General features: G+C 68.9%; 57 protein-coding genes and 1 riboswitch (2 of these 58 only partly in view). Of the genes, 42 read left to right on the forward strand and 15 right to left on the reverse strand.

The features are described from left to right. Positions 1-1,342 carry the beginning of a DUF748 domain-containing protein gene (locus ACG00Y_RS15855; protein WP_394480438.1) on the reverse strand. The gene continues 2,108 nt to the left of window position 1, outside the view, so only the first 1,342 of its 3,450 coding nucleotides appear in the window; it begins with the start codon at positions 1,340-1,342; the stop codon falls past the left edge of the window. Between the two features lie 40 nt (positions 1,343-1,382). Between ACG00Y_RS15855 and ACG00Y_RS15860 the strand changes: the two genes are divergently transcribed. Next, positions 1,383-2,174: a YdcF family protein gene (locus ACG00Y_RS15860; RefSeq protein WP_394480440.1), complete on the forward strand. Its 792-nt coding sequence runs from the start codon at positions 1,383-1,385 to the stop codon at positions 2,172-2,174. Positions 2,175-2,338: 164 nt separating this feature from the next. Here the strand turns inward: ACG00Y_RS15860 and ubiD are convergent, their stop codons facing one another. Continuing rightward, positions 2,339-3,877: a 4-hydroxy-3-polyprenylbenzoate decarboxylase gene (ubiD, locus tag ACG00Y_RS15865; RefSeq protein WP_394480442.1), complete on the reverse strand. Its 1,539-nt coding sequence runs from the start codon at positions 3,875-3,877 to the stop codon at positions 2,339-2,341. 194 nt (positions 3,878-4,071) lie between these two features. Between ubiD and ACG00Y_RS15870 the strand changes: the two genes are divergently transcribed. The 18 genes from ACG00Y_RS15870 (at position 4,072) to tolA (ending at position 18,756) form a co-directional block, all read left to right on the forward strand. Further along, positions 4,072-4,917, forward strand: a complete 846-nt coding sequence (locus ACG00Y_RS15870) for a lytic transglycosylase domain-containing protein (RefSeq protein ID WP_394480444.1) — start codon at positions 4,072-4,074, stop codon at positions 4,915-4,917. An 8-nt stretch (positions 4,918-4,925) separates the two neighbouring features. Continuing rightward, positions 4,926-5,047, forward strand: a riboswitch (ZMP/ZTP riboswitch). 59 nt (positions 5,048-5,106) lie between these two features. Continuing rightward, positions 5,107-6,360, forward strand: coding sequence for a serine hydroxymethyltransferase (gene glyA / locus ACG00Y_RS15875; RefSeq protein ID WP_394480446.1), 1,254 nt, complete (start codon positions 5,107-5,109; stop codon positions 6,358-6,360). Positions 6,361-6,369: 9 nt separating this feature from the next. Further along, a complete protein-coding gene (gene nrdR, locus ACG00Y_RS15880; protein ID WP_119046304.1) occupies positions 6,370-6,813 on the forward strand; it encodes a transcriptional regulator NrdR in 444 nt (147 codons plus the stop codon). Positions 6,814-6,960: 147 nt separating this feature from the next. Then, positions 6,961-7,509, forward strand: a complete 549-nt coding sequence (locus ACG00Y_RS15885; protein WP_394480448.1) for a GspH/FimT family pseudopilin — start codon at positions 6,961-6,963, stop codon at positions 7,507-7,509. A 100-nt stretch (positions 7,510-7,609) separates the two neighbouring features. Then, positions 7,610-8,092 carry a type IV pilin protein gene (locus tag ACG00Y_RS15890; protein ID WP_394480450.1) on the forward strand — a complete coding sequence of 161 codons (483 nt, stop codon included), beginning with the start codon at positions 7,610-7,612 and terminating at the stop codon, positions 8,090-8,092. Then, a complete protein-coding gene (locus ACG00Y_RS15895) occupies positions 8,073-8,681 on the forward strand; it encodes a pilus assembly FimT family protein (protein ID WP_394480452.1) in 609 nt (202 codons plus the stop codon). Before ACG00Y_RS15890 ends, ACG00Y_RS15895 begins: the two co-directional genes overlap by 20 nt. Continuing rightward, positions 8,678-9,409, forward strand: coding sequence for a PilW family protein (locus ACG00Y_RS15900; RefSeq protein WP_394480454.1), 732 nt, complete (start codon positions 8,678-8,680; stop codon positions 9,407-9,409). Before ACG00Y_RS15895 ends, ACG00Y_RS15900 begins: the two co-directional genes overlap by 4 nt. After that, on the forward strand, positions 9,406-10,704 hold the full coding sequence (locus tag ACG00Y_RS15905; RefSeq protein ID WP_394480456.1) for a PilX N-terminal domain-containing pilus assembly protein: 1,299 nt from the start codon (positions 9,406-9,408) through the stop codon (positions 10,702-10,704). Before ACG00Y_RS15900 ends, ACG00Y_RS15905 begins: the two co-directional genes overlap by 4 nt. 5 nt (positions 10,705-10,709) lie before the next feature. Next, a complete protein-coding gene (locus tag ACG00Y_RS15910) occupies positions 10,710-12,062 on the forward strand; it encodes a type IV pilus modification PilV family protein (RefSeq protein ID WP_394480458.1) in 1,353 nt (450 codons plus the stop codon). Positions 12,063-12,081: 19 nt separating this feature from the next. Then, complete coding sequence (gene ribD / locus ACG00Y_RS15915) at positions 12,082-13,113, forward strand: bifunctional diaminohydroxyphosphoribosylaminopyrimidine deaminase/5-amino-6-(5-phosphoribosylamino)uracil reductase RibD (RefSeq protein WP_394480460.1); 1,032 nt, start codon at positions 12,082-12,084, stop codon at positions 13,111-13,113. A 24-nt stretch (positions 13,114-13,137) separates the two neighbouring features. Further along, entirely contained in the window at positions 13,138-14,235 is a 1,098-nt protein-coding gene (gene ribBA, locus ACG00Y_RS15920; protein WP_394480462.1) for a bifunctional 3,4-dihydroxy-2-butanone-4-phosphate synthase/GTP cyclohydrolase II, read from the forward strand. Positions 14,236-14,254: 19 nt separating this feature from the next. Then, positions 14,255-14,728 (forward strand): 6,7-dimethyl-8-ribityllumazine synthase, encoded by a 474-nt coding sequence (gene ribH, locus ACG00Y_RS15925; RefSeq protein ID WP_394480464.1) that lies wholly within the window; start codon positions 14,255-14,257, stop codon positions 14,726-14,728. Then, on the forward strand, positions 14,725-15,213 hold the full coding sequence (nusB, locus tag ACG00Y_RS15930; protein WP_394480466.1) for a transcription antitermination factor NusB: 489 nt from the start codon (positions 14,725-14,727) through the stop codon (positions 15,211-15,213). The genes ribH and nusB overlap by 4 nt, the downstream gene beginning before the upstream one ends. Beyond that, positions 15,213-16,391 carry a pyridoxal phosphate-dependent aminotransferase gene (locus ACG00Y_RS15935; protein ID WP_394480468.1) on the forward strand — a complete coding sequence of 393 codons (1,179 nt, stop codon included), beginning with the start codon at positions 15,213-15,215 and terminating at the stop codon, positions 16,389-16,391. Before nusB ends, ACG00Y_RS15935 begins: the two co-directional genes overlap by 1 nt. Beyond that, a complete protein-coding gene (gene ybgC, locus ACG00Y_RS15940) occupies positions 16,388-16,783 on the forward strand; it encodes a tol-pal system-associated acyl-CoA thioesterase (protein WP_394480470.1) in 396 nt (131 codons plus the stop codon). The genes ACG00Y_RS15935 and ybgC overlap by 4 nt, the downstream gene beginning before the upstream one ends. Further along, positions 16,780-17,454: a protein TolQ gene (gene tolQ / locus ACG00Y_RS15945; RefSeq protein ID WP_394480472.1), complete on the forward strand. Its 675-nt coding sequence runs from the start codon at positions 16,780-16,782 to the stop codon at positions 17,452-17,454. Before ybgC ends, tolQ begins: the two co-directional genes overlap by 4 nt. Then, the gene (gene tolR / locus ACG00Y_RS15950) at positions 17,454-17,888 is read left to right on the forward strand and encodes a protein TolR (RefSeq protein WP_394480474.1); all 435 of its coding nucleotides are present in this window, start codon (positions 17,454-17,456) and stop codon (positions 17,886-17,888) included. Before tolQ ends, tolR begins: the two co-directional genes overlap by 1 nt. Before the next feature lie 4 nt (positions 17,889-17,892). Further along, on the forward strand, positions 17,893-18,756 hold the full coding sequence (gene tolA, locus ACG00Y_RS15955) for a cell envelope integrity protein TolA (RefSeq protein ID WP_394480476.1): 864 nt from the start codon (positions 17,893-17,895) through the stop codon (positions 18,754-18,756). 17 nt (positions 18,757-18,773) lie between these two features. Here the strand turns inward: tolA and ACG00Y_RS15960 are convergent, their stop codons facing one another. The 5 genes from ACG00Y_RS15960 to ACG00Y_RS15980 form a co-directional block, all read right to left on the reverse strand. After that, on the reverse strand, positions 18,774-20,054 hold the full coding sequence (locus ACG00Y_RS15960) for a response regulator (protein ID WP_394480478.1): 1,281 nt from the start codon (positions 20,052-20,054) through the stop codon (positions 18,774-18,776). Positions 20,055-20,145: 91 nt separating this feature from the next. Continuing rightward, positions 20,146-20,646: a DoxX family protein gene (locus ACG00Y_RS15965; RefSeq protein WP_394480480.1), complete on the reverse strand. Its 501-nt coding sequence runs from the start codon at positions 20,644-20,646 to the stop codon at positions 20,146-20,148. Positions 20,647-20,666: 20 nt separating this feature from the next. After that, positions 20,667-21,350: an HvfC/BufC family peptide modification chaperone gene (locus ACG00Y_RS15970; protein ID WP_394480482.1), complete on the reverse strand. Its 684-nt coding sequence runs from the start codon at positions 21,348-21,350 to the stop codon at positions 20,667-20,669. Continuing rightward, the gene (bufB, locus tag ACG00Y_RS15975) at positions 21,347-22,180 is read right to left on the reverse strand and encodes an MNIO family bufferin maturase (RefSeq protein ID WP_394480483.1); all 834 of its coding nucleotides are present in this window, start codon (positions 22,178-22,180) and stop codon (positions 21,347-21,349) included. Before bufB ends, ACG00Y_RS15970 begins: the two co-directional genes overlap by 4 nt. A 6-nt stretch (positions 22,181-22,186) precedes the next feature. Beyond that, positions 22,187-22,453, reverse strand: coding sequence for a BufA1 family periplasmic bufferin-type metallophore (locus tag ACG00Y_RS15980; protein ID WP_394480484.1), 267 nt, complete (start codon positions 22,451-22,453; stop codon positions 22,187-22,189). Between the two features lie 103 nt (positions 22,454-22,556). On the opposite strand from ACG00Y_RS15980, the gene ACG00Y_RS15985 reads away from it, so the two are divergent. Next, entirely contained in the window at positions 22,557-23,126 is a 570-nt protein-coding gene (locus ACG00Y_RS15985) for a sigma-70 family RNA polymerase sigma factor (protein WP_394480485.1), read from the forward strand. Continuing rightward, positions 23,123-23,317, forward strand: a complete 195-nt coding sequence (locus ACG00Y_RS15990; protein WP_394480487.1) for an anti-sigma factor family protein — start codon at positions 23,123-23,125, stop codon at positions 23,315-23,317. The genes ACG00Y_RS15985 and ACG00Y_RS15990 overlap by 4 nt, the downstream gene beginning before the upstream one ends. A 1-nt stretch (position 23,318) precedes the next feature. On the opposite strand, the gene pcp is transcribed toward ACG00Y_RS15990, so the two are convergent. Further along, on the reverse strand, positions 23,319-23,963 hold the full coding sequence (gene pcp / locus ACG00Y_RS15995) for a pyroglutamyl-peptidase I (RefSeq protein WP_394480489.1): 645 nt from the start codon (positions 23,961-23,963) through the stop codon (positions 23,319-23,321). Between the two features lie 84 nt (positions 23,964-24,047). Between pcp and ACG00Y_RS16000 the strand changes: the two genes are divergently transcribed. The 20 genes from ACG00Y_RS16000 (at position 24,048) to ACG00Y_RS16095 (ending at position 45,294) form a co-directional block, all read left to right on the forward strand. Continuing rightward, complete coding sequence (locus ACG00Y_RS16000; protein ID WP_394480491.1) at positions 24,048-26,567, forward strand: GspE/PulE family protein; 2,520 nt, start codon at positions 24,048-24,050, stop codon at positions 26,565-26,567. Then, complete coding sequence (locus tag ACG00Y_RS16005; RefSeq protein ID WP_394480493.1) at positions 26,564-28,288, forward strand: GspE/PulE family protein; 1,725 nt, start codon at positions 26,564-26,566, stop codon at positions 28,286-28,288. The genes ACG00Y_RS16000 and ACG00Y_RS16005 overlap by 4 nt, the downstream gene beginning before the upstream one ends. A gap of 88 nt (positions 28,289-28,376) precedes the next feature. Then, positions 28,377-29,606 carry a type II secretion system F family protein gene (locus tag ACG00Y_RS16010; protein ID WP_394480494.1) on the forward strand — a complete coding sequence of 410 codons (1,230 nt, stop codon included), beginning with the start codon at positions 28,377-28,379 and terminating at the stop codon, positions 29,604-29,606. A 153-nt stretch (positions 29,607-29,759) separates the two neighbouring features. Next, entirely contained in the window at positions 29,760-30,149 is a 390-nt protein-coding gene (locus tag ACG00Y_RS16015; protein WP_394480495.1) for a pilin, read from the forward strand. After that, positions 30,149-30,601 (forward strand): Tfp pilus assembly protein FimT/FimU, encoded by a 453-nt coding sequence (locus tag ACG00Y_RS16020; protein WP_394480497.1) that lies wholly within the window; start codon positions 30,149-30,151, stop codon positions 30,599-30,601. Before ACG00Y_RS16015 ends, ACG00Y_RS16020 begins: the two co-directional genes overlap by 1 nt. A gap of 37 nt (positions 30,602-30,638) precedes the next feature. Next, on the forward strand, positions 30,639-31,199 hold the full coding sequence (locus tag ACG00Y_RS16025) for a prepilin-type N-terminal cleavage/methylation domain-containing protein (protein ID WP_394480499.1): 561 nt from the start codon (positions 30,639-30,641) through the stop codon (positions 31,197-31,199). A 55-nt stretch (positions 31,200-31,254) separates the two neighbouring features. Beyond that, entirely contained in the window at positions 31,255-32,082 is an 828-nt protein-coding gene (locus ACG00Y_RS16030; RefSeq protein WP_394480501.1) for a type II secretion system protein J, read from the forward strand. Between the two features lie 2 nt (positions 32,083-32,084). After that, entirely contained in the window at positions 32,085-32,528 is a 444-nt protein-coding gene (locus ACG00Y_RS16035) for an agglutinin biogenesis protein MshP (protein ID WP_394480503.1), read from the forward strand. Continuing rightward, positions 32,525-36,520, forward strand: a complete 3,996-nt coding sequence (locus ACG00Y_RS16040; protein WP_394480504.1) for a DUF6701 domain-containing protein — start codon at positions 32,525-32,527, stop codon at positions 36,518-36,520. Before ACG00Y_RS16035 ends, ACG00Y_RS16040 begins: the two co-directional genes overlap by 4 nt. After that, the gene (locus tag ACG00Y_RS16045; protein WP_394480506.1) at positions 36,520-37,515 is read left to right on the forward strand and encodes a hypothetical protein; all 996 of its coding nucleotides are present in this window, start codon (positions 36,520-36,522) and stop codon (positions 37,513-37,515) included. Before ACG00Y_RS16040 ends, ACG00Y_RS16045 begins: the two co-directional genes overlap by 1 nt. Continuing rightward, positions 37,515-38,207 carry a PilN domain-containing protein gene (locus ACG00Y_RS16050; protein ID WP_394480507.1) on the forward strand — a complete coding sequence of 231 codons (693 nt, stop codon included), beginning with the start codon at positions 37,515-37,517 and terminating at the stop codon, positions 38,205-38,207. The genes ACG00Y_RS16045 and ACG00Y_RS16050 overlap by 1 nt, the downstream gene beginning before the upstream one ends. Continuing rightward, on the forward strand, positions 38,204-38,905 hold the full coding sequence (locus ACG00Y_RS16055; RefSeq protein WP_394480509.1) for a hypothetical protein: 702 nt from the start codon (positions 38,204-38,206) through the stop codon (positions 38,903-38,905). Before ACG00Y_RS16050 ends, ACG00Y_RS16055 begins: the two co-directional genes overlap by 4 nt. Continuing rightward, on the forward strand, positions 38,902-39,297 hold the full coding sequence (locus ACG00Y_RS16060; RefSeq protein ID WP_394480510.1) for a hypothetical protein: 396 nt from the start codon (positions 38,902-38,904) through the stop codon (positions 39,295-39,297). The genes ACG00Y_RS16055 and ACG00Y_RS16060 overlap by 4 nt, the downstream gene beginning before the upstream one ends. Then, the gene (locus tag ACG00Y_RS16065) at positions 39,294-41,057 is read left to right on the forward strand and encodes a secretin N-terminal domain-containing protein (RefSeq protein WP_394480512.1); all 1,764 of its coding nucleotides are present in this window, start codon (positions 39,294-39,296) and stop codon (positions 41,055-41,057) included. The genes ACG00Y_RS16060 and ACG00Y_RS16065 overlap by 4 nt, the downstream gene beginning before the upstream one ends. Positions 41,058-41,093: 36 nt before the next feature. After that, the gene (locus ACG00Y_RS16070; protein WP_394480514.1) at positions 41,094-41,489 is read left to right on the forward strand and encodes a hypothetical protein; all 396 of its coding nucleotides are present in this window, start codon (positions 41,094-41,096) and stop codon (positions 41,487-41,489) included. A 138-nt stretch (positions 41,490-41,627) separates the two neighbouring features. Beyond that, positions 41,628-42,935: a hemolysin family protein gene (locus tag ACG00Y_RS16075; RefSeq protein ID WP_394480516.1), complete on the forward strand. Its 1,308-nt coding sequence runs from the start codon at positions 41,628-41,630 to the stop codon at positions 42,933-42,935. Further along, a complete protein-coding gene (locus ACG00Y_RS16080; RefSeq protein WP_394480518.1) occupies positions 42,916-43,383 on the forward strand; it encodes a hypothetical protein in 468 nt (155 codons plus the stop codon). Before ACG00Y_RS16075 ends, ACG00Y_RS16080 begins: the two co-directional genes overlap by 20 nt. Before the next feature lie 100 nt (positions 43,384-43,483). After that, positions 43,484-43,840 carry a hypothetical protein gene (locus ACG00Y_RS16085; RefSeq protein WP_394480519.1) on the forward strand — a complete coding sequence of 119 codons (357 nt, stop codon included), beginning with the start codon at positions 43,484-43,486 and terminating at the stop codon, positions 43,838-43,840. Between the two features lie 123 nt (positions 43,841-43,963). Then, positions 43,964-44,656, forward strand: coding sequence for a Bax inhibitor-1 family protein (locus ACG00Y_RS16090; RefSeq protein WP_394480521.1), 693 nt, complete (start codon positions 43,964-43,966; stop codon positions 44,654-44,656). Positions 44,657-44,703: 47 nt separating this feature from the next. Next, on the forward strand, positions 44,704-45,294 hold the full coding sequence (locus ACG00Y_RS16095) for an exopolysaccharide biosynthesis protein (protein WP_394480523.1): 591 nt from the start codon (positions 44,704-44,706) through the stop codon (positions 45,292-45,294). Between the two features lies 1 nt (position 45,295). Here the strand turns inward: ACG00Y_RS16095 and ACG00Y_RS16100 are convergent, their stop codons facing one another. From ACG00Y_RS16100 to ACG00Y_RS16130, 7 genes are all read right to left on the reverse strand, one after another. Beyond that, on the reverse strand, positions 45,296-47,152 hold the full coding sequence (locus tag ACG00Y_RS16100) for a right-handed parallel beta-helix repeat-containing protein (protein ID WP_394480525.1): 1,857 nt from the start codon (positions 47,150-47,152) through the stop codon (positions 45,296-45,298). 79 nt (positions 47,153-47,231) lie between these two features. Continuing rightward, the gene (locus ACG00Y_RS16105; protein ID WP_394480526.1) at positions 47,232-48,113 is read right to left on the reverse strand and encodes a DMT family transporter; all 882 of its coding nucleotides are present in this window, start codon (positions 48,111-48,113) and stop codon (positions 47,232-47,234) included. Then, positions 48,110-48,598: a methylated-DNA--[protein]-cysteine S-methyltransferase gene (locus ACG00Y_RS16110; RefSeq protein ID WP_394480528.1), complete on the reverse strand. Its 489-nt coding sequence runs from the start codon at positions 48,596-48,598 to the stop codon at positions 48,110-48,112. Before ACG00Y_RS16110 ends, ACG00Y_RS16105 begins: the two co-directional genes overlap by 4 nt. Then, complete coding sequence (locus tag ACG00Y_RS16115; protein WP_394480530.1) at positions 48,595-50,037, reverse strand: Ada metal-binding domain-containing protein; 1,443 nt, start codon at positions 50,035-50,037, stop codon at positions 48,595-48,597. The genes ACG00Y_RS16110 and ACG00Y_RS16115 overlap by 4 nt, the downstream gene beginning before the upstream one ends. Positions 50,038-50,112: 75 nt before the next feature. Further along, the gene (locus ACG00Y_RS16120; RefSeq protein WP_394480531.1) at positions 50,113-50,856 is read right to left on the reverse strand and encodes a substrate-binding periplasmic protein; all 744 of its coding nucleotides are present in this window, start codon (positions 50,854-50,856) and stop codon (positions 50,113-50,115) included. 45 nt (positions 50,857-50,901) lie between these two features. Beyond that, a complete protein-coding gene (locus tag ACG00Y_RS16125; protein ID WP_394480533.1) occupies positions 50,902-51,651 on the reverse strand; it encodes a LytR/AlgR family response regulator transcription factor in 750 nt (249 codons plus the stop codon). A 4-nt stretch (positions 51,652-51,655) separates the two neighbouring features. Continuing rightward, positions 51,656-52,777 carry a sensor histidine kinase gene (locus ACG00Y_RS16130; RefSeq protein WP_394480534.1) on the reverse strand — a complete coding sequence of 374 codons (1,122 nt, stop codon included), beginning with the start codon at positions 52,775-52,777 and terminating at the stop codon, positions 51,656-51,658. Positions 52,778-52,913: 136 nt separating this feature from the next. On the opposite strand from ACG00Y_RS16130, the gene ACG00Y_RS16135 reads away from it, so the two are divergent. Then, on the forward strand, positions 52,914-54,282 hold the 5' portion of the coding sequence (locus ACG00Y_RS16135) for a phosphomannomutase/phosphoglucomutase (RefSeq protein ID WP_394480536.1). Its footprint extends 29 nt past the window's final position; 1,369 of the gene's 1,398 nt are visible here — the first part of the coding sequence; it begins with the start codon at positions 52,914-52,916; its stop codon lies beyond the right edge, outside the window.

The following is a 54,282-nucleotide window of genomic DNA, read 5'->3' on the forward strand; positions in this document are numbered from 1 at the left end:
CCTTCACGCTCAGCGTCGCCTTCGTCGACACATCGGCCGCGAGCCGGGCACCGCCAGGTAGCGGCAGCCAAGCGGCCAGGCGTTCAATCGCCAGCCCCTGCAATTCGGCCTCGGCCAGCAGCGACTCGGGCGACAGGCTGGCCTGCGCGGTCAGCGTGCCGTCGCCCAGGCGCAGACTGGCGTCGAGCTGGGTGGCCGCCTTCAGCGGCCAGGCGGCGGCGCCGAGCTTGAGCTGGATGGCCTCCAGGTCGAGGTCGCGCAGGGCGAGGCGACCCTCGTTGACCTGCAGCCCGGCCAGGCTGAACTGCCAGGGCGCGGCCGCCGCGCCGCCGCCGCTGCTGCGGGAGGCGCGGACGGGGCGGAGCCAGACGCTGGGCGAGTCCAGCAGGATCTGCCCGAACGCGAGCTGGCGGCGCAGCGGCTGTGCATCGGCCAGAGGCAGGCTCAGGCGCTTGAGGCTGAACAGCGGCTTGCCGTCGGGTTGGGTCAACGCCAGCTCATGCAGTTGCACCGCGCCGCTCAGCTTGACGCCAGGGGGTTGCCTGGGGCGCTCGGCAAAGTCCAGCGCCAGGTCGACGTCCAGCCGGCCGCCGGTCAGGCGCAGCGGCAAGCTGGCCGGTAGGTAGGCGCCCAGCGGCGCCAGGTCCAGCCCGGCCAGCCTGAACGACAGCCGCGCGCTGGCGTCGTCCTCGAAGGGCAGCACCTCGGCGCGGCTGTCGAAGGCGACACCGTCGAGCTTGCCGCTCAGCTGCGGCTGGACCTTGACCTTGACGTGCGACTCCAGCGTCGAGACGAACGGCAACGCCAGCTGCACCGCCGCCAGCTCGTGCTTGCGCTGAACCGGCCGGTCGTCGAAGAGCACACGGCCGTCGGTCAGCTCGATGTTGTAGACGGCGAACTCCGGTGCGGGCTCATCCGGCGCGGCCGGCTTGGCGGTGAAGCGTTCCAGCAGGTCGTCGATGTCGTAGTGGCCGTCGGCGAGGCGGGCCAGGCGCAGCTCGGGCCGCGTCAGCGAGACGGACTCGATGACGAGGCGGCCGTGCAGCAGCGAGCGCAGCGACAGCGCGGCGTCCACGCGGGCCAGCGTCAGCAGTGGTGGCCGGTCGGCTGCCGGGCCGTCGATGCGCAGGCCGTCCAGCACGACGGCCAGCCGCCATGGCTGGAAGTGCGCCTGCTCGACGCTCACCTTGCGGCCCAGCGCCTGACTGGCCTGCGCCATGCCGCTGCCGGCGATCCAGCCCGGCAGCGCCAGCGTCACGACCAGCAGCGCAAGCGTGAACAGCGCCGACAGCGCGGCCAGCGCCCAGAGGGCGGTGCGGAGGGAGAGGCGGGGAAGGGTCATCACGGCGGGCGCATTATTGTTGTCGGCGATGATGACGGCCGTGAGCATCGCCCTCGACTACGCCGGCTTCAAGACCCTGGTGCTGGCGGCAGCCCTGCCGCCGGCACCGCTGCTGCTGCTGTCCGCCTGGGGCGGCTGGCGCCTGAAACGGCAGCGGCGCGGCGGCGGCTGGCTGCTGGCCTTCGGCTTGCTGCTCACCTGGCTGTCGGCGACCGAGGCCGTGGGCGAACTGCTGAGCCGCGCCATCGGCCAGCCGGCTGTTCTCAGCCCCGCGCAGCTGGCCGCGCTGCGCGGGCAGCAGGACGGTGCCGTGCTGGTGCTGGGCGGCGGCGTGCGCCGACTGGTGCCGGAGTTCGGCATAGCCGCGCCCAGAGAAGTAACGGCAGAACGCCTGGCCTACGGCGTCTGGGCCGCGCGCCGCAGCGGCTGGCCGCTGGCCTTCACCGGCGGCATCGGCTGGACGGCCAGGGAGCTGCAGCAGTCCGAAGCCAGCATCATTGCCCGCGTCGCCGCCGAGGACTACGCCCTGCCCTTGCGCTGGGCCGAGAGCCAGTCGCGCGACACCCGGCAGAACGCGGCCAATACCTTGCCCTTGCTGGCCAGGGACGGCGTCAGGCAGGTGGTGCTGGTCACCCATGAAGCCCACATGCGGCGGGCGCTGCGGTCCTTCGAGGCCGAGGCAGCGCCGCTGGGCATGCGCATCCTGCCAGCGCCGGTGGGCCTGCGCGTCGATGCACTGAGCGACTTCAGCGACTGGTGCCCGTCAGCCGGTGGCTTCGAGCGGGTGCGCTATCTTGCCTACGAGATGCTCGCCTGGTGGGCGGGCCGCTGAACCGACCGAAAAAGTAGAAACCCCGCCGGGCTTGGAGGCCGGGCGGGGTCGGGTGGCTAGGCCACCTTGGGGCTCAAAGGCGATGTGCCGATGGGCTCCTGGCGCGCAAGGGATTGCGCCAGAGGGTTTGCCTGAAAAGGCAACTCAACAATAGGTGAGCGCCATCAGGCCTTCAAGAAGAGTTGCCCGAATAGCTCGTCGGCCCGTTTCGTGACTTCGGGAGGCAGCGTGATGCCGCGACCCCACTCGCGGGTCGTTTCGCCGGGCCATTTGTTGGTGGCGTCCAACCCCATCTTGCCTCCCAGGCCGCTGACGGGCGAGGCGAAGTCGAGGTAGTCGATGGGCGTGTTGTCCACCAGCGTGGTGTCGCGCACCGGGTCCATGCGGGTGGTGATGGCCCAGATCACCTCCTGCCAGTTGCGCGTGTCGATGTCGTCGTCGACGACGACGATGAACTTCGTGTACATGAACTGGCGCAGGAAGCTCCAGATGCCGAACATCAGCCGCTTGGCGTGCCCGGGGTAGGCCTTTTTGATCGACACCACGGCCATGCGGTAGCTGCAGCCCTCGGGCGGCAGGTAGAAGTCGACGATCTCCGGGAACTGCTTCTGCAGGATGGGCACGAAGACCTCGTTGAGCGCGACACCCAGGATGGCGGGCTCGTCCGGCGGCTTGCCGGTGTAGGTGGAGTGGTAGATCGGGTTTTTGCGCTGGGTCTGGCGGCTGATCTCGAAGACCGGGAACCAGTCCTGCTCGTTGTAATAGCCGGTGTGGTCGCCGAACGGGCCTTCCAGCGCGTGCAGGTAGCCGCCTTTCTCCTTCAGCGGCACGCCGCGCTCGCTGACGCCGCTGAAGCCGGGCGCTGCGGGAGGGATGTGGCCTTCGAGCACGATCTCGGCCGAGGCCGGTGCCTGCAACGGCTGGTTCTTGCCGACCCCGGTGTTGACCAGCTCGGTGCGCGAGCCGCGCAGCAGGCCAGCGAACTGGTATTCCGACAGGCTGTCGGGCACCGGCGTAACGGCGCCAAGGATGGTGGCCGGGTCGGCGCCCAGAGCGACGGCGATGGGAAACGGCTCGCCCGGGTGGGCCAGCGCATGGTCGCGAAAGTCCAGCGCGCCACCTCGGTGGGCCAGCCATCTCATGATGACCTGGCGGGGCCCGATCAGCTGCTGGCGGTAGATGCCAAGGTTCTGGCGGGTGCGTGTCGGGCCCCGGGTGATGACCAGACCCCACGTGATCAGGGGGGCTGCGTCATCCGGCCAGCAGGTCTGGATGGGCAGGCGGCCGAGGTCAATGTCGCTGCCCTCGAACACCTCTTCCTGGCAGGGCGCCTTGCGCTGCACGGCGGGCTTCATGTCCCACAAAGCCTTGGCCATCTGCAGCAGCTTGCCGGCGTCCTTCAAGCCCTTGGGCGGGTCGGGTTCCTTGAGGCTGGCCAGCACCCGGCCCACATCCCGCAAATCGGCCAGAGACTCAGCGCCCATGCCGAGTGCGACGCGGCGCGTTGTCCCGAAAAGATTGGTCAAGGCGGGGGTGGAAAACCCGGCCGGTGCTTCGAACAACAGCGCCGGTCCGCCGGCCCGCAGCACGCGGTCGCTGAGGGCCGTCATCTCCAGCACGGGCGAGACTTTTTCACGCACGCGTTTGAGCTCGCCCAGGCCCTCCAAGCCGGCGATGAAGTCCCGCAGGTCGCTGTATTTCATAACTGAAAGTAGTATTGAATGGCCGGAACGGCCTTGACTGGTTATCTTCCGACCGTAAAATCCGCCGCTTCGGGTTTCTACTGAAGCCGAACGGTGGGGCGCAGGCCAAACCGAAGCCCGTGAAATTATCACCGTCGCCCCTTCCAGACCGCCGAACGGCAGCCTGTGGCGGGCAGCGACCTCCAAGGAGCTGCATGACGACACGTCAAGACCTGATCACCCTGGCTCGCCACACACGGCAGTCGGTGTCGCTGTTCGTCAAGGACATCGGCAACGGCATGCTGGTCGTCAGCCACAACACGCTGGCGCTCGTCGGGCTGGCCGTGGTGGCGGTGCTGCTGGTGTTTTCGAGTCAGGCGGGGCTGCGCGAGAAGGTGGAGTCGGCCACCTTGGGTTGGCTGAACGCCCGCCACGAAGCCCGTGCGGAGGCCGATGGCAGCATGCTGCTGCCCGCCGAACCCGACGCGATTGCCCGGGCGACAGCCACGGACCCGCGCGAACTGAGCCGCCAGCAATCCGCCGTGGCCCACTGGCTGGCGCGCCGCTACAGCGTGGCGCCGGAGCCCATCAGCCGCCTCGTGCAGGAAGCCTGGGCAGTGGGCAGCCGCGCCAAGGTCGAGCCGACGCTGATCCTGGCCATCATGGCCATCGAATCGCGCTTCAACCCGTTTGCGCAGAGTCCTGTCGGCGCCCAGGGCCTGATGCAGGTCATGACCCGCGTGCACGACGACAAGTACGAGGCCTTCGGCGGCATCCATGCGGCCTTCGACCCGGTCACCAACCTGCGCGTCGGCGTGCAGGTACTGAAGGAATGCATCCACCGCGCCGGCAGCCTGGAAGATGGCCTGCGCTGGTACGTCGGCGGCGCCAACCTGCCCGAGGACACCGGCTACACCGCCCGCGTGCTGGCCGAACATGACCTGCTGAAGGCGGTGGCCGGTGGCCGCAGCGTGCACCCGGCAACCGTTGCGCGGCCCGCGCGCGAGCCCGCTTCGGCGCCTTTGGCTGCCGATTCTGAGCAGATCGCGCTGCTGCGCTGATTTACACTGGCCGCTCACGCGACTGGCGATCAGGGTCACAAGCTGACCTGAGGTGGGCCACCACCGGGGAGCGTGAGGCGGCTGTCTTCGATAGGGCAATCGCTTTCAGCCGTTCGCCTGGGCAGCCCAGTTCGTCACGCCAGCTCGTGAGCGCCTGGGATTCATCGCCTGACCTTCGGAAACACTGCCATGTTTGATCGCAACACCTCCACCCTCGCCCTGGTCGACCCCGAACTCTGGACCGCCGTCCAGAACGAGACCCGCCGCCAGGAAGATCACATCGAGCTGATCGCCAGCGAGAACTACACCTCGCCCGCCGTCATGGAAGCCCAGGGCAGCCAGCTGACCAACAAGTACGCCGAGGGCTACCCAGGCAAGCGCTATTACGGTGGCTGCGAGTACGTCGACGTGGCCGAGCAACTGGCCATCGACCGCGTCAAGCAGTTGTTCGGCGCCGAGTTCGCCAACGTGCAGCCCAACTCCGGTTCGCAGGCCAACCAGGGTGTGTTCTTCGCGCTGCTGCAGCCCGGTGACACCATCATGGGCATGAGCCTGGCCGAAGGCGGCCATCTGACCCACGGCATGGCGCTGAACATGAGCGGCAAGTGGTTCAACGTCGTCAGCTATGGCCTGGACGCCAACGAAGCCATCGACTACGACGCGATGGAAGCCCTGGCCCGCGAGAAGAAGCCCAAGCTCATCATTGCCGGCGCCTCGGCCTACTCGCTGCGCATCGATTTCGAGCGCTTCGGCAGAATAGCCAAGGAGATCGGCGCCTACTTCATGGTCGACATGGCGCATTACGCTGGCCTGATCGCAGCAGGCGCCTACCCCAACCCGCTGCCGCACGCCGACGTCGTCACGTCCACGACGCACAAGAGCCTGCGCGGCCCGCGCGGCGGCATCATCCTCACGAACGACGAGGCGATTGCCAAGAAGATCAACTCGGCCATCTTCCCCGGCATTCAGGGCGGCCCGCTGATGCATGTGATCGCAGGCAAGGCCGTGGCGTTCAAGGAAGCCCTGACGCCCGAGTTCAAGGCCTACCAGGAGCAGGTCGTCAAGAACGCCAAGGTGCTGGCCGAGACGCTGATCGAGCGCGGCCTGCGCATCGTCTCCGGCGGCACGGAAAGCCACGTCATGCTGGTCGACCTGCGCCCCAAGAACCTGACCGGCAAGGAAGCCGAGGCCATCCTGGGCGCCGCCCACATGACCTGCAACAAGAACGGCATCCCGAACGATCCGCAGAAGCCCATGGTCACCAGCGGTGTCCGCCTGGGCACGCCGGCCATGACGACGCGCGGTTTCAAGGAGGAGCAGGTTCGCCAGACGGCTCACCTGATCGCCGACGTGCTGGACAAGCCGCACGACGAGGCCAACCTGGCCGCCGTGCGCGAGAAGGTTGCCGCGCTGACGGCCGCCTTCCCCGTCTACCGCGGCTAAGCCGGGTCAATGCGCTGCCCGTTCTGCTCTCACACCGAAACCCAGGTCGCCGAGACCCGGGAATCGGATGAGGGCGACGTCGTGCGGCGCCGGCGCCGCTGCCTGTCCTGCGACAAGCGCTTCACGACCTATGAGCGGCCGGACATAGCCCTGCCCTCGGTCGTCAAGAAGGACGGGCGACGGGCCGATTTCGACGCCTCCAAGCTGCGTGCCTCCATGCAGCTTGCGCTGCGCAAGCGGCCGGTCAGCGTCGAGCAGATCGACGCTGCCATCAACCGCATCGAGGAAAAGCTGCTCGCCAGCGGCGCGCGCGAGATCGCGTCCACCCGGCTGGGCGAGCTGGTCATGCGCGAATTGAAGCGCATCGACAAGGTCGCCTACGTGCGCTTTGCGTCGGTCTACCGTAGCTTCGAAGACGTGGACGAGTTCCGGCAGCTGATCCGCGAGATCTGATCCGGGGTTTCCCTATCCCCCGTCAGGGGGAGGCGTGGGGGATGCCGTCCTCCCCTCCCCCCTCTTCACTCCGCCCTCGGGGGGAAAGACGCAGGGAGTGCTGCTTCCTAGAGTTCGTTCATCGACAACGAACCGCAGGAAGCCGCCATGAACCGCACCTCCACCACCCGCCGCAACAGCTTCGGTTTCACTCTGGTGGAGCTGTGCACCTGCCTGGGCATCACCGCCGCGCTGCTCGGCCAGGCTGTGCCGTCGTTGAGCAAGCTGCGCCAGGAGCAGGCCCTGCGCGGCGCCGCCAACGCCCTGGCCGGTGACCTGCGCCTTGCCCGCAGCGAGGCGGTCAATGCGGGCGAGTCGGTCTACTTCCGCGTCAGCGGCAAGGGTGCCAATGCCTGCTACGTGCTGCACACCGGCGCCCGCAACGACTGCGATTGCGCCGGCGGCCAGGCCGTCTGCAAGGCGCCGGGCAGCCAGGTCATCAAGGCCGAATGGTTGCCGACGAGCCAGGCTATGCGGCTGCGCAGCAATGCCGAGACGCTGGTGTTCCAGCATCGCCAGGGGCTGGTGACGCAGACCGGCAGCATCGAATTGAGCCTGGACAACGGCCCCGGCATCCGGCAGGTCATCGCCATCACGGGCCGCGTTCGCAGTTGCGCCACGGGCGCCAAGCTGGCTGGCATGAGCAACTGCGCCTGAGCCCCTCATTCGTGCGTGTTGGCGACCGACGGTGCGTATGCGGCGACGAGCGGCAGCACCGTAACCACTGAACCGACCCATGGTGCGGAAAATTGCACACATGCGACAACCGATCCATCCACGCCTGCGCTTTGGCGGTTTCACGCTCATGGAGCTGATGATCGCCGTCGTCGTGGTGGGCATCCTGGCTTCAATCGCCTATCCGGCGTTTACATCCACGATCCAGCGCAGCCGTCGCGCGGATGCCATCGCGGCGCTGTCGGCGCTCACGCAGGCACAGGAGCGCTACCGGTCCAACCATGCGGCGTATGCCGATTCGGTCGACACGCTTTCCGTGAACGTCGAGAAGGTCTACAAGTACTACGACGTCAGTTTTGCAGGCATCGGCGAGTCGGGCTTCAAGTCGGGTTATGTGGTCACGGCGACGCCGAAGCGTGGTGGCAGCCAGGCGTCGGACCGCGATTGCGCCACGCTCAGCATCAGGCTCGACGGCTCGATCTTCAAGTACGAGGCCGTGGATTCCAAGGGCGTGAGCAGCGCCAAGAACTGCTGGGGGCGCGATCATGGCTCTTCTTCGACCTAGTCATGTCCGTCGCGCCGGCGTCACGCTGGTGGAAATGCTCATCGGCGTGGCGATTCTGGGCGTTCTGCTTGCCGTGGCCGTCCCCTCGTTGAGCAACATGATGGAGCGCCGCCGCGTCGTCGCTGCGGCCGGCGAGATCGCCAGCATCTTCGTGCAGGCGCGGTCCGAAGCGACCAGCCTGGGCGGTAAGGTGAACATCCACCTGCAGCCCGTACCGGCAACCATCGGTGAATTCAGCTGTGTGCGCCTCAGCACCGATGACGTGATTGACGTCTGCCGCTGCAATCGCTCGGGGGAGCGTCTCTGTTCCGTCGGCAACGGCCGGCTGCTGCGCGAGTTCTTGCTGCCGAAGGATTCCTCGGTCACCTTCTCCGCAACTGGCGAATGGGTAGCCAGCAACCCCTATGTTGTCAATTTCATGCGGGGCAACTACGTGACCAACACCAACAACGTCCACGTGACGGTGATCGGCACGCGGACCCAGGCCAAGCTGCGCGTCGAGTACATCAGTTCCGGGCGGGTGCGTACTTGTTCGCCGGACGGCAGCATGAGCGGGTTTCCGACATGCGCAGCACAGGGGGGGGCATGACGTCCTTCCAGCAGCGCGGTCTGGGCCTTGTCGAACTGATGGTGGGCATCACCGTCGGGCTCATCGTCGCGGCGGGTGCCTCCATGGTCGCCGTCAACCAGATCAACGAGCACCGTCGGCTGATGCTGGAAACCCAGATTCAGCAGGACTTGCGCGCTGCGGCCGACCTGATCCAGCAGGACTTGCGCCGTGCCGGCTTCCGCGGCTTGCCCGGTCAAGGCGTGTGGTCGCCGCCGATGGCCGTCGGCACGCAGGCGGAAAAATCAGCGGGCGTGGTCACGGCCAACAAGTTTGTCGAGATGGTCAAGACGGAACGTAACGACGACGTCTCGCTGACCTATCTGTACGCCCGCGACGGCTCCACCGGCGAGCCGGTCGATGCCGACCACTTCGGCATCCGTTGGAACAAAGGCAAGGAAACGCTGTACGTGCAGATCGGCAGCCCGGGTGGCGCCGGCAATTGGCAGCCCATCACCGATCCTGAAAGTATCCGCATCACCGGCTTCAACATCGACATCGAATCCAAGCCGGTCGATCTGCCCGACTTCTGCGACAAGCCCTGCACCCCGGCCGCTGCGGGAGGGGTGACGGCCTGCCCGACCTTCGAGGTGCGCCGCGTCAAGTTCACGATCACCGCCGAGGCCAAGCACGACGCCAAGGTCAAGCGCACGCTGTCCAATGTCGGGCGCATGCGTGCCGACGTCATCAAGGGAGCCTGCCCCGCATGATGCCGCGCAGCCCCTCATCACCGCGCCGCGAACAGGGCGCCGCGACGCTGGTCGTCGTCATGGTGCTGTTCCTCGTGATGGCGCTTTTGGCGGCCTATGCCAACCGCAGCCTGTTGTTCGAGCAGCGCGTGTCGGGCAACTTCTTCCGCGCCAGCGCATCGCTCGAGGCATCCGAGGCCGGCATCGAATGGACGCTGGCCCAACTCAACGGCACAGCCGTCGACAACACCTGCAAGCCTGTTGCCGAAGGTGGTCAGCGCTTTTCCGACCGGTATCTGACGATAGATCCCGCCGACCGCCGTATCACATCCACCTCCGAAGACGCGATCGGCATCGTCGATTGCGCGCGCGACGTGGCGACGGACGCCTGGGTCTGCCGCTGCCCGGCGGCCACGGCCGCGAATTCGGCGCGGCCGGCGATCGTCGGCGGCGAACAGAGTCCCAGTTTCGGCGTTCTTCTCGAAGGCGGGCCGCGCGGCGGCACCCTGAGCCTGCTCATCACCGGCTGCACCACCAGTGCCCTCGAAGATTGCCAAGACAGAAACAAGGCCGCCGAGCGCAGCAAGGAGCAGGTGTCCAGGAATCTCCTGCAGGCCATGGTCGGCCTCGTCAGCGCGGTCCGCAGCCCACCGAACACGCCGCTGGTCGTGCGCGGCAATGTCGAGTCGACCGGCGCCGGCCTGGGCCTGCACAACACCGACGCGCTCGCCAACGGCATGCTTGCGGTGCTGGGCGGCAGTTGGAGCGGCATGGTCGATGGCCGGCTTGAGAGCGTGCCCGGCACATCGGTCGCCCAGACGGTGGTGCAGACCGACAGGACGCTGCAGGGCACTGCCGACGCAGAAGCGGTGTTCAAGATGTTCATGGGCGCCAGCAGCGCCAAGTACCAGGAGCACCCGGCTCTGCGCAGGCTCAGCTGCAACGGCGACTGCGCCCAGGCGATCGAGACCGCCTACAAGGCCGGCCAGCGCATGCTCTGGGTGGACGGCCCGTTGACGATCGGCAGCAACAAGGTGCTCGGCAGCATCAACGACCCGCTGCTCATCGTGGCCTCCGGCGACGTCACGCTGGACGGCGCCTTCCAGCTCAACGGCATGCTGGTGTCCTCCGGAGACGTCAGCTGGACCAACGCCGGTTCGGCGCCTTCGGTCATCAACGGCATCGTGCTGGTGGGCGGCGCCATGGTGACTGGAGGGCGCATGGACATCGTCTACCAGCAAGCCGTGGCAGATCAGCTGCGCAACCGCATGGGCAGCTATGTGCGGGTGCCCGGTGGCTGGATCGACAACCTGTGATGGCCATGCACTCCCTAGTCTTCCAATCACGCGGCGGCCGCACCTTCCAGCGCGGCGTGACCTTGATCGAGGCGCTCGTGGCGCTGGTGGTCATGTCCTTCGGCATGGTGGCGCTGGTGGGCCTGCTCAGCAACCTGCGCCAGAGCGGCGACCTGGCCAAGCAGCGCAGCGAGGCGATGCGCATCGCTCAGGCCGAGATTGAAACTTTGCGCGCCTTCTCGGTACTCAAGAAAGCCAGCGGCGCGGACCCTTCCGTCAGGGACTATGAAGACAACCTGCTCAAGGTGATCGCGGCCCGCACCGTCGTTGGCGAGAATTCAAACACCTCGTTCGTCGTCGAGCGCAAGGTGGTGCCCCTGTACGGCGTCACGGCGGCAGGCGAGACGGAGCCCCAGGCCATCAGGGGGCAGACGATCAAGGTGACGGTGACCTGGGAAGACCGCGGTGGCGGCGCGCAGAAGCTGGCCCTGGACACCGTCATCTCCCGCACCGATCCGGCCTTTTCCTTCGCGCTTGGTGTCACGCCACCCACCCATGGCGTGCGCACGCCAGACGGCCGCAACCCGGCAGTGCCACCTGGCGCCAAGGATCTCGGCAATGGCTCCAGCGCCTTCCGGCCCGGCGGTGGCAGCCCGGCTGTCTGGGTGTTCAATAACGCTTCGGGCGTCATCACAGGCCTTTGCGACATCGCGGTCGACACGGCGGTCTCGACGCTGACGCCGTCCAGCGTCGAGTCCTGCAAGAACAACACCATCGGCTATCTGGTCAGCGGCGCTATCCGCTTCTCCAGCAGCAATACGCCCCGGCCGGAGGCGCCAGACGGCACGGCGCGGCCGGTATCGATCTACGTCAACCTGATTCCCAGCGAGCACAAGGAAACGAAGGGCGGCCTCGAGGTTTTCGTTGGCGGACGCGACTACCCCCTCACGCCGAATCACGTGTGTTTCACCGACGCGCCCACGACTACGTCGTCGACGCAGACCTTCGTCAACTACAACTGCATCGTCTATCCCAACACTCAGACGCCGCGCAACTGGTGGGGCAAGGTGTACGTGACCGGTTTGGACCTCGGCACCTCCGCCACACAGTTCAAGGTCTGTCGCTACAGCGCCGACTACAACGGCAACGGCTACACCTACTGGGTGAACCCGGAAGCCGGCAAGCAGCCGTTCTTCAAGATCGACAACGAAGAGCATCCCGAGACTTACCGCGCCGTCAGCCATTCGCTGGCCCGGCAGAACTTCCTCGTCGTGCGCGGCGATGTGTCCTGCCCGTCGCGGGCCACGGCGACCGACCTCTTCATCGACTACGCCACCCACGAGATGCCGCTGCCGCCGGCCGCAGCGACCTCGCCCTGACCCTGGCTAGACTGGGCGGATGCCCGTCCTAGACACCTCCGCCGCGCTGCACCGCGCGCTGGCGCTTGCCGCCGAAGCCATTGGTCTGAGCGACCCCAATCCGCGTGTCGGTTGCGTCATCCTCGACGCTGATGGCCAAGAGCTGGGCGCCGGCCACACACAGGCCGCCGGCCAGGCCCATGCCGAGGTCATGGCGCTGCGCGATGCTGCGAAGCGCGGCCGGGACGTGCGCGGTGCAACGGCCATCGTCACGCTGGAGCCCTGCTCCCACCATGGCCGTACACCGCCCTGCTGCGACGCGCTGATCGCCGCCGGCATCGCGCGGGTCGTCGTCGCTGTGCAGGACCCCAACCCGCAGGTCGCCGGCCAGGGCCTGGCCCGACTGCGCGCCGCGGGCATTGCCGTTGACCTGGCCGAAGAGACCTTTGCCGACGCCGCACGCGAACTCAACATCGGCTTCTTCTCGCGCATGCAGCGTGGCCGGCCGTTCGTGCGGCTGAAGTCGGCCATCTCGCTGGACGGTCGCACCGCGCTGCCCGACGGCCGCAGCCAGTGGATCACCGGCGAGGCCGCACGCGCCGATGGCCATGCCTGGCGCAAGCGCGCCGGTGCGGTGCTGACCGGCATCGGCACCGTGCTGGCCGATGACCCGCGGCTGGACGTCCGCCTCGTGCCGACCGCCAGGCAGCCGCTGCGCATCGTGCTGGACCCGCAAGGCCGGCTGCCGGCCAGCGCACGCATCCTGCAGCCGCCGGGCGAGGCGCGCATCATCGGCCCGGGCCGTGCGGACCTGTCGACGCTGCTGGCCGAGCTGGGCGCGCAAGGCATCAACGAGCTGCATGTCGAAGCCGGCCCCGTCCTGTCCGGCGCCTTCATCGATGCCGGCCTCGTCGACGAACTCCTCATCTACCAGGCGCCGCTGCTGATCGGCGAAGGCCGGCCACTGGCCGCGTTGAGCCCACTTGCAGGGCTGGCCGATGCCCGCCGCTGGCGCTTCGTGGAAGCCACACCATTCGGCCAGGATCTGCGTCTCAGGCTGCGTCCAGCCTAGGGTCGCCACCTACAATCGCCGGCTATGCCCATCTCCCCCATTCCCGAGCTGGTGGCCGAGCTGGCCGCCGGTCGCATGGTCATCCTTGTCGACGAGGAAGACCGCGAAAACGAGGGCGATCTCGTCCTGGCCGCCGACCTCGTCACGCCCGAAGCCATCAACTTCATGGCCAAGCACGGCCGTGGCCTGATCTGCCTGACGCTGCCGCGGGAGCATTGCGAGCGCCTGCAGTTGCCGCCGATGACGCGCCGCAACGGCACTCAGCACGGCACGGCCTTCACCGTCTCCATCGAGGCCGCCACCGGCGTCACGACCGGCATCTCCGCTGCGGACCGCGCCCGCACCGTACAGGCGGCCGTCGCGCCCGGCGCCAAGGCCAGCGACCTCGTCCAGCCCGGCCACATCTTCCCGCTGCAGGCACAGGACGGCGGCGTTCTGATGCGCGCCGGCCATACCGAGGCCGGCTGCGACCTCGCCCACATGGCCGGCCTGTCGGCCACGTCGGTGATCTGCGAGATCATGAAGGACGACGGCACCATGGCCCGCCTGCCGGACCTGGAAGTCTTCGCCAAGGAACACGGCCTGAAGATCGGCACCATCGCCGACCTCATTGCCTACCGCAGCCGCCACGAGAGCCTCGTGCAGCGCGTCGCCGAGCGGCAGCTCAACACGGCCCAGGGCGAGTTCGCCTGCCAGGTCTTCACCGACCGCACGGGCGGCACGCACCTGGCACTGAGCCACGGTCAATGGACGGCCGAAGCGGAAGTCCTCGTGCGCGTGCACGAGCCGCTGTCGGTGATGGACCTGCTGGAAGCCGGCCCCTGCGGCCACTCCTGGGGACTGCCTGCGGCGCTCAGCGCGGTGAAGGCCAGCGCTGCTGGCGTCGTCGTGCTGCTGAACTGCGGCGAGGACGCCGCCGGCGTGCTGGCGCGTGCTCGCACCGAGAAGGCCGCCGCCCCGGTCAAGGGCGCGATGGACCTGCGCACCTACGGCGTCGGCGCCCAGATCCTGAAGTCGCTGGGCGTGCACCGCATGAAGCTGCTCGGCAGCCCGCGCCGCATGCCCAGCATGACCGGCTACGGCCTCGAAGTGACGGGTTTCGTCGCTCCCCCTACCCGCTGACACGAACGAGAGGCTAGCGATGCAAGACTCCGACCAAGGCCTGCCCAGTTTCGAGGGCGCCCTCGATGGCAGTGACCTGACCGTCGCCATCGTCCAGGCGCGCTTCAACGACGCCATCACCTCGTCGCTGGCCAGCGCCTGCCTGGCCGAGCTGTCGGTGTTGGGCGTGCCCACCGAGGCCATCCGCCACGTCACCGTGCCCGGCGCGCTGGAGGTGCCGCTGGCGCTGCAGGCGCTGGCAGAGACGAACGACTATGACGCCCTCATCGCGCTGGGCTGCATCATCCGCGGCGAGACCTACCACTTCGAGCTGGTCGCCAACGAGAGCGGCGCCGCCGTGACCCGCGTCGGCCTGGACCACGGCCTGCCGATCGCCAACGCCATCCTGACCGTCGAGAACGAGGCCCAGGCCTGGGCCCGCGCCGAACCCAAGGGCCGCGACGCTGCCCGCGTTGCCGTCGAGATGGCCAATCTGCTGAAAGAGATCGCGTGAACGCACCCCAGAAGACCGCCACCAAGACGGCCAGACCCGCCGGCAAGCGCCCGACCGTCAAGTCCGCCCGCCGCCGCTCGCGCGAGGCTGCGCTGCAAGGCCTCTACCAGTGGCTGCTGACCGGCGAGGACATCGGTGCCATCGTCGCCCTGGGCCGCGAGCAGGACGGCTACGCAAAGCTCGACCTCAAGCACTACGACGCCTTGCTGACCGGCTGCGTCAACGAGGCCGTTGACCTCGACGCCATCCTGTCGCGCCATGTCGACCGCAAGACCACCGAGCTGTCGCCCATCGAGCACGCCATCCTGATGATCGGTGCCTACGAGTTGCAGCACTGCCTGGACATTCCCTACCGCGTCGCGATCAACGAAGCCGTCGAGCTGGCCAAATCCTTCGGCGGCACCGATGGCCACAAGTACGTCAACGGTGTGCTGGACCGTGCGGCCGGCGACCTGCGGCCCTCTGAGGTCGCAGCCAAGCGCTGATGAAACTGGCAGGGCGCCTCGACCGCATCGAGCCCTTCTACGTGATGGAGCTGGCCAAGGCTGCGGCGCAGGTCGCGGCCGGGCCGCTGTGCGACCCGGCCCAGGGCGGCCGGCGCATGATCCGCCTCAATATCGGTGAACCTGACTTCGGCCCCGCGCCGGCCGTGCGCGAGGCCGTCACCCGCATAGCCAACGGCCCCACGCCTTACACCGACGCCCTCGGCCTGCCGGCGCTGCGAGAAGCCATCTCCCAGTGGTACGCCCAGCGCTATGGCCTGATCATCGCGCCCGAGCGCATCGCCATCACGGCCGGTGCGTCGGCCGGCCTGCAGCTCGCCTGCCTCGCCCTCTTCGAGCGTGGCGACGAGGTGCTGATGCCCGACCCCTGCTACCCCTGCAACCGCCATTTCGTGACAGCGGCGGACGCCACGCCGCGCCTGCTGCCGACCGGCGCGGCCGAGCGCTTCCAGCTGGACGCCAGTCAGGTGCACGACGCCTGGACGCCGGCCACGCGCGGCGTGCTGCTGGCCTCGCCCAGCAACCCGACCGGCACGTCCATCGCGCCCGAGGTGCTGGCCGATATCGCCGGCTTCGTGCGCGAGCGCGGTGGCGTGACGGTCGTCGACGAGATCTACCTGCCGCTGAGCTACGACGAGCATTTCAGCCACAGCGCCTTGGCGCTCGGCGACGACATCGTCTCCGTCAATAGCTTCTCCAAGTACTTCGGCATGACCGGCTGGCGGCTGGGCTGGCTGGTGCTGCCCCCTGCCCTGGTTCCGGCCATCGAGCGGCTGGCGCAGAACCTCTACATCTGCCCGTCCACGCTGGCGCAGATGGCGGCGCTCTCGGCCTTCGAGCCCGCCTCCATCGCCGAGTTCGAGCGCCGCCGCAACGTGCTGCGCGAGCGCCGCGACTACGTGGTGTCGGCCCTCAACGACCTCGGCCTGACCGTGCCCGTCGCGCCCGACGGCGCCTTCTACGCCTGGATGGACATCAGCCGCCATCACGCCGACAGCTGGGCCTTCGCCCACGAGCTGCTGCAGAGCGCCCAGGTCGCACTGACGCCGGGCCGCGACTTTGGCTTGGCCGAACCGCAGCGCTGGATGCGCCTGTCCTTCGCGTCGTCGATGGACGACTTGCACGAAGCCATGCGCCGTCTTCGCGAGGTGCTCTCGTGAGCTTCGAGTTCCCGATCCGTGTCTACTGGGAAGATACCGACGCAGGCGGCATCGTCTTCTATGCCAACTACCTGAAGTTCTTCGAGCGCGCCCGCACTGAGTGGCTGCGCGCGGCGGGCGTGGAGCAGCACCAGCTGCGTGAAGACACCGGCCTCATCTTCGTCGTCGCCGCGACCAACATGCGCTATGCCGCGCCGGCCCGCCTCGACGACCTGCTGACCATCACCGTCGAACCCGAACCTGCCGGCCGCGCCAGCCTCGTCGTGCGCCAGCGCGCGCTGCGCGGCGGCACGCTGCTTGCCGAAGGCGAGATCCGCATCGGCTGCGTGCGCGCCGACGACCTGAAACCCCAACGCCTGCCCGACTCCGTCGTGGCCGCGATCACCGCATGAACCAAGACCTGTCCATCGTCTCCCTGATCCTGCATGCCAGCCTGGCCGTGCAGCTCGTCATCGCGGGCCTGCTGATCGTGTCGATCGCGAGCTGGAGCGTCATCTTCGGCAAGCTCATCGGCCTGGGCCAGATCAAGCGCCGCAACGACGCCTTCGAGGCCGAGTTCTGGAGCGGCAAGAACCTCAACGAGCTCTACCAGGCCGTCGGCAGCCGCACCGACGGCGCGCCGCTGGAGCGAATCTTCGCGTCCGGCATGCGTGAGTTCATGAAGCTGCGCGAGAAGCGCGTGACCGACGCCGGCATGCTGCTCGACGCCGCCCGCCGCGCCATGCGCGCCAGCTTCCACCGCGAGCTGGACGCGATGGAGAGCAACCTCTCCTTCCTCGCGTCGGTGGGCTCGGTGTCGCCCTATGTGGGCCTGTTCGGCACCATCTGGGGGATCATGCATGCCTTCGTCGGCCTGTCCAACCTGACCCAGGTGACGCTGGCCACGGTGGCGCCTGGCATCGCCGAAGCGCTGGTCGCCACGGCCATCGGCCTGTTCGCCGCCATCCCGGCCGTGCTCGCCTACAACCGCTTCGCACGCCAGATCGACCGCAGCGCGATCACGCTGGAGACCTTCATCGAAGAGTTCTCCAACATCCTGCAACGCAACGCCTCGCAGAACTGATGGCTTCCGTCTCCGCCCGTGGCGGCCGCCGGCGCCGCACGATGAACGAGATCAACATGGTCCCGTTCATCGACGTGATGTTGGTGCTGCTCATCATCTTCATGGTCAGCGCGCCGCTGATCACGACCGGCATGGTCGACCTGCCCAGCGTCGGCAAGAGCCGCCAGCAGCCCGAACACGTCATCCAGATCATCGTCGGCACCGACGAGCAGCTGAAGATCAAGGTCGACCAGCTGGAACCCGAGAGCATCCCGGCCAACCGCCTGGCCGAGCGCGTCAAGAAGGCGCAGGGCAAGGACGCGAACAACCCCGTCGTCATCTCCGCCGACAAGAACGTCAAGTACGAGGCCGTCGTGCAAGTCATGGACACGCTGCAGCGCGCCGGCATTCAGCGCGTCGGCCTGGCCGTGAAGAGCGGCGCCGCCGCCAATTGAGCCGATGACCGTTGCCACGCTGCGCCCGCCTGAAGCCGCCGGCATTGGCCGCGGCCTGACCTTTGCGCTGGTCGCCCATGGCTTGTTGATCCTTGCGCTCAGCGCCGGTGTGAGCTGGCGCAGCGACAGCTCGCCCGCCTTCGAGGCCGAGCTGTGGTCGGCCATCCCGCAGGTCGCCGCGCCACGTGAGGAGGCCCCGCCCGATCCCGAACCCGAGGCGCCCAAGCCCGACACCCAGGCCCAGCAGCGCGCAGCCGAGGAGGCAGCCGCCGAGCAACGCGAGGCCGAGATCGCCATCGCGAAAGAGAAGAAGCGCAAGGAAGAAAAAGCCCGCGAAGAGGCCGCCAAGGTCGAGCGGGAGAAAGCGGCGAAGCAAAAGGAAGCCAAGGACAAGGCGGCCAGGGAGAAAGCCGACAAGGAAGCCCAGGACCGCAAGAAGCTCAAGGACGAGAAGGCCGCGAAAGATGCCAAGGAGGCCAAGGCCGCCAAGGACGCTGACGCCCGCCGGGAGGCCCTGCGGCTGGAGAACCTGCGCCGCATCCAGGGCATGGCCGGCGGCACGCCGGGCTCCACCGGCACAGCCGCCCAGAACGCCGCGCCGTCGGCCGGTTACGGGGGGCGCGTCAAGGGCAAGATCAAGCCGCTCATCATCTACCCCGACGATGGCAGCGCCAACCCGACCGCCGAGGTGCAGGTCAACCTCGGCCCCGACGGCCTCATCCTCGGCAGCAAGGTGTTGAAGGCCAGCGCCGACCCCGACTGGGACCGCGCCGTGCTGCGCGCGATAGAAAAGGCCGAGCGCCTGCCCCGCGATGTGGACGGCCGCGTGCCGTCGGTGCTGATCCTGACCTTCCGCCCGCGCGAATAGTCACTGAGGCCCGAGGCTTAAAGCTCCACCGAAATGGGCCGCCCCGGCAGCACGCGGTGCAACTCGTCGGCCAGTGCCTGCAAGTCCATGGGCTTGCTGAGGTAGCCATCCATGCCGGCTTTCAGGCAGGCCTTGCGCCGCACTTCCGTGTCACCCGCCGTGGCGGCAACGATGGGAAATGGCGGCAGGTTGCCGACGCGCTGCAAGGAGCGCAGATGCTCGCTGGCTTCCAGCCCGTCCATGACCGGCATGTCCACGTCCATCAGCACCATGTCTGGCGGCTCGTCGCAGCAGGAGTCGAGCGCCTCGATGCCGTCGCCCGCCACCACCACCTCGTAGCCCAAGGCCTCCAGCTGGCCGCGGGCGACGATCTGGTTCACCACGTTGTCATCCACGACCAGCACCCGCCGGCTTTCCTGCATGTAGAGCGGCGCGGGCGAGGTCAGCCGCGACAGGGCCGTCGACGTGCGCGTGTCGACATGCGCAGTGAAACGCTCCAGTTCCAGCGGGCTGAACGGGAGCACCCGGATGTCGACCGAGCACTTGCGCCGAAAGCGCAGCGTGTCGGAGCCGGCGACCACGGCGAGCACCGTCCACAGGCCGGGCAAGTCCTGGGCGATCTGCTGCAGCAGAGGCAACTCCTGGCCGCTGTGCTCCGCAGCGATCATCAGCATCGGTGGCGAGCCCGTCGACAGCGCGGCGGCTGCTTCGCCGAGCTGTTCGAACGACGCCACATGCCAGCCCAAATGCCGCAGCCGCGTCTCCACCGAGTCCAGTGCGCCGGGTAGCGGGCTGACCAGCCAAGCCACGGAGCCGCCGGCGTCCGGCGAGTGTTCGAACGCAATTTCCTCTGCGGCCAGTTCACCGCTCAGTGAGATGACCAACCCGTCCAGTCCAGCATCGACGAACTGGACCGAGCCGGCAGTGACGGGACAGGGCGCCTGGGCTCGCGCAACCAGCCCCTGGGCCACATCGGCGTCCTCGGCGACCAACTGCAGGCGCTGCAGCACGCCCAGGACATCGGATGGGCGATGCGCCCCCGTGCCGGCGGCGTGGATGAGGATGCTGCTGCGGCCAAAGACCGGCGGCTCGGCCTCCGCGCTGAACATGACGAAACCGGCGTCGAAGCAGTCGACGATGCCGAGCAAGATCCGGTGGATGCCGGCACGCAGGTAGGGCCCGGGATCATGAAGCTCGAGCTGCGGGCCGCGATAGTCGAAGTAGGTGACCAGGCCCTTGCTTCTGGCGTGGGGAAGCACGTCGCGCGCGCTCTGGGTGAACAGCTCTGAGAACTCCATGACAGCCTATTGCTAACTGCCCGCCAGAGTAGAGAAAACTCAGTTGTCAGGCCGTTTCCAAATGTGGCCGCTGCTTACAGAATGACTCGTTTCAACGCGCGCGGCCGGCGGCCCGGTTCAGCACCATGCGGTCGATCGACCAACGGCCCGAACCCCACAGCGCGACACCCAAGGCCAGCACGCCCCACAGCAGGTGCTGCGCCTCGCCGGCGGCCGAGAGGTCTTCCGCCGGCAGCGAGAGCACCGCCATCAGGTTGACGACAAACAGCCCCGCGCCGGCGAAGCGACCCGCCAGGCCGAGCACCAGCAACACGGGGATCACCAGCTCTCCGGCCGTGCCCGCATAGGCCGCCAGCACCGGCGGCAGCAGCGGGACCTGGTAGTAGTCGCTGAACAGCGCCAGCGTGGACGACCAGTCGCGCAGCTTGACCAGGCCGGACATGAAGAAGATCTTGGCCACGTAGAGCCGCGCCGCCAGCAGCGCGAGCGACTGCAGATGGCTGATCAGCGTGTCCAGCGGCGTGGGCAGCCGGGTGGGTTGCAGGCCGGGGTCGGTGAAGGCGCGCAGCGTGGCGGATATCAGTGCGTTCATGGTGGCGTGGTTCGGGGTGATCAGGCTGAGGGTGTCGACCTGACCCCTTGCAGCCAGGCATTGCGCAGTGCGGCTTGCAGCCAGGCGCTGAAGTCGAAGTCGGCTGGCGCGCCAGAACCTTTCACTTCGGTGGCCTGCAATGCGTCGGCCAGGTTCATGTCGTCGATCAGCGCCTGCATGAAGACGGCTTCGGCCGCCGACAAGGCCTGCGAGGTGGCCTGCCAAGCCTCACGCCACACGAGCAGCGGGCCGTCGCGCTGGGCGAGCAAAGACACGCCGGGGCGCAACTGCAGCCACAGCTGTTCGGGCGGCGTGGTGCCCAGCAGCGTGAGCGACTCCGCGTCGAGTTCGGCATCCGCCGCGCGCTCGGCGAGCTGCGATGCCCAATCCAGCCGGGCGAGATCGGGCAGGCCCGAGTCTTCTCCGGCGCGCTCGATCAAAAAGCCTGCAAGCGCCCCGCCCCACTGCGCCAGGTCGCCGCGCTCGGGCGGATGGGCGCGCCAGAAGCTCCAGGCCAGCGCAGCGAAGTCTTCGTCGCCCAGCGCTTCAACCAACCGCGCGAAGGGCACAGCCAGCGCCTGGGCCGACAGCGCCCTCAGGTTGCCGACATACGCCGACAGCCCGCGCTCGCTGCCCGTTAGACCTGCTGGCGCCTCGCTGCGGCCCAGCAGCGCATCGACGAAGGCCTGCTGCTGCGCCTTCATGACTGCAGCGCCCTCGACCGCTGGGCTTCGGCGAGCAGCACGTCCAGCGCCGGCACGGCGGTGTCCCATTCGATCAGCGTCGGCGTCGGGCCGAAGCGTCGGATCGCATGTTCGTAGACCCGCCAGACCTCGTCACGCACGCGGCTGCCGTGGTCGTCGATGACGAGGCCGTCCTCGCGTTCGCAATGGCCTGCGAGGTGGATCTCGCCGACGCTGCCGGGCCGGACCGCCTCCACCCAGCGCATCGCCTCGCGCGCTGCGTCATCGGCAGCGAAGCCGGCATTGCGCGCGTTGACGACCAGGTTGTTGACGTCCAGCAGCAGGCTGCAGCCGCTGCGCCGCGTCAGCTCGTTGAAGAACTCGGGTTCGGCCAAGGTGTCGCCGGCCCAGCCGACATAGGCGCTGATGTTCTCGACCAGCATCTGGCGGCCCAGGCGCTGCTGCACTTCGTCGACATGCCTGGCCAGCAAGTCCAGCGATTCGTCCGTGAAGGGAATGGGCAGCAGGTCCGCCGCATGCGAGCCGGAGCCGACGCGGGCGAAGCAGGCGTGGTCCGACACCCAGCGCGGCTGCACGCGAGCGACCAGCCTGGCGAGGCGGTCGAGATGCCAGCCGTCCAGCCCGGCTGCAGAGCCGAGCCCGAGACCGACGCCGTGCAGGCTGATGTCGTAGGCCTCACTGCCGGCGTCGAGCACGGCGAGCGTGATGCCGCCGTCAGCGAAGAAATTCTCGGAATGGACCTCGATGAAGCCGAGCGCGGGGCGCTCGGCCAGCAAGGTCTCGTAGTGAGGCTGGCGCCAGCCAATGCCGACGCAGAGTTCTGGTGCCATGCCGTTTTACTTCTTGGCGGGCGCCTTGGTCGAGCCGCCTTCCTTCTCGCACGTGCCCTTGGCGACGTACTTCCACTCGGTGGGGGCCTTGTCGACCTTGGCCTGGCCGGCACAGGAGTGGGCGCCGTCGGAGCTGGCGCAGTCGTTCTGGCCGGCCTTGGCGATGCCATAGCACTTTTCCTTGGCGGCCTTGTCCTGAGCCTGGGCGTGGGCGACGACGCCCAGTGACAGCGCGGCGGCCAGGGCGGATGAGACGAGAGCTTGGTTCTTCATGGGACGGATCTCCGAAAGGTTGGGGGGAGTGCAAGGCGGCCGATCATCCGGCGGCGAGATTGAAGTCGCAAGACAGCGGCAACTCCTTACACTGCGCGCCGCCATGAACGCTGCTCCCGACTACTGCCGCCAGATCGAGGCCTTGCGCCCGGTGCTGCTGAAGTTCGCCCGCCTGCAGCTGCGCAACCCTGCCTGGGCGGAGGATGCGGTGTCGGAGACGATGCTGGCCGCGCTGGAGAAGCCGCAGGCCTTCGCCGGCAACAGCCAGCTCAAGACCTGGCTCATCGGCATCCTCAAGCACAAGCTCATCGACCAGATCCGCAGGAACAGCCGCGAGCTGTCGACCACCGCCGCCAGCGAGGACGGCGAGGACCTCGACGACTTGATGTTCACGGCCGACGGCCACTGGCGCGAGATGCAGCACGACTGGGGCAACCCAGAGGACGCGCTGCGACAGGTGGACTTCATGAAGGTGCTGGAAGCCTGCGTCGAGAAGCTGCCCGGCCAGCAGGGACGGCTCTTCATGATGCGCGAGTGGCTGGAGCTGGAGTCCGACGAGATCTGTAAGGAACTGGCGATCACGCCGACCAACTTGTGGGTCATGCTGCACCGGGCCAGGCTGAGGCTGCGGGACTGCTTGCAAATGAACTGGTTCGCTGGAGGTGCGACTTGATCAAGCTGATGATCACCTGCCGCGAGGCCTCGCAGATCACGCTGCAGGCCGACGACCGCAGTGTGCCGCTGACGGAGCGGCTGTCGGTGCGACTGCACCAACGCATCTGCGGCAACTGCCGCCGTTTTTCCCGGCAGGTGGAGCTGATGCGCCAGGCCAGTGCGCGCTGGCGCAAGTACACAAACGAGTAGGTCAACTCGTTGGGGCGCCTTCGTCAGGCCGACCGCTGTCCTCGCCCAGTAGCGCAACCCCCAGCGCAATCCGGATGGCATCGATCTGCCCTGACAGCCCCATGCTGGGCACCGCAGGCTGTGAGCGCGCCGCCTGTTCCGGCAAGGCCGGCAGGTGGGCGAAGCCACTGCGCACGCCGCTGCCGGCGAGGTGCTGCTGCAGCGCGAAGAACACCTGGTTGCAGACGAAGGCGCCGGCGCTCAGCGACAGCCCCGCCGGGTGCCCGGCCGCCCGCAGCGCATCGCGCATTGCCTTGACCGGCAGCGTCGAGAACCAGGCGGCCGGCGCGCCGGCCAGCACCGGCTGGTCCTGCGGCCGGGCACCGTCGTTGTCGGCGATGCGCGCGTCGATCAGGTTGATGGCGACGCGCTCGATGGACACCTCGCTGCGGCCGCTGGCCTGGCCCAGGGCCAGCACGAGCCGGGGCTGCAGTTCCGCAAGCGCCTCGGCCAGCGCGGGCGGCGCGCCAGCGAAGCTCGTTGGCAAACGGCGTGCCTGAACGGTGTGGCCGGCGATGCGCTCGCCATGCAGCGCGCGCGCCACTTCCCATGACGGGTTGATCGGCTCGACACCGAAAGGCTCGAAGCCGGTGAGCAGGATGTTCATCGGCCGGCATTGTGCGGATTGCTGCGTAACCCTGCCCTTGATGACCTCATGGGCAGCACCGGGCGGCCTCCATAATCGCCGGCCATGACCGACCCGTCCGAGCCACTGCCTTGGCCCCATGGCGACGCCGAGCCCACCGCCAGCGCGCCTTCGGGCTTCCTCTGGCCCAGCCCGCCCTACGCTGCCTACCCGCAGCCGCAGGTGCAGCAAGGGCCTGAGGCCTGCGAGATCCTCGGCCTGAACAACAGCCGCAGCGTCGGCCAGTTGCTGGAGCTGGACGCCGGCGACCGCGTCGTGCGCATCAACGTGCCGCCGGCGCGCAACAGCATGCCGCTGCGGTTCAGCCAGTTTCGCGCCGTCAAACTGATGCGTGCCATCGCCGTGCCGCCACGCGACGCGGGCGATGCCACCGCCCTGCTCAGCGTCGACCAACGCCCGCGCAGCGATTTCCGCATCGTCTTCAACGGTGGCGACGAGCTCAAGGGCGTGACCATCGGCCACCAGCATGACAAGCTGGGCCTGTTCCTGTTCCCGCCGCTGTCCGAGAGCGACGACTCGGTGCGCCGCGTCTTCATCCCGCGCGAGGTGCTGGCGCATTTCGAGATCGGCGAGCGCATCGGCGACCTGCTGCTGAAAGACCAGCTCGTCACGCAGGAGCAGCTTGCCAGCGCTGCCGTCGAGCAGACCGGCCTGCGCCAGAAGCGCGTCGGCGACATCCTCGTCGAGCAGCAGATCGTCACCGCCGAGCAGCTGCTGCAGGCCATCGACCAACAGGCCCGCATGCCCATGGTGCGCATCGGCGAGGCGCTGCTGGCGCTGGACCTGGTGACCGCCGAGCAGCTGGAGCTGGCCCTCGTGCAGCAGCGCGAGGACCGCTCCGTGCCGCTGGGCGAGCTGCTGGTGCGCAAGGGCGTCATCAGCCGCGCACAGCTGCAATCGGCACTCGCGCGCAAGATGGGCTACCCCATCGTCGACGTCGAGAACTTCGCCGTCGAGCCCGACGCCGTGCGCAAGCTGCCCTACGCCGTCGCCAAGCGGCTGGAGGTGTTGCCGCTGGTGCTGCGCGACGGCCGCCTGATCGTCGCGATGGAAGACCCGACGCGGCGCGACGCGCTGGACGAGGTGGAGTTCATCACCCAGCTCAAGGTCGTGCCGACGCTGACGCGGCTGGGCACGCTGCAGTTCGCCATCCCGACCACCTTCGACCGCTTCGGTGCCGACGCGCTGCCGCGCAGCACCGACACGCTGCCCGACTTCCAGCCCGACTTCTCGCTGGAAACCTCCAACAAGCTGATGGAGAGTCTGGAGCGCGACAGCAGCGAGCGCTCGGCCAAGGAAGACGAGTCGCCCATCGAGCAGAGCGACAACAGCCTGGTGCGTCTGATCAACACGATGATCATCGAGGCGCACAACCAGGGCGTGTCCGATATCCACATCGAGACCTACCCCGGCCGTGAGAAGCTCAAGATCCGCTTCCGCCGCGACGGCGTGCTGCAGCCCTACCTGGAGCTGCCGCCCACCTACCGCAACGCCATGATCGCCCGCATCAAGATCATGTGCGACCTGGACATCTCCGAGCGCCGCAAGCCGCAGGACGGCAAGATCAACTTCGCGCGCTTCTCGTCGCAGCACCGGCTGGAGTTGCGCGTGGCCACCATCCCGACCAACAACGGGCTGGAGGACGTCGTCATGCGCATCCTGGCGAGCAGCCGGCCCATCCCGCTGGACCGCATCGGCCTGACGCCCGCCAACCTGGCCGCGCTGCAGCACGCCGTGGCCCGGCCTTACGGCATGGTGCTGTGCGTCGGCCCGACCGGTTCGGGCAAGACGACGACGCTGCACTCGGCGCTCGCCCACATCAACACCGCCGATCGCAAGATCTGGACGGCCGAGGACCCCGTCGAAATCACCCAGGCGGGCCTGCGTCAGGTCCAGGTGAACCCCAAGATCGACTGGACCTTCGCCAAGGCGCTGCGCGCCTTCCTGCGCGCCGACCCGGACGTCATCATGGTCGGCGAGATCCGCGACCAGGAGACCGCGGAGATCGCCGTCGAGGCCTCGCTGACCGGCCATCTGGTCCTGTCGACGCTGCACACCAACAGTGCCGCCGAGACCATCACGCGGCTGCTGGACATGGGCATGGACCCGTTCAACTTCGCCGACTCGCTGCTCGCCGTGCTGGCCCAGCGCCTGGTGCGACGCAGCTGCACCGCTTGCCAGACGAGCGAGCCGCTGACCGAGGCGGAGCTTGGCGAACTGATGGACGACTACCTGCACGTGTTCCCCGCCGACGCGCGGCCGTCCAAGCTGGCGCTGATGGCCGACTGGATCAAGCATCACGGCAAGGACGGCCGGCTGATGAAGTTCCACAGCCCCGGCTGCCCCACTTGCGGCCACAGTGGCTACAAGGGCCGCGCCGGCCTGCACGAGTTGCTGACCGTCTCGAAGAACATCCGCCGCATGGTCCAGACCGGCGCTCGCGCCGAGGAGCTGCACCACGCCGCGCTCGCCGAGGGCATGCGTTCGCTGCGCCAGGACGGCATCGTCAAGGTGCTGCAGGGCGTGACCACCATCGCCGAAGTCCACGCGACCAGCAACGCATGAGCGAAGACACCGCAGCCGCCCCCCGCCCGAAACTCCGGCTCGGCGATGTCCTCGTCGAGCAGCAGCTCATCTCGTCGGAGCAGCTCACGCAGGCGCTGGAACTGCAGCGCGCCACCGGCAAGAAGCTGGGCCGCATCCTCATCGAGGCCAACCTCATCACCGAGGAGGCCCTGGCCCATGTGCTGGCGCGCCAGCTGCGCGCACCCTTTGTCAACCTGAAGACCTTCCCGCTCAAGACCGACCTCGTGCGCCTGCTGCCCGAGACGCCGGCGCGGCGCTTTCGCGCGCTGGTGCTGGAGGAGCGCGGCGACACGCTGTTGGTCGCCATGGCCGACCCGCTGGACCTGTTCGGCTTCGACGAGCTGGCCAAGATCCTGAAGCGCCGCCTGGCCATGGCGGTCGTCGCCGACAGCCAGCTGCCCGCAGTCTTCGACAAGCACTACCGCCGCAGCGACGAGATCTCCGGCCTGGCCAAGGCGCTGGAGAAAGACATCGGCGACGCGGTGGACTTCGGCACGCTGCAGGCCAGCGTCGGCCAGGAGGGTGCGCCGGTCGTGCGTCTGCTGCAGAGCGTGTTCGAGGACGCGACCCGGGCCGGCGCGTCCGACGTGCACATCGAGCCGCAGGAAGGCGAGCTGGTGATTCGCAGCCGCGTCGACGGCCTGCTGCAGACGCTGATGCAGGCCGACAAGCGCATCGCCCCCGCGCTCGCCCAGCGCCTGAAGCTGATGGCCGGCCTGGACATCTCCGAGAAGCGCCTGCCGCAGGACGGCCGCTTCACGCTGCGCCTGAGCGACCGGACGCTGGACGTGCGCCTGTCCACCATGCCCAGCCAGTACGGTGAATCGGTCGTCATGCGCCTGCTGGGCCAGGGCTCGGCGCTGCGCCGCCTAGCGGACATCGGCATGCCCGAGGACATGCTCAAGCGCTTCCGCGAGCTGCTCGGTCGCGACTCGGGAATGATCCTCGTCACCGGCCCGACCGGCTCGGGCAAGACCTCCACGCTGTATGCCGCGCTGGCCGAAATCGACGCCGAGCAGCAGAAGATCATCACCGTCGAGGACCCCGTCGAGTACCGCCTGCCGGGCCTAACGCAGGTGCAGGTCAACGACAAGATCGAACTGGACTTTGCGCGCGTGCTGCGGGCTGCGCTGCGCCAGGACCCGGACGTCATCCTCGTCGGCGAAATGCGCGACGCCGAGACCGCCGAGATCGGCCTGCGCGCCGCCATCACCGGCCACTTGCTGCTGAGCACGCTGCACACCAAGGACACCGTCTCCACGCCCTTCCGCCTGCTGGACATGGGGGCGCCGCCCTTCATGGTGGCCACGTCGCTGCAGGCCGTGCTGGCCCAGCGGCTGCTGCGCGGCGTCTGCAAGCATTGCGCCGAACCCCACCTGGCCACGCCGCAGGAGCAGGCCTGGGTCAACGAGGTGCAGGCGATGAACGGCGAGACGCCGGGGCCGGTGAAGAGCGTCAAGGGGCGCGGTTGCTCGGAATGCAATGGCACCGGCACGCAAGGCCGGCGCGGCGTCTACGAGATGCTGGAGCTCGACCCGGACATGGCGCTGGCCATCCAGCGCAGCGATGCGGGCGGCTTCATCGCTGCGGCGCGCAGGTCGCTGAAAGGCAAGACGCTGGCGGACCGCAGCCTGGCGCTGGTGCGTGACGGCAAGACCTCGCTCGCTGAAGCCGTGCGCATCAGCGTCGACGCCGAATGACCGCCGCTCGCGTAGGTTGGGGTGAGCGCGGCGAACCCCAACGTGTCGCCCGCCACCCAATGTTGGGGTTGGCACCCCAACCTACGAGATGAACTTCGCCTTCAAGGGCCGTAACGGCCGAGGTGAACTCGTCGAAGGCATCGTCGACGCTGCCACCAGTGACGCCGTCGCCGCCCAGCTGATGGCCGGCGGTGTCGTGCCGGTCAGCATCGAGCCGACCAGTGATGCCGTCAGCGTGGCCGGTGGCGGCGGCTGGCTGCAGGCGCTGCTGGCAAGACCTGTCACGCAGGAAGACGCGCTGGTGATGACGCGCCAGTTCTACACGCTGCAGAAGGCCGGCGTGCCCATCCTGCGCGCGCTCGCCGGGCTGGAGGCGTCCACCAGCCACCCCGGCGTCGTCAGCCTGCTGCAGGACGTGCGCGCCAGCCTGGACCAGGGCCGCGAGCTGGCCACCGCCTTCGCCCGCCACCCTGGCGTCTTCAGCCCTTTCTACATCGCGATGACGCGCGTCGGCGAGCTGACCGGCAAGCTGACCGAAGTCTTCCAACGCCTGGCCGAGCACCTGGAGTTCGAGCTGGACATCCGCGCCCGCATCAAGCAGGCGCTGCGCTATCCCATGATGGTGATCATCGCGATGGCCATCGCCCTGGTCATCATCAACGTGTTCGTGCTGCCCAAGTTCGCCGACGTCTTCAAGCACTTCAATACCGAGCTGCCGCTGATGACGCGCATCCTGCTCGGCTTCTCGGGCTGGACGCTGACGTGGTGGCCCCTGGTGGTCGCCGGCGCCGTTGGCCTGGGCCTGGCCTGGCGCAACTGGATCGCCACGGCCAGCGGCCGCTACACCTGGGACCGCTTCAAGCTGCGCCTGCCCATCGCCGGCGACATCGTGCTGAAGGCGACTCTCGCCCGCTTCGCGCGCAGCTTTGCGCTGGCCAGCAGCTCGGGCGTGCCCATCAGCCAGGCCATGACCGTGGTGGCGCAGACCGTGGACAACGCCTACATCGGTGCCCGCATCGAGCAGATGCGCGACGGGGTCGAGCGCGGCGAGAGCATCTCGCGCTGCGCCACGGCCACCGGCGTCTTCACGCCGATCGTGCTGCAAATGATTGCTGTGGGCGAGGAGACCGGCGAGCTGGACACGCTGATGACCGAGATCGCGCAGATGTACGAGCGCGAGACCGACTACGCCATCAAGGGCTTGTCCGCCGCCATCGAACCCATCCTGCTGGCCATCATCGGCGCGCTGGTGCTGGTGCTGGCGCTGGGTGTGTTCCTGCCGCTGTGGAACCTGGGGCAGGCGGCACAGGGGCGTTGAGGCTGAGCCGGCGTGTGAAACCTGCAACGGATTGCAGGCCCGTTTCAACGGCCGTGAACCTGGCCGTGCGCAATTCACGTCCCGTTGGGCCGGTGCTGGCCGATAGTCCCGCCACTCCCCGGACGACAGCGCTTCAGCGCAGGAAGGCTCCCCATGAAAAAGTCTCAACAAGCTGGCTTCACCCTGATCGAACTGGTGATGGTCATCGTCATCCTCGGCGTGCTGGCTGCGGTCGCACTGCCCAAGTTCGTCAACGTCGACGCCGATGCCAAGCAAGCGGCTCTCAACGGCATCGCCGGTGCGCTCAGCTCCGCATCGGCCATCAACTACGCCAGTCGCAAGGCGAACCCTGCCAAAGGTGTCGCGATTGCCAACTGCACCGACGTAGCCAATGCGCTGCAAGGTGGATTGCCAGCCGGCGCATCGCCCGCCTATGCGATCACCTCGGCGGCCATCACGGGCGGCGCAGACACCACCAAGACCGACTGCGCCGTCACTGGCAACGGTCTGACTGCCGCCTTCACTGCCACCGCCATCAACTGATGCGCGTGCCACGCTATGCGCGTGGCTTCACGCTGATCGAGCTCATCCTCGTCATCGTGATCACGGCCGCCCTGGCGGTGTTCGCCCTGCCCAAGGTGCTGGACACGACGCTGTGGCGGCTGCGTTCTTTTGGCGACGACCTGATGGCCCGCCACCAGGCCATGCTGCGGCTGGCCTTGCAGCAGCGCCGGCCCATCGTCGCCACGATCACCGGCACCGGCGTCAGCTGGGGCTATGACGGCGGCGCCGGCCTCGGCTCGCTGGACTGCCCGGCCACCGACTCGCCCTGCATCGCCGAGGGTGGCAGCCGCAGCGTCACCTTCAACAGCGGCAACAGCGGCGCCACCGCCACCAGCACGGCCGCCAGCCTGACCGTCACGGTGGCCTCGGGCAGCTACAGCCAGGCCTACCGCATCGAGGCGGACACGGGCCTGATCCACCCCTCTCCTTGAGGCTTGATGCCGGGCAGCGTCCACTAGCATGCAGCGCATGTCGCCCCCCCGCCGCCACCGCGGCCTCACGCTGATCGAGCTGCTGATGTTCATCGTCGTCGTGGGCATCGCGCTGGCCGCGATGCTGCGCGTCTTCGTCACGGCCACGACCGCCAGCGCCGACCCGATGATCCGCCGCCAGCAGCTCGCCATCGCCGAGTCGCTGCTGCGCGAGGTGCAGCTGATGCCCATCACCTGGTGCGACCCGACGGGCGACGCCAATGTTGAAACGGCAACGTCTGCGGCCGGCTGTGCCAGCCTGGCGGAAGCCAGCGGGCCCGAAGCCGGCCAGACCCGCTACGGGCCGACCAACTACTTCGACAACGTCAACGACTACGCCGGCTTCTCGATGAGCGGCATCCGCGACCTCTCCAACACCGCCGTCAGTGGCCTGTCCGGCTACACGGCCGGCGTGGCCGTCGCCGCTGCCGCGCTGGACTCGCTGACCGCCGGCAGCGGCGACGCGTTGAAGATCACCGTCACCGTCTCCGGCCCCGACAGCAGCAGCATCGTGCTGCAAGGCTGGCGAACCCGCTATGCGCCACAGTCCCCGTACTGACGCCGTGTCGGCACGCCGACACGGCGTCTGCGTCCCTACGGGCCGCCACGCAGGTTTGTCGAACCTCGCTGGCCAAGGCCAGCGAGGTTTCACGCTGATCGAGGCGGTCATGGTGATCGTCATCACCGGCATCGTCGTCGCGATGGTGTCGGTCTTCATCGTGCCATCCATCACGGCGTACTTCGCCAGCGCCACGCGCGCGCGCCTCGGCGACGAGGCCGACACCGCGCTGCGCCGCATGACGCGCGACCTGGCCGCGGCCCTGCCCAACAGCGCCCGCATCACCGGCCAGAGCGTGGAGCTGATCCCGGTCAGCGGCGCGGCGCGCTATGCCGTCGGCACCGAATCCGGCGACCCGCTGCTGTTCGGCACGGCCGACACCAGCTTCGCCGTCGTCGGCCCGGCCCTGCGCCTGGCCAACGGCAACCAGCGCCTGGCCTTCTACAACCTCGGCGCCGGCGTGCCCGACGCCGACGCCTACACGCAGGCCAATGTGCGCGTCGCGTCGACGGCGGCCGGCAACGTGAGCAGCGTGACCCTCAGCGGCGCGGCGCTGCCCAACTCGCTGCAGGCGCCGCCCTACCGCGTCTATGCCATCGAACAGCCGGTCACCTACCGCTGCGACACGGCGGCGAAGACGCTGACGCGCTACACCGGCTACGGCTTCCAGAGCACCCAGCCCAACCCGCCCGTCGGTGGCAGCGCCGCCGTGCTGGCCCGACATGTGTTGAGCTGCAGCTTCAGCTACGACCAGCCCGCCATCACGGCGCGCTACGGGCTGGTGAGGCTGAGCATCCAGCTCGGCATCAACGACACCAAGAGCCTCGCCGACAAGGAGTCCGTCACGCTCTATCACACCGTCCACGTCGACAACCTGCCCTGACCATGAGCAATCGCGGCTTCACGATGATGTCCATGCTGTTCATCCTGGTGGCCCTGGCCGCGCTGGGTGTGGCGCTGGCCTCGCTGAGCCAGCGCCAGCAGATGGGCTCCGCCGGCGAGCTGGCCGCCGCGAAGGCCTACCAGGCGGCGTTCGCCGGCCTGGAGTGGGGCAGCCACCAGGTGCTGCGCAATGGCGTGCAGCCGGCCTGCTTCGCGACGCGCAGCTTCGCGCTGCCCGATCAGTTGGCGGGTTACACCGTCACCGTCAGCTGCACGCGCACACCCGGCAGCGGCACGGTGGCCGACGATGGCCAGACCCACGCCTTCTACACGCTGGTCGCGACGGCCTGCAACATCCCCGCCGGCGGCGCCTGCCCCAACACGGCCACGACCGAGATCACCTATGCCGAACGGCAACTCACCCGCAGCCTGAGCATGAGCCAATGACCCGCTGGCTGACCCCCCTCTTCGCCTTGCTGTGCTTGCTGCTGCCCCTGCGGGCCGGTGCGGTGGCCTACGCCTTCCCCGGCAACCTGCCGCCCGGCTGCAGCGGCAGCGGCGGCAACTACACCTGCGCCGGCGGCACCAGCCTGGCCTATGGCGACACGGTCACCATCAATGCGCCCAAGCCCGCCACCATCACCATCAACGGCAATTTCAGCACCGACACCTCGCAGGTCAACCAGAGCGGCAATGCCAGCGACCTGACCGTCATCGTCAACGGCACGCTGACGCTGGGCTACCAGGCCCGCATCAAGGCCAACATCACGGCCAACAGCATCAACGACGCGGGCGGTGGCGGTGTCGTCATCACCGGCAACCTAACGGCCAACAACAACGGCAACATCGCGCTGGCCCACCAAACCACCGTGTCGGGCAATGTCGCCACCAGCGGCAGCGGCACCCTCACGACGCCGCACCAGGGCAGCATCGGCGGCAATGTCACGGGCGGCACGGGCACCATCACCATCAGCGAGGCCAGCACCGTCGGCGGCAGCGTGACGGGCAGCGGCACCATCAACGTCGCGCAGAACGCCACCGTCTCCGGCAATGTCAGCGCCGGCGCGGGCGCAATGACGCTGGGCTTCCAGTCCCGCGTGAACGGCAACCTCGCCTCGACGGGCGCCATCACGACCGGCCAGGAGTCCCGCGTCGGCGGCAACATCACCGCCGGTGCGGGCAACGTCGCCATCGGCTATGGCGCCACCGTCGTCGGCACGCTGACCACCAGCAGCGGCAGCATCAGCTTCGAGCAGAACGCGGTCGCCTCGTCCTGCGTCCGCTCCACCGGCAGCGCCAGCATCACGCTGGGCTACCAGAGCAACATCAACAGCGTCTGCTGCGGCGGCAGCTGCACGAACAGCTGCGTCGTCAACAACTCCACCTATGCGATGCCGGCGCTGTGTGCGGCCAGCACCAGCCTGCTGGCCGACTACCGCATGGACGAAACCACCGCCTGGAACGGCACCGCCGCCGAGGTGAAGGACGCCAGCGGCAACGCCCACCACGGACAGGCCGCCACGGCCTCTGCCGGCACGCCGGTGGCCACCACCGCGAGCGGCTCGCCCGCCTATGGCAGCACCACCAGCGGCAGCTGCGGCTACGGCGTCTTCAACCGCGCCAGCCCGGCCACCACACACGCTTACGTGCAGTTGCCCAACAGCTTCCCTTCGCTGACGAGCAACTTCACCGTGCTGGGCTGGGTGCGCAGCAGCAACCCGGGCCTGCCCACGCAGCGCATCCTGGCCAACGACGACAGCAACGACGGCTGGGGCCTGTCCATCGGCGACTCCGGCGGCGTGCGCCTGCGGCTGTACCACCGCGGCCTGCAGCGCACGGGCAGCGTCACCACCAGCGGCAGCAACGGTTCGGGCGCCACCACCGGCAACTGCAACAGCGGCGGCTACCTGTGCCTGGACAGTGCCGCCATCCTCAGCGCCGACACCTGGTACTACGTCGCCGCGCTGGTGGACACGACCAACAAGACGGTCACGACGCAGATCTACGACGGTGCCGGCACGCTGCTGGCCGGCGCCAGCACGGCCTACACCGGTACCTGGACGGCCGGCACCGGCAGGTCCAGCATCGGCGGCGAGTCCATCAACTCGGCCGAAGGCACGGGCGCGGCCCACTTCAGCGGCAACATCGACGAAGTGCAGGTCTACAGCGGCCTGCTCAACAACAGCGCCATCACGGCCCAGCTCGCCCGCTCGCGCAGCTGCCCGCTGCCGGCCATCAGCAGCTTTGCCTTCAGCGGCACCGGCAGCGCCTCCACCTGCTCGCCGCAGACGCTGACCATCACGGCCAGGGACATCAACGGCAACACGCTGACCAGCTACACCGGCACCGTCAACCTGAGCACCATCACGGGCGATGGGGACTGGACCGCCGGCACCGGCCCGGCGCCCTCGGGCACGCTGGTGGCCGGGGCGGCGAACAGCGGCCTGGCCAGCTACACCTTCGCGGCGGGCGACGCCGGCGTCGTCAGGCTGAGGCTGTCGCACAGCCTGGCGCAGAACGTCACCGTCACCGCCGTCGACAGCGTGGTGGCCAGCACCAGCAGCACCTCGGCCGCCGTCAGCTACCGGGACAATGCCTTCGTCTGGAGCGAGGACGCGGGCGGCCTCGTCAGCGGCACGTTCGTCGCCGTCGCGGGCCGAAACCACGACCTGCGCGTCTCGCTGTTCAAGAAGGACCCGACGACCGGCAACTGTAGCGTCGCCACCGACTACAGCGGCAGCCGCAACCTCAAGCTCTGGCGCACCGACAGCGGTGGCACGTGGACCACACCCAGCGTCGTCAGCCCGGCGTTGAACCCCGTGCCCACCGCCCGCCCCGTCAGCAACAACCTGACGCTCAGCTTCACGGCCGGCATCGCCAACTTCAGCCTCGCGACGACCAACATCGGCAAGTACGCCTTCAACCTCGACGACGACTCGCAGCTCTACGCCGCCACGACCGTCAGCGGTACGAGCGCCGACCTGACCGTTCGCCCGTTTACGCTGGCCGTCACGGGCCTCACCGCCAGCGGCATCAACAACCCCGGCGGCAGCACGGTCGCCGACGGCGTCTTCGCCAAGGCCGGCGCGCCGTTCTCGGCCAGCGTCACGGCCTACCGCTGGCACGCAGGCGCCGACGCCAACAACGACGGCGTGCCCGATGCCAACGCCACGCTGGCCCAGGTCTCGGCCGGCGGCGCGGCGGCGGGCTTCAACAGCAGCGTGTCGCTGTCGGCCGCAGCGGGCTCGCAGACGCCCGCCACCGGCGTGCTGGGCACGCTGACCAACAACGTGCTGTCCAGTTTCAGCAGCGGCACGGCCACGACCAGCAACATGACCTATAGCGAGGTCGGCAGCTTCCAGCTGAACACGAGCAACGTCGTCGGCAGCTACCTGGGCACGGCCGGGCTCAACCTGAACGCGCTGGTCTTCAGCGCCAGCGGCGCGCAGCAGACCCGCGTCGGCCGCTTCATCCCGGCCGGCTTCGCGCTCACCAGCCCCACGTTCAACCACCGCGTGGACCACAGCTGCAGCGTCGCGTCGACCTTCACCTATCTGGACGAGAACTTCACCCTCGGCTTCACGCTGACGGCGCGCAACGCGACGGGCGGCACGACGCAGAACTATGTCGGCAGCTTCGCCCTGCTGGACCTCGCGACGGCGGCCAAATACAACCTTGCGGGCATCTCGGGCACGACCATGTTCAAGACCTCGAACGCCCGGCTGGCCCTGACCGACGTCACCCACAGCGGCTGGGTGGCCGGCGTCGCCAGCGGCATCGTGCTGAAGGCCCGCGCGCTGCGCACCACCACGCCGGACGGCCCATTCAACGCCAGCTTCGGCATCGCTCCTGTGGACGCGGACGGCGTGACAATGACCACCCTCGATCTGGACACCGACAACCCCGCCAACGGCGCCGATCGCACCCTCGTGGGTGCAATCCCTCTGCGCTTCGGCAGGCTGCGTCTCCAGAATGGCATGGCGCCCGCCAACCGCCCTCTGCGGATGGCGATGGAGGCGCAGTTCTGGAACGGCACCGCCTACAACACCAACCCCTTGGACTCCTGCTCCCGCATCAGCGCCACCAACCTCAGCTTCGGCAACCTGCGCAGGACGCTGGTGGCCAGCGATGCCGCCATGGTGGGCACGGCGGTGACGGTGGCCAGCGGCAAGGCCAGCCTCGCCTTGGCCGCGCCCGCCAGCGGCCGTGTCGGCAGCCTGGATGTGGCGATTGCGCTGGACACGGCCACCGACGGCTCCTGCCTGAAGGACCCACCCGTCAGCTGGACCCCCGCCAAGGCTGCGACGACCGGTGCCGGCCTGCCTTCACTGCGCGGCCTGTGGTGCGGCGCGTCTGCGTTCAAGGACCCCGGCGCCCGCGCCACCTGGGGCCTCTACCGCGGCGCCGACGGCGTGCTTTATCAACGAGAGAACTATTGATGCGTTGGCCCTGGCAAACCCGCCGCAGTTCCCAGCGCCTGCTGCTGCGTCGCGTCGGCGCGCAGCACGCCTTCGTGCTGACCGACGGCGCGCCCGGCGACGAACCCGCCCGGCTGCTGCGCTGGGGCCTGCTGCCGGAGGCAAGACCCGTCCCCGCCGGCGAGGCCATCGCGCTGCTGGACCCGGCCGACTACCAGATCCTCAAGGTCGACACGCCCAATGTGCCGCAGGAGGAGCTGAAGGCCGCCGCGCGCTGGCAGATCAAGGAGATGGTGGACGTGGACGTGAATGAGCTGACGCTGGACGTCATGCACGTCGGTGGCGATGTCGAGCGCCCAAATACCACCAGCTCGCGCCAGCTCTTCGTCATCGCCGCGCGCAACAGCGCCATCAAGGCGCTGACCGAAGGCGCGGCCGGCGTCAGCCAGCAGATCGGCGTCGTCGACATCTGGGAGACGGCGCTGCGCAACCTGCTCGCCGTGCAGACGCGTGCCGACGATCTCGCCGCCCGCGCCTGCGCCGCCGTTCACATCGACGAGCGCCATTGCCTGCTGGTCGTCTGCGCCGGTGACGAACTTTTCTACACGCGCCGCCTGGAGGGCGACTCGGCCCTGCTGGCCCGCGCGCGCGGCGAGCAGGCCGAGGCGCCCACGGCCGACCTGCCGCTGGGCTTTGAGTATCAGCCTGGCGGCACGTTCGACAGCAGCAGCGCGCAGGAGTCGCCGCTGGTCGTCGAGCTGCAACGCTCCATCGATGTCTGGGAGCGCAGCTGGCCCGAGCTGCCACTGGCGCGGCTGTACGTCATCACGGCCCAGCACGGCGCCGAGGTCGCCACGCTGATCCAGCGCGAGCTGGGCCAGCGCACCGTGGCGCTGAACCCGCTGGCCGCGTTCGCACCCGACGCACCGGCGCCCGAGGGCGACGCCGCCCGCGCGCTGGCCGCCTGCATCCCGCTGCTGGGCGCCGCGCTGCGCAACGAGACAAGAAAACTCTGATGGCTCAGCAAATCAACCTGCTCACGCCCATCCTGCTGGCGCCCAAGCGCTATCTGTCGGCGCTGACGCTGCTGCAGGCGACCGGGCTGCTGCTCCTGGCCTGCGGGGCTGCGGCGCTGTGGCTGCACCAGCGTGACCGCCAGGCCGAGCTGGAGCACCAGGCCTTGCTGGCGCGCTACGCGGCGGAGCGCCAGGCCTTGCAGGTCGCCCGAGCCGGCCTGCCTGCGCCGCAGGACGCGCTGGCGCTGCAGCAGCAGTTGCAGCCGCTGCAAGCCGGCAACACCGAACGCCAGGCGCTGCTGCAGACGCTGACCGGCGGCGCCACCCGCGACGGCCGGCGCCACTCCGACCTGCTGGCGCTGGTGGCGCGCAGCCTGCCCGAGTCCGCCTGGCTCAGCGAGCTGCGCCATGCGCCCGGCCGCGTCGAGATCATCGGCGGCACGCTGGACACGGCTGTGCTGCGGCCCTGGCTGGCGCGGCTGTCGGCCCACCCGCTGCTGGCCGGCCAGGAGTTGTCGGCGCTGCGCGTGGAGCGCCTGGGCGCACCGGGCAACGACGCGATTGACGGGAATGGCCCCGCGCTGCTGGACCGCGACGGCCCGCTCGCCAAGACCGGCGTGCCCATCTGGGCCTTCCGCGTCGTCAGCGCGCCGGCCAGCGCGGCCAGCACCGCCACAGGAGCCAGGCCATGAAGGCGCAGACGCCCATCGACGTCGCGCTGCTGCGCCGCCGTTTCGCGCCGCTGTTCGCGGCCTGGGAGCGGCAGGCCAGGCGCATCGATGCCTTGAGCCTGCGCGAGCGTGCCATCCTCTTCCTCAGCGTGGTCGCCGTCGTCGCCGCGCTGTTCGACACACTGGTGCTGACGCCGCAGTCCGTGCGCGCCAAGCTGCGCAGCGAGCAGCAGGCCCAGCAGGCGGCCGAGCTGGCCCAGCTGCGCGAGCAGTTCGTCGCCGCCAGCCGCAATGCCGGCGACCCCAGCAGTGGCCTGCGCAGCCAGCTCGACGCCGCGCTCGCCGAGCGTGCCCGGCTGGACGATGCGCTGCGCGAGGCCGGTTCGGTCAGCGGCGGCGAGGGCTTGTCGGTCGTGCTGCAGCGGCTGCTGGGCCAGCAGCCCGGGCTGTCGCTGGAGAAGCTTGTGCTGCTGGCGGATGCGCCGGTCACCTTGGCCGCCACCGGCTCATCACCGCCGCCGGCCGCGCTGACCGGCATGAGCTGGCAGGGCGTGGAGCTGCGCGTGCTGGGCCGCTACGGCGACATGCAGCGCTACCTGCAGGCGCTGGAGCGCGAGCTGCCCGGCCTGCGCTGGGGCGACATGCACTTGAGCGCCGGCAGCGGCAACGAAGCGCCGCGCCTGCAGGCCCAGGTCTTCCTGCTGAAGGTGCAGCCATGAGAGCCCTCCCCCTGCTGCTGCTGAGCGCGACGCTGTCGGCCCACGCCGACGACCTGACGCGCGACCCCACCGCCCTGCCCGGCGCCTTGCGCAGCGCCATCGCCGCGTCGGCGGCCTCCGCCCCCGGCGGCGCCGAGCCGGCCGACAACGCCATCCGCCAGGTCGTCTTCGCCGGCGGCCGTGCCTACGTCGTGCAGCGCGGCCGGCGCTACGCCGTCGGCGAGCAGCTGGACGGCGCCCGCATCGAACGCATCACCGAACAAGCCGTCTGGCTGCGCGAGGCCGGCCGGGTGCGCCGCGAACCGCTCTACGGCGGCGTCGAGAAGCGCGTGCCGCCGCCCGCCGTTGCCGCGTCCGGCATCCGCAAGAAGTCCAAGGAGAAGCAGCCATGAAGGCCCCCGCCACCCGTCTGCTAATGCTCAGTGCCGCCGTCGCGCTGCTGGCCGGCTGTGCCGACAAGCCCCTGCGCGTGGCCCAGCCCAGCCAGGCCCTGCGCGAGGAGTTGCAGGCCCAGCGCAGCGTGCCGCCGGCCGCCGCAGCGTCCACGCCCGCGCCGGCAGCGCAAGCCACGCCGATGCCTGCGCCCGCGCCGGCCGTGCCCGCCGAACCCCGCTTCGACCTCATCGTCAACGGCGCCCAGGCCCGCGACGTGTTCCTGTCCCTGGTCAGCGACACCCGCTACAGCATGATCGTCCACCCCGGTGTGGCCGGCACGCTGTCGGTCACGCTCAAGGGCGTCACGCTGCGCGAGTCGCTGGACGCCATCCGCGACGTCTACGGCTTCGACTACGCCATCGACGGCCGCCGCGTCACCGTCTACCCGCCGACGCTGCAGACCCGCGTCTTCACGATCAACGCGCTGGCGCTGCAGCGCAGCGGCCGCAGTGAGGTGCGCGTCAGCTCCGGCGCCGCGCCCGTCAGCAGCCCTGGAGGCGCCACGCCCGCGACGGGCGGCAGCAGCGGCAGCGTGCTGCAGCAGGAAAGCAGCCAGCTCAGCACCAAGGTCACCGGCGACTTCTGGGCCGAGACGACGGCGGCGCTGCGCTCTCTCGTCGGCGCCGGCGAAGGCCGCACCGTCATCACCAGCCCGCAGACCGGCACGGTGGCCGTGCGCGCCATGCCCGACGAGCTGCGCCACGTCGAGGCCTGGCTGAAGGCCACGCGCATCGCCGTCGAGCGCCAGGTCATGCTGGAGGCCAAGATCGTCGAGGTCGAGCTGCGCGAGGGCTACCAGAGCGGCATCGACTGGTCGCGCATCGGCGAGCGCGGCGCCATCGGCCAGACCAGCGTGAACCCGTCCATCCCCAGCGGCGTCAACACCATCATCAACCCGCTGGTCAGCAACTCACGCGGCCTGCCCGTGCTGTCCACCGGCACACAGAACCCGGCCTGGCAAGACCTCATCCCCCTGCCCTCGGCCGGTGGCGGCACCTTCGGCCTGGCGCTGGCGCGCGGCGGCTTCCAGGCGCTGCTGAGCTTCATCGAAACCCACGGCGACACGCAGATCCTGTCCAGCCCGCGCATCGCCACGCTGAACAACCAGAAGGCCGTGCTGAAGGTCGGCACCGACGACTACTTCATCACCGGCATCAGCGGCAGCAACAGCGGCACCGGCACGAACAACACCGGCACCAACGGCACGACCAACCAGATCCCGACGCTGACGCTGACGCCTTTCTTCAGCGGCATCGCGCTGGACGTGACGCCGCAGATCGACGGCGCCGACATGATCACGCTGCACATCCACCCCTCGGTGTCCAACGTGACCGAGAAGGTCAAGCAGGTGGACCTGGGCGAAGTGGGCAACTTCCGCCTGCCGCTGGCCAGCGCCAGCGTCAACGAGACCGACACGGTGGTGCGCATCCCCGACGGCCACATCGTCGCCATCGGCGGCCTGATGCAGATGGAAGCCTCCCGCCGCGGCTCGGGCCTGCCGGGCGCAGATGGCAACCCCGTGACCTCGCTGCTGTTCGGCAACCGCGCCAACACCGGACGCAAGCGCGAGCTGGTGGTGCTGATCAAGCCCAGCATCATCCGCAGCGCGGAGGACTGGGAGCAGCACAACCGGCTCATTAGCGAGTCGCTGACGGACACGGAGAGCCGGTCGCGCAGGGTGATCCGCGTCGACGGGGCGGACGCGAAGGCGAACTAAGCGGGCTGCTTCGCGGGCGCCAAGATCGCGCCCCGCGTGCAGCCGGCCCATCGACATCTGCGCTTCTACAATGCGCCCATCGTGATCCGCTGGATGCGCACTTTCATTCTGGTTCTGCTGCTGCCGGCCTACGGCTTTGCCGCCGTGCATGTAGAGCCGTATTTGCTGCAGCACCTGCACGGGCAGGACTCGGCGGCAGCAAGTCCGGCGGCAACCCCGCTCAAGGCTGCCGACGGCGATCACGGTGACAGCCAGGTCTTGCTGTCGGAGTTGAGCGACACGTCCGACGATGTCTGCGACCACTGTGTCCCGTTTGCCTACGCGGTGACGGCACTGCGGGTTCGCCAATGGCGCCCGGTGCTCGATCTTCCGCAAGCGCCGGATGCCGTGCTGCGCCGCGCCCTGCGGCCGCCAAGCGACTTGCTGCTCTAGGCGGCAGCCCTCCTCCCAATTCCCTGCCGCGGCCTTCGGCCGCCGGTGGGCATCGTCCTGATGCCGACCGTCTTTCCCACGGGTCGCATCGTCCGGCCCTCAGCTTTCGTGCGGCGCCCAGAGCGCCGGCACGCCCCTATGGAAATTGCTCTACTTTTCGTCCTGATTCTCATCAACGGCCTGTTCGCCATGTCGGAGATCGGCCTGGTCACGGCACGCCGGGCACGCCTTCAACGCCTGGTCGATGAGGGCGACAGCGCCGCCGCCGCTGCGCTCAAGCTCGGCGAAGACCCGACGCGCTTCCTGTCCACGATCCAGATCGGCATCACGTCCATCAGCATCCTCAACGGCATCGTGGGTGAGGCGGCATTGGCCGGCCCCCTGGCCATCTGGCTGGCGTCGCTTGGCGTGCCGGGCCAGTACGCCGCAGGCCTGGCAACGGGCCTCGTCGTCGTGTTGATCACCTATTTCTCCATCGTCTTCGGCGAGCTTGTGCCCAAGCGCCTGGGCCAGGCCCATCCCGAGGCGGTGGCGCGGCTTGTCGCCCGCCCGATCAGCGCGCTGGCCATGGCCACCAAGCCCTTCGTGCGCCTCTTGTCCGGGTCGACGAACGCGCTGCTGCGCATGCTGGGCGTCAAGCAAAGCAGCAGTTTCAACGTGACCGAGGAGGAGATCCATGCCGTCCTGGCCGAAGGCACGAGCGCAGGCGTCATCGAGTCGCACGAGCACACGATGGTCCGCAACGTCTTCCGGCTCGACGATCGCGAGATCGGCTCGCTCATGGTGCCGCGTGGCGACGTGGGCTATCTGGACCTGGACTGGCCGTTTGAGGAATGCCTGGCGCGAATCGAAGCATCCGACCACGCCAGCTTCCCGGTGGTGCGCGGCGGCCTGCACAACATCATCGGTGTCGTCAATGCGCGGCAGCTGTTGTCCAGGGTGGTCAGGAGCGGGACGGTCAACCTCGAGGAAAACCTGCAACCCCCGCTCTACGTTCCCGAGACCTTGACCGGCATGGAACTGCTGGACAACTTCAAGTCCTCGGACGTGCACCTGGCCTTCGTCATCGACGAGTACGGCGAAGTGCAGGGGCTCGTGACGCTGCAAGACCTCGTCGAAGCCATCACCGGCGAGTTTCAGCCGCGCGACCCGGCCTCGGCCTGGGCGGTCCGCCGCGATGACGGGACGTGGCTGCTGGACGGACACATCCCGGTGCCGGAACTGAAGGACAGGCTGGAACTGGACGCAGTGCCCGAGGAGGAGCGCGGGCGCTATCACACGCTCAGCGGCATGATGATGCTGCTCACCGGCCGCATGCCCAAGCTGTCCGACAAGGTCGTCTGGGAGGGGTGGCGCCTGGAGGTCGTCAACACCGACGGCAGGACCATCGACAAGGTGCTGGCGACCCGCCATGGCGGAGCGGGCGATGCCGACGATGCGCGCTGAGGCAAGACGGCCGCTGCTGCTGGCTTGTTGCGTGGTGCTGGTCGCCTTGGCCGCATGCACGAGGGGCTACCCGGAAGCCGATGCGCCGCGCGTGAGCCCCTTCGACCAGTCCAATGACGAACGCCTCGCCGCCCTCAACGAGCTTGCACGGCAGGCGCATCCCGAGCGCCGATGGTCTTATTCGATGGATGGCCCCTGCGTGCTGAGTGTCGAGTACCGCCGCAAAGGCCAGCGGCCCCTCCAAACAACATCCAAGCTCGTGCGCACGATGGACACGGACCTTGTTTTTGACAAGCAAGACCAAACCTACGACGTCGTGCTCCGGGCCAGCAGCCATCGGGAAGCGCAACCCGTCGCGACTGTCCTGGAGAGCACGGCGTGGACCGATGCCAGCAAGGCCGCTCTGTACCTGACGCTGCTGATCCGCGACTGCGAGCGCACTTCATGAGGACGCTCAACTCGCAGAGGGCGCAGCGGCACGAAATTTGCCCCTTGCTCCACACCCCTGCGCGCCGCCAGACCACCATCGTCATCGCTAGACTCCCGCCGTGACCTTCACCTGTCGATTGATCGCCCGTCTGCTGTTCGTGACGCTGCTGTTCGTGGCCGCGCCCTTCAGCCTGGCCGGCGAACACGTGGCCGCGCCTGAAACGGCGGTGGCTGCAGTGGCCGAAACTGGCCAGGTCGACAAGCGCATCGCGCTGGGCGAAGCAGACGGGCAGCCGCGTCAGGACGCCCCGGCCGTTGAGTCGCAGGTGGCGGAAGCCGATGCGCAGGAATGCGCCTTGCTGGTGGCCGGCAGCTGGAGCGCCCCCAGCGTGTGGACAGCGGCCGTGGATGCCACGCGCCCGTGCCTGCCCAGCCCTGCGCTGGCCGCGCTCGACCGGCCACCACGCGGCCGCTAGACGCCCGCCCGCCGGCGGGTCCGTCGGTCGCTGCCGGCCGGCGCCCATTTCTGATTCGTTCCAGCCGGGCTTGCGGTTCGCCGCAACGCTCCTCACCTCATCCCAACCACCTCAGGATTCATCATGAACCCCTCCATGCAACATTCCCCTTACGTCGTCGGCACCCTGTCGACGGCCGAGCGCAACCGCGTGCTGCGCAACACCTACTGGCTGCTGGCCCTGTCCATGGTGCCAACCGTCATCGGCGCCTGGCTGGGCGTGACCACCGGTCTGGCGAGAGCGATGTCTCCTGGCATCGGCATGGTCGTCTTCCTCGCCGGCGCGTTCGGCTTCATGTTCGCGATCGAGAAGACCAAGAACTCGGCCGCGGGCGTGCCCATCCTGCTGGCATTCACCTTCTTCATGGGGCTGATGCTGTCGCGGCTGGTCGGCTCGGTGCTGGGCCTGGCCAATGGCGCAAGCCTGATCATGACCGCTTTCGCCGGCACGGGCGCCATCTTCCTGGGCATGGCCACGCTGAGTTCCGTCATCAAGCGCGATCTGTCCGCCATGGGGAAGTGGCTGTTCATCGGCGCCATCCTGCTGCTGGTCGCCGGCATCGCCAACTTCTTCCTGCAAAGCAGCGCGCTGATGATGACGCTGTCGGTGCTGGCCATCGGCATCTTCTCGGCCTTCATCCTGCATGACCTCAAGCGGGTCCAGGACGGCTACGAAACCAACTACATCACCGCCACACTGGGCGTCTACCTCAGCATCTACAACGTGTTCCAGTCGCTGCTGGCCCTGCTGGGCCTGGCCGGTGGCCGGGACGAGTGAGCGCCGCAGCAGGAGGTACCCAGGGCGCCGGCACTCCCGCCGGCCCCTTGTCGATCTCGCTGGCGACGCTCGCGGCCGACCCCGGCCGCGAGCGGGTGTCGCTGAAGGACCTGCTCGATCTGCTCGGTGACCGGGCACTGGCGGCGCTGCTGTTGATCTTCGCGCTGCCCAACGTCATCCCGGTGCCCCCGGGCGCGTCTGCCATCCTGGGCCTGCCCATGCTGCTGGTGGCCGCACAGCTCGCCTTCGGCGGGCGGCCCTGGCTGCCCGACTTCCTGGCGAATCGATCGCTGTCACAGGCGCAGTTCTCGTCCGTGGTGAACAAGATGGCGCCCTGGCTGGCGCGGGCGGAGAAGTTGCTGCGCCCGCGCTGGCGCGCTTTGTCAGGCGTGGTCGCCGAGCGCCTGGTGGGCGCCATGTGCCTGGTGCTGTCGCTGGTCGTCTTCCTGCCCATCCCGCTGGGCAACATGCTGCCGGCCTTCGCCGTCTGCGTGCTGTGCCTGGGGCTGATGGAGCGTGACGGCCTGTGCGTCCTCTGCGGCGCAGGGCTGGCAGCGACCGCGTTGACGGTCGTCGCCGGCGTGATCTATGCGATGGCGAAGACGCTGATGTTCCTGATCGCCAACGCGTTCAACTGATTCAACGCGCTGCTGGCAGCGCGCCCGGCAGGTGGGTGGCCTCGGTCCAGCCCACCGCCTTGCGCACGTCCGCCGGCACCGGCAGCGGCTGCACACCCTCCGGCACACGCGCCAGCTCGAAGCGGCGCAGTTCCGGGCTGCGGAACACGGCGCCCTCGTAGCCCGCGAACGCCCTGCCCCTGGCTTCGACGCCGGGCACGGCCTGGCGGAAGGCGTCAAGGCTGGCGAAGCTGGTCTGGCAAGGCGTCCCGGGCACGGGTGCCCAGCTGACCAGCGGCTGGCTGCCGGCGGCGCGCACATAGACATTGCCGTCCACGCGCGTCGTCATCGGCGCCGTGACCTTGCCGCAGGTCAGCGGTCCCTGCTCGAAGCGCAGCAGCGGGCCCTTCACGGCCGCATCTGCCACCACCAGGTTGCCCTCGAAGACATGGCCCACGCGCTCGTTGACGTCCGGCCCGGTCTGCGGATGCCAGCCGAAATGGTCGCCCTGGGCGCTGCGTTCGTTGCGGTCGATCAGCACCTGCGAGTTGACGAGGGTGTTGTGATGGATGCGGGCGCCCGAGCTGTTCAGCACGCGGATGGCCTGCTGGTTGTTCACGAACACGTTGCCGGCCGCCAGCAGGCCCTTGGAGATTTCAAAGAAGAGCCCAGCCATCGTCCCTTCGACATGGTTGTTGACGAACACCGCGTCCTGGTTGCCCACGTCCCACCAGACGCCGTTGGAATGGGGATGCTCGATGACCAGGTTGTCGCGCACGACCACGCGGTGCGACTGGTTGAAGATCTTCACCGCCGAGGGGTAGTAGCCGGTCAGGCGCTCGACGTTGTTGCGGCGGACGATGTTGCGCTCCAGCAGCACGTCCGACGAGCCGATGACATAGATGCCCTCGGTGCTGGTGTCGCTGACCAGCGAGTTGCGGATGACCAGCTTGTCACCGCGGAAAAAGCCGGCCACGCGCGAGCAATGCGTGATGGTGACGTTCTCCAGCAGCGTGCCGACGACCTCCTTGCCGTGCTCGGACTCGGGCGAGATGCCCACGGGGTCATCGGTCGGCTCTTCGGACACCAGCGTCGCCGGCTTCTTGCCCTCGATGTCGATGGCGCGGTAGGCGTATTGCGTCAGCGTGACGCCGCGCAGCGTGAAGCCCTTGCGGTCGGACGCCTTGCCGTGCACGGGTCGTGACGGGCGGTGGAGCGCCACGTCGTGCGCAGTGATCTCGACCAGCTTGCCCGCCGGATTGACGCCGATGTAGACATGGCCCTTGGCGTAGTCGATGTAGTAGCCCTTGGCTCCCATCTCGCCGGCCCAACCGGCGGACTGCAGCGGCTCGCCGTCGATGAAGACCATGTCGTTGTTGAAGCGGTGCAGCGGAGTCACCATGCCTTCGCGGTCGGCGTGCCACCAGCCCAGCGGCTGGGCGGGGAACAGCGTCGCCCACTTGGTGCGCCAGACGTTGTTGGGCAGCGCCTGCCACTCGGTGGCCACGCGCGTGCCCTTCAGCACGGGCACCTCGTCCAGGTAGGGCTGGATGGTGATGCCCTGGTTGAGCTGCAGCCCGCCGGTGCGGTAGGTGCCGCCGCGCAGCACGATGGCGTCACCAGTGACGACGCGGGTCATGGCCGCTTCGATGGTCGTCGGCTCGTTGACCGAAGCGCCGGAGGCTGCCGCCTTGCCGTCGGGCGCGACGAAGTAGACATGCGCCGCCTTGGGCACGGCATAGCGCTGCGGCACGGGGCCATAGGGTCCGCCCGAAGGCTGGGCGACGGCCGTGCCGACGGCCAGTTGCGCGGCCAGCAGGCCGAGGGCGCCGGCCCAGCGACGCAGGCGGGCCAGGGCGGAATGGGAAGGGGTGGTCATGCGGTCTCCAAGCCTGTTATTGGTCCCGCGCGGGCGCCGACGGTAGCGCTACCAGCTGCGGGAGCCGCACGCTACCACGTCAGCGCCGTCCGAAGCGAACCACCCCCAGCGCCAGCGCAATGCCCACCAGCACGATGGCACCGCCGACGACCATCTGCGCCGTGATGGCTTCCTGCAGGAAGACCGCGCCCCACAGCATGGCGAACACGGGGATCAGGAAGGTCACCGACACCGCATTCGTCGCGCCGACGCGGCTCATCAGCCGGAAGTACAGCAGGTAGGCCCACGCCGTGCACAAGGTCGCCAGCGCCAGCACCGCGCTCCAAGCGCCGGCCCCGGGCGGCGCTGACGGCCACAGCCAGGCGGCGGGCAGCGCCAGCATCAGCGCGGCGGCGAACTGGCTGCCGGTGGCGACCACCAGCGGCGCCACACCGCCCAGCAGGCGCTTCGTCGCGTTCGCCGCCACGCCGTAGCAGAGCGTCGCGCCCAGGCAGGCCAGCATGGCCCAGAAGCCGGAGTGGTCGGCCCCCGGCTTGAAGCTGGCCTTGTCCCAGGCCAGGAAGGCCACGCCGGCAAAGCCGATGACCAGGCCCAGCGTGCGCAGCGGCGTCAGTCCCTGGCGCAGCCAGACGAAGGCGACGGCGGCCGTCCACAGCGGCGTCGTCGCGTTGACGATGCTGGACAGGCCGGCCGTGATCGACAGCGCCGCGAACGCGAACAAAGCGAACGGGATGGCGCTGTTCAGCGCGCCGACGATGAGCAGCCCCTTCCAGTGCGTGCGCATCTCGCCCAGCTGCCCGCGAAAGGCGAGCAGCGGGATCAGCAGCGCGCTGGCCAGGCCCACGCGCACGGCGGCCAGCGCAATCGGCCCGAACTCGTGCGCACCCAGCCGCATGAACAGGAAGGAGGCGCCCCACAGCGCCGCCAGCAGCACCAGCTCGCCGATGTCGAAAGGTTTCATGCCGTGCGGCCCTCCAGTTGCAGCAAGGCCTGCTTGCGCTCCAGCCCGCCGGCGTAGCCGGTCAACGAGCCGTCGGCGCCGACGACCCGGTGACAGGGCACCAGCACCGAGATCGGATTGCGGCCGACCGCCGCGCCCAGTGCGCGCGCGGCGCTGGCCCGGCCCAGCCGCCCAGCCAGCGCGCCATACGTCGCCGGCTGCCCCGGCGCAATGGCCAGCAGCGCCTGCCAGACCTCGCGCTGGAAGGCCGTGCCGGCCGGGTCCAGCGGCGGCATCTCGAACGGCTTGCCGCCGAAGTAGGCGGTTAGCGCGGCCTCGGCGGCGGCCAGCACCGGGTCGCTGCCGTCGTCCTCGGGCACGGCCAGCGCGCCCGGGTGGTGCTTCTGCCCGTCGAACCACAGGCCCGACAGGCCGGCGGCGCTGCGGGCGGCGGTCAGCGGGCCCAGGGGCGTCGCGATGCGGCGCTGCAGAATGTGGTGGCTCATGAGTGTCTCCAGAGATGCAGGACGGCGTAGCTGCGGAACGGGCGATAGCGCTCCGCCACCGCGAGGTAGGCCTTGGGCGAGACAGGCAGGCTGCCGGCGCTGAGCGCCTTGCGCAGCACGACGTCGCCGGGTGGGAAGGCATCGGGCCAGCTCCAGCCGCGCATCAGCATGTAGCCGGCCGTCCACGGGCCGATGCCGGGGATGGTGGTGAGTTCCCCGGCAGCCGCTTCCGCGCCGCCCTCGCCGCGCGCAAAGGCCAGCGTCGGCCAGGCGGTCGCCAGCGCGATGAGGCTGTCGGCGCGGCGGCCGATGATGCCCAGCGAGGCGATGTCGTCGCGCGTCGCGGCGGCGATGCGCTCCGGCGTTGGAAAGAGCCGGTGGCTGCCCTCGGGTGCGTCGGCCAGCGCCTCGCCAAAGCGCTCGACGAAGCGGCCGGCCAGCGTGCGCGCGGCCGCGACGGTCACCTGCTGACCGAGCACGGCACGCACCGTCAGCTCGAAGCGGTCCAGGCAGCCCGGCAGCCGCTGGCCCGGCACGGCGCCCTCGCCCAGCGCGGCGGCGATGGCCACAGGGTCGGCGTCCAGGTCCAGCCAGCGGCGCAGCAGCGGCAGCAGCGACCCGGCGGCCGGCCACAGCGCGGGCGACAGCTCGACGCCGACCTCGCCGGCCTTGTCGAAGCGCACGCGCAGCCAGCCGGCGTGGCGCTGGCCGGCATGCGTCAAGGCCAGTGAGCGCGTGATGGCGCCCTCCTCCACCCGCTCGACGCCGGCAACCGCGCGCGGCGCCAGGAAGGCCAGCACGCCGGCCACGTCGTAGGGCTCGCGGTAGCTCAGCCGCAGCCGCGACACGGTCGCCTTGCCGCCGCCCTCGCGACGCAAGGCCGTCGGCTGCAGCCGGTAATGCTCGATGAAGGCCGCGTTGAAGCGACGCAGGCTCGCAAAGCCGGCCGCGTAGGCGACGTCCTGCACGGGCAGTGCGCTGTCGGTCAGCAGCGCCTTGGCCAGCAGCAGGCGGCGCGTCTGCAGGTATTGCAGCGGCGACACGCCGTGCTCGGCCTGGAAGATGCGGCGCAGATGCCGGCTCGTGATGCCCAGGTGCGCCGCCAGGCCCTCGACGCTGGCCTCGGCGTCGGCGCAGGCGTCCAGCCATACGGCCGCCTGCTGGGCCAGCGTGCGCGAGGCATCCATCGTCGTCCACGGCAGCGCGCGCGGCGCCAGCTCCGGCCGGCACTTCATGCAGGGCCGAAACGCTGCAGCCTCGGCCTGGGCGGCGGTGGAAAAGAAGCGGCAGTTCTCGCGTCGGGGCAGACGCACGCGGCAGACCGGGCGGCAGTAGATGCCGGTGGACGTGACACCCACAAAGAGCCGCCCGTCGAAGCGCGCGTCATGCGCCTGCAGCGCGGCATAGGCGGCATCAGGAGGGAGGATTTCGAGCACCATGCGGCCAGTCTAGGCGCGGCCGTGGCCCAGGACTGGCAGTTTTCGGACATGCCCCTGAGGCGGGCCGAAAGAGGGCTAGTCGGCGAACCAGGCGTCGGGGTAGGTCTTGCGGAGCTGGGCCACGACACCGGTATCGACGAGGTGCTGGTAGGCGGCGCGGATGCGCTGGGCGCCGTCATCGCTCATCGTCGTGCCGGCGACGGCGTAGAACTCCTGGGCCTGTTTGATCGGCGTGATGCCCACGCCCTCGCCACCGGCTCGCGTGTCGAGGGTGCGCAGCACCGGCTCCGGGCCGAAGACGGCGTCGACGATGCCGCGGTTCAGCAGGGCCAGCAGTTCGTTGAAATCCTTGCCCTCGACGAGCTGGGGGACGCCGGTGGCCGCCAGCAGGCTGTGGGCGGCCGACGCGCGCAACACACCGACGCGCAGCGACTTCAACGCCGCCAAGTCACCCAGGACGGCCCCGAGCGGCTGGCGTGTGATGACGGCATAGCGGAAGCGCCCCACGGGGAAAAGCCAGCGGTATTGCGCCTCGCGCTCGAACGTGCGAGTCACGACGAGGGCGGCGTGCGCCTGGCCGGTCTGCAGCATGCGGAACGCCCGCGCCCAGGGGTAGATGTGCAGATCGGCGACCACGCCAGCCTGCTTGACGACGCGCTGGAAGAGCTGGAACGCATAGCCCTCGGGGCCCTTGGCGCCGCGCCACAGGAAGGGCGGAATGTCGTGGCTGACCCAGACCGGCGACGCGGCCCGGGCGCCACCACCCAGCGCTGCCAGCAGGCAGGCCAGAGTGGGCGTGAAGGCGCGGCGCGAGAACATGGCGGAGGCTGGAATGCCCCCGACTCTAGCCGGAGCCCGCGACTCTCACATGGCTTTGAACAGGTGGACGTAGGCGCGGCTGACCGGCAACTCGTTGCCTTTGCCACGGATGCGCACGAACAGTCGGCTCTGCTCGTCACGGCGGGTGCCGGCGAGGTGGTCGAGGTTGATGATGGTGGAGCGGTGCACCTGCCAGAAGCGGTCGGGGTCCAACTGCCCGGCCAGCTCGAAGATGGGCGTGCGGATCAGGTGCTCGGCCGTGGCCGTCTGCACGATGGTGTATTTGTCGTCGGCGTGGAAGAACAGCACATCGTCGACGGCCACCTGGTGCATCAGTTCGCCCTGGGCGGCGCGGATGTAGCGCAGCCGGGTGGGCGCCGCACCTGCCGCCGGCAGCAGGCGCTTGAGGGTCTCGGCCAACGCACCGTCAACGCTTGCGGTGGGCTCGGCGCGCAGGCGCTCCACGCAGCGAGCCAGGCGGTCGGCCTTCAGCGGCTTGAGCAGGTAGTCGACGGCGCGCGCCTCGAAGGCGTCGACGGCGTACTGGTCGTAGGCCGTCACGAACACGACGCGCGTCTCGCCCTCGATGCCCTGCGCCACCTCCAGCCCCGTCAGGCCAGGCATCTGGATGTCGAGGAAGGCCACGTCCGGCTCCAGCTCGGCGATGGCCTCGGCGGCCTCGATGCCGTGGGCGGCAATCCTGACGATCTGCAGCTCGGGCCAGGCCTGGGCCAGCTGTGCCTGGAGGTACTGGGCCAGATGGGGTTCGTCGTCGGCGATCAGTGCGGTGGGCATGGCTTCAGATGGGGAGTGGAAGTTGGATGCGGGAGCGCGTGCCGCCGCCGTCGCGCGGCTGCAGTGTGAGCGTGGCGGCGGCGCCCCAGCGGGCGGCCAGGCGGGCGCGGATGTTGGCCAGCGCAACGCCGTTGCCGCTGCGGCGCTGGGGGCCGTCCAGCCCCAGGCCGTCGTCCTCGACATCGAGCACCAGCGCACCGGCCTCGCGCCGCGCGCTGACGACGATCTCGCCGCCACCGATCTTGGGCTCCAGGCCATGGTGAACGGCGTTCTCGACCAGCGGCTGCAACAGCAGCGGCGGCAGCTCGAAGCCGCTCAGGTCGGCCGGCAGGTCCAGGCTCACGCGCAGCCGCTCGCCCATGCGCACCTGCATCAGGCCGAGGTAGGCCTCCAGCATCGCGAACTCCTGGGCCAGCGTCGTCGCATCGCCGCGCAGCTGGCCCAGGCTGGCGCGCAGGTAGTCGGTGAAGCGCTCCAGTATCAGCTTGGCCCGCACGGGGTCGAAGTCGATGAGGCTCTGCACATTGGCCAGCGTGTTGAACAGGAAGTGTGGCTCGATCTGGCCCTGCAGCAGACGCAGCTGCGCCTCGGTGACGCGGGCCTGCAAGGCCTCCTGCTTCCAACGTGCGCGGTAGCGCAGGCCCAGGAACACGGAAATGAAGGCCGAGATGCCGAGGAACTGGGCCCAGAAGCCCGGCTTGGCCATCGCCCGGTACCAGCCGGGCGTGGTCCAGACGAGGTCCACTGCCGCCAGGCCGAAGATGACGCCGATGGCCGAGCAGCCGACCGACAGGCCCGTGTAGAACACGCCGGCACGCCAGTCCCGCCAGCCGACGATGGCGTCCAGCCAGCGCTGCGGAGCGAGCTTCTCGAAGCCGCGAAAGGCGAGGAAGAAGCAGGCCGTCACGCAGGCGCTGACGAGCAGGTGGGGCGGTACGTCGTGCCGCCACCAGTGCACGTTGCCGAGCCGCCCGTGCTGCACGCCGTGGATGCTGGCAAAGAAGAAGCCGAAGCCCAGCATCCAGATCAGGCAGATCAGCAGCCGCACGCGCAGCCGGTCGGGCCGGTGCTTCATCAGCGTGCGCTGGTGGCGCAGGGCCTGGGCGAATTCCTCGGTAAACGTCATGGGGCGCGAGTGTAGGAAGCGCTTGAGGCATGCCCCTTGCATGAGCGACGGATCGACAGCCGACACGACGGATGGACAGACACGCGCGCTGCCTACAATCCGCCGCGATTTCAACACCAGCTTTCCAAGGGCATCCATGCAGGTTCACGCTTCCATCTTCAAGGCCTACGACATCCGTGGCGTCGTCGGCCAGACCTTGAACGAGGAGCTCGCAGAGCACCTGGGCCGCGCCTTCGGCACCGAGGCCAAGGCCCTGGGCGAAAAGGCCGTCGCCGTCGGCCGTGACGGCCGCCTGTCCGGCCCCGGCCTCGTCGCCGCCCTGGTGCGCGGCCTGCGCTCCACCGGCCTCGATGTCGTCGACATCGGCGCCGTGACGACGCCCATGCTCTATTACGTCGCCGCCACGCGCGCCAAGCATGGCTGCAGCTCCGGCATCATGGTCACGGGCAGCCACAACCCCAAGGACTACAACGGCTTCAAGATGGTGCTCCAGGGTGCGGCCGTCTACGGTGAGCAGATCCAGCGTCTGCGCCAGCGCATCGAGGCCGAGGACTACGCCAAGGGCCGCGGCCGTGGCGCCAAGATGGACATCGTCCCCGAGTACACGCACCGCGTCGTCAACGACTGCAAGCTGGCCCGCCCGATGAAGATCGTCGTCGACAGCGGCAACGGCATCCCCGGTGCCTCGGCCCCGGCCATCCTGCGCGCGTTGGGCTGCGAAGTCATCGACATCTTCTCCAAGGTCGACGGCGACTTCCCCAACCATCACCCGGACCCGAGCCGCCCCGAGAACCTGGAAGACTTGAAGCGCGTCGTCCACGCCACCGGCGCCGAGCTGGGCCTGGCCTTCGACGGCGACGGCGACCGCCTCGGCATCGTCACCAAGGACGGCGAAATGATCATGCCGGACCGCCAGATCATGCTGATCGCCGCCGACATCCTGAAGCGCAACAAGGGCGCCCAGATCATCTTCGACGTCAAGTGCACGCAGCGCCTGGCACCGTGGATCAAGAAGCATGGCGGCAAGCCGCTGATGTGGATGACCGGCCACTCGCTGGCCAAGGCCAAGCTGAAGGAAACCGGCGCGCCGCTGGCCGGCGAGCTGTCGGGCCACATCTTCTTTGCCGAGCGCTGGTACGGCTTCGACGACGCGATGTACACGGCCGGCCGCATGCTGGAGATCCTTTCACGCGCCAAGGACCCGAGCGCCGTGCTGAAGGCCTTGCCGAACAGCTTCAACACGCCAGAGATCAATGTGCCTTGCGCCGAGGGCGAGCACCACGAGGTCGTCAAGAAGCTCAAGGAGCTGGTGACCAAGGCCGACCTGCCCGGCGTGCTGGAGATCAACACCATCGACGGCATGCGCTTCGAATATGCGGACGGCTTTGGCCTCATCCGCCCGTCCAACACGACGCCGGTGCTGGTGCTGCGCTTCGAGGGCCACACGCCCGAGGCGCTGGAGCGCATCCAGCATGACGTGCTGGCGCAGCTCAAGCGGGTGAAGC

The organism is Pelomonas parva (genome assembly GCF_043555835.1).
Lineage (GTDB): Bacteria > Pseudomonadota > Gammaproteobacteria > Burkholderiales > Burkholderiaceae_C > Pelomonas > Pelomonas parva.

Excerpts from the sequence above, each read along its gene's own strand:
- ubiD (WP_394480442.1), bottom strand. The coding sequence starts at position 3,877 with ATGAAATACAGCGACCTGCGGGACTTCATCGCCGGCTTGGAGGGCCTG.
- ACG00Y_RS15870 (WP_394480444.1), top strand. The coding sequence starts at position 4,072 with ATGACGACACGTCAAGACCTGATCACCCTGGCTCGCCACACACGGCAG.
- glyA (WP_394480446.1), top strand. The coding sequence starts at position 5,107 with ATGTTTGATCGCAACACCTCCACCCTCGCCCTGGTCGACCCCGAACTC.
- nrdR (WP_119046304.1), top strand. The coding sequence starts at position 6,370 with ATGCGCTGCCCGTTCTGCTCTCACACCGAAACCCAGGTCGCCGAGACC.
- ACG00Y_RS15885 (WP_394480448.1), top strand. The coding sequence starts at position 6,961 with ATGAACCGCACCTCCACCACCCGCCGCAACAGCTTCGGTTTCACTCTG.
- ACG00Y_RS15890 (WP_394480450.1), top strand. The coding sequence starts at position 7,610 with ATGCGACAACCGATCCATCCACGCCTGCGCTTTGGCGGTTTCACGCTC.
- ACG00Y_RS15895 (WP_394480452.1), top strand. The coding sequence starts at position 8,073 with ATGGCTCTTCTTCGACCTAGTCATGTCCGTCGCGCCGGCGTCACGCTG.
- ACG00Y_RS15900 (WP_394480454.1), top strand. The coding sequence starts at position 8,678 with ATGACGTCCTTCCAGCAGCGCGGTCTGGGCCTTGTCGAACTGATGGTG.
- ACG00Y_RS15905 (WP_394480456.1), top strand. The coding sequence starts at position 9,406 with ATGATGCCGCGCAGCCCCTCATCACCGCGCCGCGAACAGGGCGCCGCG.
- ACG00Y_RS15910 (WP_394480458.1), top strand. The coding sequence starts at position 10,710 with ATGCACTCCCTAGTCTTCCAATCACGCGGCGGCCGCACCTTCCAGCGC.
- ribD (WP_394480460.1), top strand. The coding sequence starts at position 12,082 with ATGCCCGTCCTAGACACCTCCGCCGCGCTGCACCGCGCGCTGGCGCTT.
- ribBA (WP_394480462.1), top strand. The coding sequence starts at position 13,138 with ATGCCCATCTCCCCCATTCCCGAGCTGGTGGCCGAGCTGGCCGCCGGT.
- ribH (WP_394480464.1), top strand. The coding sequence starts at position 14,255 with ATGCAAGACTCCGACCAAGGCCTGCCCAGTTTCGAGGGCGCCCTCGAT.
- ACG00Y_RS15935 (WP_394480468.1), top strand. The coding sequence starts at position 15,213 with ATGAAACTGGCAGGGCGCCTCGACCGCATCGAGCCCTTCTACGTGATG.
- tolQ (WP_394480472.1), top strand. The coding sequence starts at position 16,780 with ATGAACCAAGACCTGTCCATCGTCTCCCTGATCCTGCATGCCAGCCTG.
- tolR (WP_394480474.1), top strand. The coding sequence starts at position 17,454 with ATGGCTTCCGTCTCCGCCCGTGGCGGCCGCCGGCGCCGCACGATGAAC.
- tolA (WP_394480476.1), top strand. The coding sequence starts at position 17,893 with ATGACCGTTGCCACGCTGCGCCCGCCTGAAGCCGCCGGCATTGGCCGC.
- ACG00Y_RS15960 (WP_394480478.1), bottom strand. The coding sequence starts at position 20,054 with ATGGAGTTCTCAGAGCTGTTCACCCAGAGCGCGCGCGACGTGCTTCCC.
- ACG00Y_RS15965 (WP_394480480.1), bottom strand. The coding sequence starts at position 20,646 with ATGAACGCACTGATATCCGCCACGCTGCGCGCCTTCACCGACCCCGGC.
- ACG00Y_RS15970 (WP_394480482.1), bottom strand. The coding sequence starts at position 21,350 with ATGAAGGCGCAGCAGCAGGCCTTCGTCGATGCGCTGCTGGGCCGCAGC.
- bufB (WP_394480483.1), bottom strand. The coding sequence starts at position 22,180 with ATGGCACCAGAACTCTGCGTCGGCATTGGCTGGCGCCAGCCTCACTAC.
- ACG00Y_RS15980 (WP_394480484.1), bottom strand. The coding sequence starts at position 22,453 with ATGAAGAACCAAGCTCTCGTCTCATCCGCCCTGGCCGCCGCGCTGTCA.
- ACG00Y_RS15985 (WP_394480485.1), top strand. The coding sequence starts at position 22,557 with ATGAACGCTGCTCCCGACTACTGCCGCCAGATCGAGGCCTTGCGCCCG.
- pcp (WP_394480489.1), bottom strand. The coding sequence starts at position 23,963 with ATGAACATCCTGCTCACCGGCTTCGAGCCTTTCGGTGTCGAGCCGATC.
- ACG00Y_RS16000 (WP_394480491.1), top strand. The coding sequence starts at position 24,048 with ATGACCGACCCGTCCGAGCCACTGCCTTGGCCCCATGGCGACGCCGAG.
- ACG00Y_RS16005 (WP_394480493.1), top strand. The coding sequence starts at position 26,564 with ATGAGCGAAGACACCGCAGCCGCCCCCCGCCCGAAACTCCGGCTCGGC.
- ACG00Y_RS16010 (WP_394480494.1), top strand. The coding sequence starts at position 28,377 with ATGAACTTCGCCTTCAAGGGCCGTAACGGCCGAGGTGAACTCGTCGAA.
- ACG00Y_RS16015 (WP_394480495.1), top strand. The coding sequence starts at position 29,760 with ATGAAAAAGTCTCAACAAGCTGGCTTCACCCTGATCGAACTGGTGATG.
- ACG00Y_RS16020 (WP_394480497.1), top strand. The coding sequence starts at position 30,149 with ATGCGCGTGCCACGCTATGCGCGTGGCTTCACGCTGATCGAGCTCATC.
- ACG00Y_RS16025 (WP_394480499.1), top strand. The coding sequence starts at position 30,639 with ATGTCGCCCCCCCGCCGCCACCGCGGCCTCACGCTGATCGAGCTGCTG.
- ACG00Y_RS16035 (WP_394480503.1), top strand. The coding sequence starts at position 32,085 with ATGAGCAATCGCGGCTTCACGATGATGTCCATGCTGTTCATCCTGGTG.
- ACG00Y_RS16040 (WP_394480504.1), top strand. The coding sequence starts at position 32,525 with ATGACCCGCTGGCTGACCCCCCTCTTCGCCTTGCTGTGCTTGCTGCTG.
- ACG00Y_RS16045 (WP_394480506.1), top strand. The coding sequence starts at position 36,520 with ATGCGTTGGCCCTGGCAAACCCGCCGCAGTTCCCAGCGCCTGCTGCTG.
- ACG00Y_RS16050 (WP_394480507.1), top strand. The coding sequence starts at position 37,515 with ATGGCTCAGCAAATCAACCTGCTCACGCCCATCCTGCTGGCGCCCAAG.
- ACG00Y_RS16055 (WP_394480509.1), top strand. The coding sequence starts at position 38,204 with ATGAAGGCGCAGACGCCCATCGACGTCGCGCTGCTGCGCCGCCGTTTC.
- ACG00Y_RS16060 (WP_394480510.1), top strand. The coding sequence starts at position 38,902 with ATGAGAGCCCTCCCCCTGCTGCTGCTGAGCGCGACGCTGTCGGCCCAC.
- ACG00Y_RS16065 (WP_394480512.1), top strand. The coding sequence starts at position 39,294 with ATGAAGGCCCCCGCCACCCGTCTGCTAATGCTCAGTGCCGCCGTCGCG.
- ACG00Y_RS16075 (WP_394480516.1), top strand. The coding sequence starts at position 41,628 with ATGGAAATTGCTCTACTTTTCGTCCTGATTCTCATCAACGGCCTGTTC.
- ACG00Y_RS16080 (WP_394480518.1), top strand. The coding sequence starts at position 42,916 with ATGCCGACGATGCGCGCTGAGGCAAGACGGCCGCTGCTGCTGGCTTGT.
- ACG00Y_RS16090 (WP_394480521.1), top strand. The coding sequence starts at position 43,964 with ATGAACCCCTCCATGCAACATTCCCCTTACGTCGTCGGCACCCTGTCG.
- ACG00Y_RS16100 (WP_394480525.1), bottom strand. The coding sequence starts at position 47,152 with ATGACCACCCCTTCCCATTCCGCCCTGGCCCGCCTGCGTCGCTGGGCC.
- ACG00Y_RS16105 (WP_394480526.1), bottom strand. The coding sequence starts at position 48,113 with ATGAAACCTTTCGACATCGGCGAGCTGGTGCTGCTGGCGGCGCTGTGG.
- ACG00Y_RS16110 (WP_394480528.1), bottom strand. The coding sequence starts at position 48,598 with ATGAGCCACCACATTCTGCAGCGCCGCATCGCGACGCCCCTGGGCCCG.
- ACG00Y_RS16115 (WP_394480530.1), bottom strand. The coding sequence starts at position 50,037 with ATGGTGCTCGAAATCCTCCCTCCTGATGCCGCCTATGCCGCGCTGCAG.
- ACG00Y_RS16120 (WP_394480531.1), bottom strand. The coding sequence starts at position 50,856 with ATGTTCTCGCGCCGCGCCTTCACGCCCACTCTGGCCTGCCTGCTGGCA.
- ACG00Y_RS16125 (WP_394480533.1), bottom strand. The coding sequence starts at position 51,651 with ATGCCCACCGCACTGATCGCCGACGACGAACCCCATCTGGCCCAGTAC.
- ACG00Y_RS16130 (WP_394480534.1), bottom strand. The coding sequence starts at position 52,777 with ATGACGTTTACCGAGGAATTCGCCCAGGCCCTGCGCCACCAGCGCACG.